Genomic DNA, 57,671 nt, shown 5'->3' with positions numbered 1-57,671 from the left:
CGCTTCCCATTGGAGTGACAAAGGATGAACAGACATCCCTTAGTTATTACCCAGATCTCAAAATTGCCTGCGGTCATTTCAAAACGGGTACTGACGACAATAGTGACACACTGACGCTAAACTCGACCTTTAGTAAACTCGATCCATCGATTTACTTTATTGCCCCAGCCAGTGGTAATTCAATGAATGGCGGTAAAAATCCAATTGAAGACGGCGATTTATTGCTATTAGAGCGCATAACAGCACTCAATGCTGGTTCGATTACCGGTAAAATTATCGCGATTGAAATCCAAGACGATACAGGTAATAACCAATATTTATTGCGTAAAGTGAATAAACTCACTAATGGTCAGTATCAACTTAATGCCCATAATCCAGCGTACTCACCAATACTAGCAAATGACTCAATGCAGACCTTTGCCAGATTAAAGCAGGTTCTGGATGAGTCTGATTTTGTGTAAATAATCGATTTTTAGTAATAAATCACTCTTTATCAAGCCACTCTCGAGTGGCTTTTTTATGGGTTATATCTCAGCATTAACACTCGCTTCATTATGCTAAAACCGCTCACCCGATAACTATCAGCTAATACAAATTGATACATAAAATAACTACGATTAAATTTAACAAGTGGTTAATATAATTTAGCCCTCATCATTGATTTTTTGCACCGCTAACCTCAGTTCTGACCCTTATTGGTTCAATTAATAATGAAATGTATAACAATAACAACACAGGATTTTAAAAATAACTATGCCTTTAAAAAACAATAAGATTAATGCAATTTCATTCGCCCTTAGCCTAATTTTAGGTACCACTTTTATTACTCCGGCGTTTGCCCAAGACACCTTGATTTTAGCCGATGCCTATATCGATGTAGCTAAAGGAAAAAGCGTTGATAATGCAGCGATAATTATCTCTAACAATCAGATCGTTAAGGTTACCACCGCGGCAAACATTACTAATAAAGCCGATTACAGCTTGATTGATCTTAAAGGTAAAACGCTGGTGCCAGGAGTGATGGATATGCATGTGCATTTATCTGGCGATGCTGAAGATAATTTTTTAGAGTCGATGAATTATTCTGTACCAAGACAGACTGTTAAAGCGGTTAAAAATGCTCAGAAAACCTTGCTCGCAGGCTTTACCACAGTACGAGACTTAGGAGCATCTGGCTATTCAGTCATTGCTACCCGAGATGGAATAGATTCTGGCGATATTCCTGGTCCACGTATTTGGGCCGTAGGCCACGCAATTGGTATCACCGGCGGTCATTGCGATGATAACTTTCCCGCTCCAGAAGCCCATGCTAAAGCTCAAGGTGTTGCCGACGGTCCTTTGGAAGTGCGTACCAAAGTACGTGAAAACATAAAATACGGTGCCAATGCGATTAAAGTCTGTGCTACTGGCGGAGTTTTTTCTAAAGGTACTCAAGTCGGTGCGCAACAAATGACTTACGAAGAACTTAAATCTGCCGCAGATGAAGCGCATATGCGCGGCCTGGTTATCGCCGCCCATGCACATGGCACTAGTGGCATTAAAGATGCGATACGCGCAGGTATCGATAGTATTGAGCATTGTAGTTTTATGGACGATGAAGCCATTAAGATGGCAATAAAAGCAGGTACTTACTTGTCTTGCGATATCTATAACACCGAATACACCCTCGCCTATGGTGCCGCTAACGGCGTACCAGAAGCCAATATCAATAAAGAAAAGCAAGTGTCGCAAGCTCAGCGTGACAGCTTTAGAAAAGCCGTTAAGGCAGGCGCTAAGATGGTGTTTGGTTCAGATGCGGCGATTTATCCCCATGGAGACAATGGTAAGCAATTTTCACGCATGGTCACCTTTGGTATGACGCCAGTTCAAGCGCTTCAGGCTGCAACCATAAATAGTGCCGCCTTAATAAAACAAGACAACTTAGGTCAAATTAAAGCCGGATTCTTGGCTGATATTATTGCTGTTGATGGCAATCCGCTAGATAACATTAGCTTGATGGAAAACGTCACTTTTGTTATGAAAGATGGCGTTGTGTACAAAAAGCGTTAAGGCATTAGCTAACCGCTATTGGTTATGTCACAGCCCGATTGGCTTGGATAGCTTTAGCAATCAAATACCAAGGCCTATCTTAAACGCTAGGCCTTTTTTATATCTAACAGATAGATCGTCAGATCTCAGAAGCATGTTGATTCGTTCAATCATTATGGTTCAAGTCTTTTTATCTATAACAAGGCTATACATTAAGCGCTGGCTGACTGTCCCGATTGTGTTTATCAAACGCTATCCCTAAGGGTTCGAAATAGGCCAATAGTGCTTGATAGATTTCACGGCGGTGTTGGGTATCTGGGTAAGCACCATGTTTGGCTAATGGTGAGTTAATCGTGCTGTTAACTAGGTATGGATTAGATATTTCGGCATTAGCCTGTGAGTACATTTCAATACTGGCTTCGAATGCGCGCGCCATCATTTCGGTTGGTTTGGCAAAGTAATGACAAGCTTGCAATTTATCTAACGCGATTGACCGTCTCACATACTCGTGTGGCTCTTGGCCATTGCTGTTTAAAAAAGTGATTTCAAATAGCTTAGATAATTGTTGGTTCAGTGGATGAGCTACTAATGCTTTGTCTGCAAGCCAGTGGTCGGTAGCACATGCATACCGGTTAGCCGGACTCATGTACCCATCTTGGCTCAGTAGAGTGTCATCAACAAACATTTTGTCGGCTATATAATGATCGAACGCATGCCAAAACTCATGAGCTAACGACCCTGCGCCGGCATTTTTGGCTAATGCCAGTTCTCGATATGCTGGTGAATAGTGTGCCTGCACGCCCTTTTGGCCGCCATGGCCAAAGGCAAATCGTAAACTGCCGCGCAAACCAATTAGCTCTGGTGGTACGCAGAGTATATTGGCCAGATCGGCTAATGAATCAAATATCAAGTTAGCCGCTAATGCCGACTCCTCGCGATTAACCCATTTGCCCACTCTTATGTGCTGTAAACCAAAGGTGTGCTTGATATCTAAAAAGCTCACCGAATCACCATTGCGATAATCGGGACCAATGCGCTCAAAATGACGCTGATGATTTAATAATGAATGATGTGAAGCCAAACAAACCTCTATTACACGAAAGCGATTATAAACACGTTTACAAAAAACGAATGCTGAACTCAGTGGGTAATTATGCCATGTTTAACGCCATCAACCGTCCAATAAAAAAGCTAGTGGTGGTAAAAGTCTCCTTGGCGCAACCTCATCCACCAGTATGCGATAAGCATTTTTATTCAGCTTTATGCAAAAATAAAAGTATTACCCTCGGTAAATTTTTAACCTTTATTCATTTAAATGCTTATTTAATCAAAATAAGGCTAAACAGATTAAATTAAAAGCACTGCATAATCACCGAGTTTATTTTACTCTTCTATTATGTGGTCCATTAAGAACCGATTAAGTGGCTTAGTACGGCCACCAGCACTTAATGGATCGTATACGTTACGACTGTTTATGACGATATGCGCCTAAAGAGTAAGCCGGTGTATTTGGGGCATCTTAAGTATCGCTCATTGAATGTCTATTTAACCCTGTTCACAGTACAGTGGTTTAAGCGCAATTTTTTATGGAGGATTTATGATTTATACCACAACAGAAACCATTCCCGGTCGGGATATTATCGAGATTGTCGGCATTGTAACGGGTAATGTTGTTCAATCTAAACATATTGGCCGAGATATTATGGCCGGTTTAAAAAGCATTGTCGGCGGCGAAATCCGCGGTTACACCGAAATGTTAAGTGATGCCAGAGATGTCGCCATTGAGCGCTTAGTTGCCAGTGCAGCAGAAAAAGATGCCGATGCGATTGTGGGTATTCGCTTTACAACAAGCGCCATTATGGATGGGTCGTCGGAAATAATGGCTTTTGGTACCGCAGTGAAATTAGCGCCGCGCTGATAAATAGCTCGGTTACTTAACCTAAACTTAGCTCATATTAATATCGCTCGCGAAGAACAAAGGCTGAGATAAGTACTTCTCACCATGTTGTTAACCTGTTTGTTTGTCCGAGTTTAGGCCGCCATCTCACGAGTGATCAAACATAACTAATAGGTAAATTTATGATTAAAAATATTTCCTTAGCCCTTGTCACCTTGATAGCCTCAACTCATGCCTTGGCGCTAGAAAGCCTTATTACTGTTGAAAGCCATTACTCGGCCAAAGAAACCGCTGATAGGTTTGAGTCGATCATAAAAGATAAAGGGTTTACGGTTTTTGCCAGAATAGATCATCAGAAAAATGCGGCGGGGGTTAATTTAACGCTAAGACCAACTGAAGTGATTGTGTTTGGCAACCCGAACATTGGCACTCAATTAATCCAGTGTAACCAACTGGCGGCAATTGACTTGCCCCAAAAGGCATTGATCAGTGAAGACGCTGATAATAAGGTTTGGCTGTCGTATAACAATCCGCAGTATCTTAAGCAGCGTCATAACATTGCAGGCTGCGATAAGGTTATGAATAAAATAGCCGCCGCGCTCAATACATTAAGCATTGCTGCAACGTCCAAACCGCTATAATGTAGAATGATATTAATCAATAACTTATATAGCATATTTATCAGCAGTGCTGCGTATAAGGATATATTTTGAGGTGTTAAATGAATAACCAAGTGGTATTAATTACAGGTGCAAATAGAGGCATTGGTTTGGCCTTAACTGAGCAATACCTTATTAACGGCTGTCGGGTTATTGCGACCTGTCGCGATGATGCCACAACGACTGAGCTAATGTCGTTACAGGCGCAGTTTGCTGATAAATTATTGATTGAATCAATGGATATCACATGCCCAGATACCATTCACCGTTTAGCCAATAATCTTTGCCAGCAAAATATTAGTATTGATTTAATCATTAATAATGCGGGCTATTTGGATCGCGATAATCACAGTATTCATGCTATCGATTATGCAGATGCTGAAATGTGCTTTAAAGTGAATGCGATCGGGCCATTATTTTTAATCCATTGTTTATTATCCCTATTAAACAAAACACGTTTATGTAAAATCGCTATTGTCTCATCGTCCAAAGGATCATTAACAGAACCACAAGGTGTTGATTGGTATGGTTACCGAATGTCTAAAGCCGCTGCCAATATGCTCGCGGTGAATTTATCTCAAGAACTTGTTGATGATAATGTTGCTGTGGTATCGGTTCATCCTGGCTGGGTTCAAACTGACATGGGCGGCAGCGCTGCACGGGTTAAAGTTATCGATTCTGCATTGGGGATTATAAAGGTGATTGACCAGTTATCGATTGCTAACACGGGTGAGTTTTACAATTTTAACGGTGAGCAACTGCCGTTCTAATATGTGGCAGCTTGAATGTGTGGCTACTCAGCGTACTTTTTGCCTGCTTTTTGGCTATCATTGAACGCACATTATCAAAACTATTGGCTTTGTGGGCGGGTGCGATTAATCAATTTACCGCTTAATATGGTCTAGGATAAGTTTGAGGCTGTTTTTAGGTCGACAATAGTGGGCGAATTATGTTTTTTGACCATGATATTGAGGCTAATTTAACCGGTTACACTTAAGTACAAAATAATATCCAGCGATATTTACTGCTGGCTTGCCTTACCGGTTTAAGTTGGTAAGATGTTGTTTTGATGACTGTATCGTTAATATCGTTATGATACTTTGGTATTAATAGGCATAGTTAGACAATATTAATTAAGTCGATAGTTACAATATTAACTACGACACAATGAAGATGTGTTTATCTTCTTCTTGCCGCTTAGCGGCTTAATTCAACGAACACTTTAAGTTAATTTGTAACCTGCTGCATTTGTACTTTAATCAGTACGACGTCAAGCAAAACCTAGGTTGCGTTACTGCATAGCTTAAGCGGGCGTTATATTTAGTGAGGTTGCGATAATGGAAACAAAGCCGATAATTTATGACAGATTTTCTTGTAATAAATGTTTTGATAAAAGCAGCCTTGATTTTGATTTCACCATGGCTTTTCAGCCAATTATTAACTGTAAAACCAATACTATATTTGGCTATGAAGCATTAGTTCGCGGTTTACAAAATGAATCTGCTTTTTCCGTTATCGAGCAAGTCAATGATGATAATCGTTATTTATTTGACCAGCTTTGCCGAGTGAAAGCCATCGCACTGGCTGCTAAGCTCAAACTAGACTCCATGCTTAGTATCAACTTTCTTCCCAATGCCATTTATAAACCTGAGCGCTGCATTCGAACCACCTTAGAAGCCGCGAAAGAGTATGGTTTTCCAACCAATAGAATCATGTTTGAATTTACTGAAAATGAGAACATCAGCGATACAGAATTTGTTAAAGGTATTGTTGAGTATTATAAGAAATCAGGATTTATCACTGCACTAGACGATTTTGGTTCTGGCTATGCCGGTTTGGGATTATTGGCTGATTTTCAAACCAACATCATCAAATTTGATATGAAGCTTATTCGTAATATCGACCAGGATAGTACCCGACAAGCTATTATTAAAAATTGTGTCAACTTGTTTGCTGAGCTTAACATTACCTCGTTAGCAGAAGGCGTAGAAACCATCGAAGAAATGCTCTGGTTGCGCGATTCTGGCATTGACCTGATGCAGGGCTATTTGTTTGCAAAACCTGGCTTTGAGAGCCTACCGCAAGTTGATTTTGATGAAATATCCCGCTATGAAAGTAAAGCCAAACATTCCCACAAGCAAAGTTTACATGATGGTGCAGGTATTTAAGCCTCAGCTTAAGGGGTTAAATCATCATCCTTAGGCCGATTTTGCTTAGCGATTACTGACTCGAGATAGTCATCGAGACAGTCGTCGAGATAGTCACTAAGAGACGACACCGCTAAGTGGGCTAACTTAAGGTTTTGACTGACGTTTATAAGCGTTTTATGCCCATTTCAACCAATTCATTTACCTATGTCTTTGCGTAATCCTGTATCATTGAGCGGTGCCAAACTCTTGGCCCCTTTCCCTCCCTATGCTGGAAATATCATCGATGAAAACAGACGCTTTACGCGGCAAACTATTCTTATTACTGGCCACTATGCTTGCTGGTGTAGGCTGGATAGCCTCTAAACTTGTTATTTTACACATGCCTGGTGAGGTGTTTATTGCAGCTCGCTTTTTAATCGCCAGCCTGATTTTATTACCATTTTGCTATCAGCAGATTTTGGCCCTGCGAGGCAAACAGATTGCCGCGCTGTGTGGCGTTGGCCTTGTATTAGCGGCATCGATTGAAGTATGGGTACATGCGATTACCATTTCAGATACCCTGTCTGAAGGCGCGTTTATCATGAGTTTAGCAATGATTATTGCGCCATTTATTTCTTGGCTATTATTCAAAGTTAGACCCAACCGCATGTTTTGGATAACGCTGCCTATAGCCTGCATTGGTATTATGTTATTAACCATCACAACGGGCTGGGAGGTGGATAACAGTCAATGGTTTTTCTTATTGTCGTCGGCCTTGCTGTCATTACATTTTGTACTTAACAAGCGAGTTCTGACCAATATAAAGCCATTAACATCCATCTGCATTCAATTATTCATGGTGGGGGTTGCTGGTAGTGTGATTATGGCGCTGGTGTCACCTGAGCATTTTGAACTCAATGGCCAGCTGTTCTTTTGGTTTGCAGTGTCCACTGTGATTGCCACCAGCGTGCGCTACTTATTACAAACCCTTGGCCAGTTTAACGTTAAATTAGAAACGGCCTCATTGATCATGATTTTAGAACCCATTTGGACATTAATCTTGTCTATTAGCTTTCTTAATGAAGTGGTTGAGGTACAAAAGCTTATCGGTGGCGGAGTGATTCTGCTGTCACTGTTTATTTATATCAAATTTTCTAAAAAGTAGTTTTGACTAAACGTTATGGCGCGCTCGGTTTATGTTAATCGGGCTCGGCTGCGCCTCACCTGTTATCGGCAAAGATTCGACTACCAACAACAGATACATTTGCCAGTCTAGCCACTTAAACACCTTGCCGCTTTTAGTTCATTGGCGATGAGACTATAATGACGGGTAATCGCAAACCAATGAGTCATTAATGAACAGTAACATAGAGATAGTCGATCTTCTCCGCGAGCGTATTCCTTCATTTAAATGTGTGCCGGGTTGTCACGATTGCTGTGGCCCAGTAACGACCTCGTCTGAAGAAATGTCGCGCCTGCCAGTCAAAACGGCCGCAGAACATGAAGCCGCGCTAAATGAGTGGAACTGCGTATATTTAGGCCCTAATGGCTGTGAAGTGTATGAGGAACGCCCTTTGATATGCCGAGTATTTGGCACGACACCGCGTATGCCTTGCCCTGAAGGTCGTGGTCCTGAAAAGATGATTGACTCAAAAGTAGAAGCTCAGATCCATCACTATATTGCCAATACCCGCCAAGTATTAGTGTAAGCGCATAGCAACATCTAGCCGATAATGGTCAGTAACAGCAGACGAAAACCCGGATTGACGCGTAATATTAATGTGGTTGTGAATAACACAGCTTACATAAGAGTTAGCCGCATTAAAGCTTAGAAGTAGCATGACGCGCCTCAGTATGACACTGAGACTCGTCATGCTCTGCGGTGTGAATCCTTACCGCCACAGAGCGTTAACTGAATTAGCCAAAGTGTTCTTGAAAAGCAATCATAAAGTCTTCTCTTATGAGCTGCTCTAAATGTATCGCGCGTTCAGTGGGGCAAAAAATCATGATATGTACATTCTGCTCACCATTTATGCCGCTGGTAATATGAATGTGTGGTTCACTGCCCGGTAAATCGACACCGGCGTGTTTTTCTATCACGCTATTGTAGCGCTTGGCCACTTCAATAAAATCTTCACAGTGCTGTTCTATTTGACGAGTAAGTCCAGGAAACAGCGGATACAGGTTAACAAACTGCACCAGAGTAATAGTAATATTATGATAAACGTAACGTTTCATAAAATTAAGGTTTTTAACCGCATAGGTAAAAAACATACTATTTGGCAGCGTGGCGGTTTTACCTGTGTAATGGTATTGGCCTTGGTCCAGATCAATCTCTTGGATCACTGTAGCCATTAAGTTATGTTCTATTACTTCACCGTATATCTTACCCACTTCAATCCAATCACCAATCACAAATGAGCGTGAACTCGCGCGTTGTATCGAGCCGGTAAAACACAGAATAATCTCTTTTGAGGCGATGACTAAAGCAATTGCGATGGCTGTTACTGACAATGCAAATTTGCTGACTTCGGTCTGCCAAAGTACAAATAACACCACCAATATTAAGATAAATGTGCCATTTTTAGTACGCGACATCCATTTGCGTTGCACATCAGAAAGAAATGCGACATCGCCACGTATACTTGAAATGATAAAGCGTTTAATCACTGAGATGAGGATTATTATCAACACTGTTAACAATAATTTGTGCTCGAGAAGAAAATCGACTGCTAATGCTATTTTATCTACCAAACCTACAACCTATATCAATTTTGTATTCATCATGCTGAACCAATATTATTCAGCCCAGTACTTTATGGGGAATACCAACATAAAACAAGGTAATTAACCTATACATTGGATAACAAACACCTCTCAAACAGTGCTTTTTGTTGCTAATAGCGTTGAATTATCTGTCATAGACCCGCTATTAATGCGTCCATTCGCCTTATGAGTAACACCAATCATGAGTTTGTTTGTGGTTAACGTCTAAGGTGATGATCTTTATCATCATATTCTCATATATCATCCCTATTTCAGGTTAGTGAGCAGATAACTCAGCATTGAGAATATGATTAGACAGGTTTAATTGTTGATGTCACTTGAAAGTATTTAGCCTTCAGAAAATTATCCGTGAAAAAATATCTCTACTGTGTTGAGTCGCAAACGTCACATTTACAAAATAGTTATCAACGCATTAATGACATCGCTAATGATCACAAGCTTGGGCATTAATCTAATATCTTTCTACTCTAGGCATTTTTGTCAGTTGGCGTATATATAGGGTGCTTGTTTAGCGACAAGGAGTTAAATTAGTATTAAGCTCAATCAATGATATTTTACATAAAGTTACATTGTTGTTAAATTAGCTAATTATATGCTTTTATTATGTCAGACACGGATGCATCTTATGGAAGCTGGCTCTCGTAGAATACTACTTTTCTCTGTTCCCCTAACTTTGCTCATCATGGCAATCGTTTATTACTCCTTCAACTCCGGTCGTGATATTGCGTTTCGTTACTCCCCGCTGATCGATGCCGCTATCAAAATTAAGCTTGAGGCTACAACAGGACACTTGTGGTTTGAAGAGGCGATTAGTGGTGATAGCAGCATCGATATTGACACTGTATGGGCGCATTTTGATAAATCACTATGGTATGCGCATGTCATGCTTGAGGGCGGTAAGAATGGCGATACCGTCATCATGCCTCTTGATAATCCTGATTTACGCCAGCAAATTGACCAAACCATAGTCGACCTGCAAAAATTTCGCCACATGGCCCAACAACGTTGGGATGCACAATCCACATCCGCTATTGGTTCTGATATTGACCAACAATTTGACCAAGCCTTTATCGCGTTTAACCTTGCGGTTGATCATGTGGAAACCGCCCTGCAACAAGTTATCAATGACGATCTACACACCTTTAAACTCATGCAACTATTGCTTGCAGCTCTTATCTTGATGGTAGGGATTGTTATTGTGAGTTTGTTGTTGCGTTACAACACAAGAATAAACAAACACCTGCTGACGTTATTTAAACAAGAAGAAAGATTGCGAATTACCTTAAGCTCTATCGGTGATGCAGTAATAGTTACCGATACCCATGGCACGGTGACCTATATAAACCCTGTGGCAATTCAACTTACCGGCTGGACATCTCTTCAGGCATTAGGACAACCGCTTACAAAAGTGTTTAATATTGTTGATGCTTACACACTTGAATCGGTCAATAACCCGGTAAAAAGAGTCCTCGATACTGGCTCAATCGTCGGCCTGGATAATCACACTAAGCTTATCGCTAAAGATGGATCTGAATATCACATTGCCGACTCTGCTGCGCCAATGCGTAATCCTGCTGGTGATATCAGTGGTGTGGTGCTTGTGTTCAGAGACATTACCGAAGAGCGGACATTATTTTCTGAGCTGGAATCGAGTCAGGCAATGATAAAAGCTTTATTAAACACTGTGCCTGATATGATTTGGTTGAAAGATACCCAAGGAAGTTATTTAGCCTGTAACACCAAATTTGAAGAAATGTATGGCGCCAAGGAACATGAAATCATCGGTAAGACTGACTTTGATTTTGTCAGCCATGAGCTTGCTACTTTTTTTCGCCACAATGATGCCAAAGCACTCCATGCCGGTGAATCCACCGTCAATGAAGAATCGCTGACATTTGCCAATGACGGCCACGTTGAACAGGTCGAAACCATAAAAACACCGATGAAAGACAATCATGGTCACTTAGTGGGTATTTTAGGTGTAGCCAGAGATGTCACTAACTATAAGAAATCATTGGAACAACTTAAGCAAAGTGAGGCCAGGTTAAAAGAAGCGCAAGTTTATGCCAAAATTGGCTATTGGGAATTACTGCCCGACCAGAAAACCGCCGTTTGGTCTGATCAAATGTGTGCGTTATTTGGACTGGTTGAAAACGCCAAAGCAGATCCGCAAACCCTTTGTAACGTGATGAATAAAAGTGACATTGACACTTTTATGGCATCAGTTAAAGAATGCTTCTTGACTGGCCGAGAACACCATGTTGAATATCGGATCATTAGACCCAAAGATGGTGAAGAGCGCTGGATAGAATGTCGAGGACAATTGATCACAAATAGCGCAGGTGAAGTGCAAAAGATAGCCGGTTTTATCCAAGATATTACTGAGCGCAAACAAGCCGAAGATACCTTACGCAAAAGTGAAGCAACTATCCAAAACAAGCTCAAAGCAATATTAGAACCCGATGCAGACATTGGTGCCTTATCGCTATCGGATATCATTGATGCTGAAGCGCTGCAATCTCTGATGGATGATTTTTATGATTTAACCGGCATGTTAGGTGCAGTACTTGATATCGAAGGAAATATTCTTGTCAGCGTAGGTTGGCAAGATATCTGTACCCAATTTCATCGCTGCCATCCTCAAACACGAAAAAATTGTATAGAGAGTGATGCAATGCTCACACACAATGTTGAGCACAATACATTTAAGGAATACAACTGCAAAAACAATATGTACGAAATGGTTGCCCCTATTGTTATTGGTGGCAAGCATCTCGGCAATGTGTTCATTGGTCAGTTCTTTTATCAGGATAAAATCCCTGATGTTGAGATATTTCGCCAACAAGCACACCAATATGGCTTTGATGAACAGGCGTACCTTGCCGCTCTCGATAAAGTGCCGCGCTTTACCCGTGATGAGGTCGCCCATGGAATGCGATTTTATACCAAACTCACCGATATCATTTCCGCGTCAAGTTTCAGTGCCATCAAACAATCAAGGTTACTTGCGGAGCGAGAAAAAGCGCAAGAAAGACTGCAATTATTCTCTAGAGTGTTTAGTGATACCCATGAAGGCATCATGATTACCGACGCCAAACAACAGATACTTGATATTAACCCAGCATTCACCCAAATAACCGGTTATAGCCGAGGAGATATTATTGGTAACACACCAAACATATTGAGTTCGGGTAAACAAAGTCCGCAATTTTATGCACTGATGTGGCACACAGTTTCAGAAAATGGATACTGGCAAGGCGAAGTATGGAACAGGACAAAGCAAGGGCAACTCTATGCAGAATTACTCACTATTTCATCATTAACCAATAGCCAAAATGAAGTGACTCATTATGTTGGGATGTTTTCTGATATCACCAACAGTAAGCTACAACAAGACCAACTGAATTTAATGGCTCACTATGATGTTCTGACGAAACTGCCTAATCGCGCGTTATTTGTAGACCGTTTTCAACAATCCATTGCTCATAGTATGCGCACAGGACATCAACTTGCGGTGTGTTTCCTAGATTTAGATGATTTTAAACCCGTAAATGATAACTATGGTCATGATGTTGGAGATCGCTTATTAATTGAAGTCGCAAACCGCATTAGTGCCTGTATTAGAGAAGAAGATACCGTATCACGGCAAGGCGGTGATGAATTTGCCATATTACTCAATGATATTAAGTCTGCTTCACAATATGAAGTAACCATAGACCGAATCCATAAAGCGTTAGCAGAACCTTATATCATTGATGATATACAACATCGTATTACCGTTTCTAGCGGGCTGACCTTATATCCTGCTGATAATGGTGATATCGATACGTTATTGCGTCACGCTGATCACGCTATGTACCAATCGAAATTAACCGGTAAAAATCGTTCTCGATTATACAGTGCCGATTCTGACCAGCTTATTATCCAAAAAAATCATCACCTCGAAGAAATTCAACAGGCATTTGCTAACCATGAATTTCAGCTCTACTATCAGCCGAAGGTGAATATGGTCAGTGGACATGTATTTGGCGTAGAAGCTTTAATACGTTGGAACCACCCACAGAAAGGGCTCACTTCACCGGGAGATTTCTTACCATTTATCGATGGTACCGTATTAGAAATCGACATCGGCGAGTGGGTTATCAATCAGGCTTTACAACAACTTGATGATTGGCAAAAACAAGGTATTAAACTTGAAATTAGCGTTAATATTTCGTCAAATCATCTGCGTACGCCAACGTTTGTTGCTCATCTTGAAGATAGTTTAAGCCAGTATCCCAATAATAATGCTCAATATTTGCAACTAGAGATACTGGAAAGTTCTGCTTTTGGCGACATCAATACCATTAATCATATTATTGAGGAATGCCAAAACCGGCTGGGGGTGAGTTTTGCACTGGATGATTTTGGTACCGGGTATTCATCGTTAACTCATTTAAGAAGTTTACCGGTGAATACGATTAAGATAGATCAGAGTTTTGTGCGAGACATACTCGATGACCCAAGTGACTACTCGATCATTGAGGGAGTCATTGCATTAACGAAATCATTTGACCGCAATGTTATTGCCGAAGGCGTTGAAACAACCAATCATGGTCTACTGCTGTTACTCATGGGCTGTGAGCAAGCTCAAGGCTATGGAATAGCCAAACCTATGCCTGCAAAAGATTTTTTACCATGGCTAAGCAACTATATTCCAAATAAAAGTTGGCGTATTGGTGGTAATCAAAATCACAGTAACAAACAAACTAGCCTAGATATATTTAAACTGATCACTGCACAGTGGAGAGAGAAATTTGCCAAAAAGATTTTATCCTCTGCAGATGAAGGAATTCCTTGGCCCATTCTTGATGATCAGACATGTCAATGCGGCAACTGGATCCGTCGAGAAAAGCAAGGGCAGTTATTTGAATCGCAATATATTCAACTATTTGAACACCATCATAGTAAGATTCATTTTATTGCTGATGGGATAAAGCATCAATATCTACAAGGGCATCTTGATGCCGCCTGTGAGAGTCTGGTTGATTTAGATCTCGCATTCGATGACATCGATAATACTGTTAGCTTATGCCAATAGCCTTGCTTGATTTTGCTCAAAGCACAGGGCTAATTCAAGTCTAGCGCGGCGAACATAGGTCGATGAGCAGAGCTTGCCCAAACTGATGGGTATTATTAAATACATCATACTCTGGCAGTATATTCTGGCTGTAGTCTGTTATTTTACGCCAGCTTATTGCTATTCAAAATAAGCATCAAGCTTCACTCGTGTCCTCATCTAGCTAATAATGGCCGCAAAACGTTTTTCATTTTCACTGATTCATTTTGCTTATAGATCAAAATGAATCAGTGACGCCATACAATCTCAACTGAATCACTGCCGTTCACTGCGCGATCACGTCCTGAGCTAAAATATGATCTGAGACAATTTGTCCAAATTGAGTTTTGTTAACTTGATCAACCTCATAAATTAGAAGCTACAAGCTTATTTTTGATAAGGAAATTTCTTACAAGTTGATTTACATCAAAGAGGATTTTTAGCCGAGTTCTAAAATTGATACCGATAGATTGCAACTCATTATTAGCAACTGAGCTAACTTAAGCAGAAGGTATCAACATGGACACACATGCAGCCCTTTATAAACAGGGTCAAGATCGCCTTGATTATTTACGCCAATTTGCCCAACGTCAGCCTGTCTCATTACAAGAAAAAATGGCTAACCTTGGGATATCTCGTCGAGACTTCATTAAATGGACCGCATCGGTCTCTGCAATGTTTGCCTTGCCCCTACCCTTTAGTAACTTGGTCGCTGAAGCAGCTGAATTAGCCGACCGAGTCCCTCTCATTTGGTTACACCTAGCCGAATGTACTGGTTGCTCCGAGTCATTAATTCGCACTGACTCCCCCAACCTTGACACGTTAATTTTCGATCATATCTCACTTGAATATCATGAGACGCTGATGGCGGCCTCTGGTTGGCAAGCAGAAGAAAACTTAGAAAATGCCCTTGAAACCTACAAAGGTCGCTATTTACTTGCGGTTGAAGGCGCTGTGCCGACGGCTAACAATGGCACCTTTTTAACTGTCGGCTGTAAAGGCCATACGGGTCTGCACATTGTCAAAGAAGCGGCTGAAAATGCTGCGGCAATTGTCTCTGTTGGCACCTGTGCCGCCTTTGGTGGTGTGCAAGCCGCAGCGCCAAATCCGACAGGGGCAAAAGGGGTTTATGAAGTGGTCGATAAGCCGGTGATTAACTTAGGCGGTTGCCCTCCGAGTGAAAAGAACATTGTTGGCACAATAATGTATTTCATTATGTTCGGTAAGTTGCCAGCCCTGGATATGTTTAATCGTCCTAAATGGGCCTATGGCGCACGGGTACATGATAATTGTGAACGTCGTGGTCGCTTTGATGCGGGCGAGTTTGTTGAAGAATTTGGTGATGAAGGCGCAAAAGCAGGTTACTGCCTTTATAAAGTCGGTTGTAAAGGTCCTTACACCTACAACAACTGCCCAACGGAGCGTTTTAACCATCACACGAGTTGGCCCGTGTTAGCCGGTCACGGATGTATGGGGTGCTCTGAGCCTAATTTCTGGGATGACATGGCCGATTTTGAAAAACCACTCGGACGCCAACTGTTACACGGCGTTGATGCTACAGCTGACACTATAGGTGCAGTCATTTTAGGCGCAACCGTTGTCGGTATTGGCGCCCATGCAGTAGCAAGCGTATTTGCTAAGCCTTTGGAGGAATAATCATGAGTAAACGTGTCGTTATCGACCCTATCACCCGCATCGAAGGCCATTTACGTGTCGAAGTTGAAGTGGATGACAATAATGTCATTACTAAAGCTTGGTCTTCGTCGACCTTATGGCGCGGCATTGAGGTGATTTTAAAAGGCCGAACTCCAATGGATGTGGGCTTAATTGTGCAACGTATTTGTGGCGTATGTACTTATTCGCACTATCGTTGCGGTACTGAGGCGGTTGAAAATGCCCTTGGTGTTAAGATCCCTCTTAATGCAAAATACTTACGCAGCTTAATGCAGTCCTCATTATATATGCATGATCATATTGTGCATTTTTATCATCTACACGGTTTGGATTGGGTGGATGTGGTATCGGCATTGAGCGCCGATCCGGCACTGGCGGCACAAGTGGCGATGAAATACTCTGATACGCCCATTGCTGCTGGTGAAGGTGAACTTAAAGCCGTACAAGCCCGCGTAAAAGGCTTGGTTGAAACAGGAAAACTCGGGCCATTTGCCAATGCTTATTGGGGAAATAGTACTTATCGCTTTAGCCCTGAACAAAACCTCATTGCGTTATCGCATTATTTAAAAGCCCTTGAAGTGCAACGTGTTGCCGCTGAAATGTTAGCAATATTTGGCGGTAAATCTCCACATCCACAGTCGATTGTTGTGGGCGGCGTAACCTCAGTGCGTGACATGTTAAGCCCTGCCCGTTTACAAGAATGGAAACAAAAACACGCTATCGTACAAGATTTTATTGAGCGAGCTTATCAAGCCGATATTGTGATGGCGGCAGAAGCATTTGGCTCTGAACCCAGTGTACTTGGCGGGGTAAATGTTAGCAGCTTCTTATGTGGTGAAGACTTTATTACCTCTGATGGCGAGTATTTATTCCAACAAGGGGTGATTTTAAACGGTGATTTAGCCAATGTGTCAGATATCGACCCTAGCTTAATTAAGGAAGACGTCACCCATGCTTGGTATCAAGCTGATGGGCCGCAACATCCATATGTAGGCACCACAATTCCTGATTACACTGGCTTTATTGAGCGCGATACTGTGTACGGCAAATTGCCAACCATTAATGGCGACGGTAAATACTCTTGGGTTAAATCACCACGCTATCAAGATGAGCCGTTAGAAGTAGGTCCATTAGCCTGTTTACTGGTTAACTATGCCCGCGGAAATCAGGTTGTTGTCGATGCGGTAAACGGCTTGTTAGCCCGTACCGGCTTACCTCTTGAGGCGCTATTTACCACCTTAGGTAGAACAGCTGCACGTATGCTGCAAACGGTATTAGTCGGTCAAGCGAGTTTACAAACCTTTGATGCCTTACTGGTCAATATGCAGTCAGATGAATCAACTTATGTGAAGCCTGAAATTGATCCAGACCGCGTTTATGAGGGCTTTGCGATGATTGAAGCACCTCGCGGTATGTTAAGTCATTGGATCCGCATTAAAAATGCTAAAGTTGAAAACTACCAAGCAGTGGTCCCCACTACCTGGAATGCTGGCCCTGTAGATGCTAATGGAAAAATGGGCCCTTATGAAGCATCCTTGATTGGTTTGAAACTTGAAGACCCAACTAAGCCTTTAGAAGTCATTCGCATCATTCATTCCTTTGATCCTTGTATGGCGTGTTCAGTTCACGTGATGGATTACAAGAAACAGACTCTAGGTCAATTTAAAATTGATCCAAATGGGTTTTAATCAGAGGTAATGGACTAGGAGGGAAAAAGTATGCAACATATTGCAACCCACGACCGGCAGTTGATATTTACTCCAGCGATTCGAATATTTCACTGGTTACGTGCCTTGTCTATTTTAGTATTAGTGATCAGCGGATTTTATATCGCCTGGCCATTTTTAGTGGCACCGGCTAGCACAGATGTCTTGGTGCAAGGTTGGATCCGCTTTGCGCATATCATTTTTGGATTTTTGTTAACCAGCATTACCTTAGTGCGTTTTTACTTGTTTTTCTTTAGTCGAAATAGCATCGAACGACGTTCGTTTAAAGATGTGTTGAGTGTAAAAAGCTGGATAACGCAAATAAAATCCTATTTTTGGATGGGCAGTTTAGACAAAGCTGGGGTTTACGGACCATTACAGTTTATGACTTATGTGGCCATTTCGTTTGTTGCCTTGATTATGTGCATCACTGGCTTAGTGCTTTACGCCAATGTGTATCACTTAGGTGTTGGCGGAATGCTAGGTGATGTATCAGCATGGATAACTGGTCTTTGTGGCGGATTAGCACCACTGCGAACTTATCATCATTACCTAACATGGGCCTTCATTATTTTTGTGGTGATCCATGTGTATATGGCGGTGTGGTCTGGTATTCGCTTTAAACATAATTCAGTCGATTCCATTGTATCTGGTTACGACTATCACAAAGTACGTAAATAGGATGAATCAATAATAGTGAAAAAAATATTGCTGTTAGGTATAGGCAATGTATTGTACGCCGACGAAGGAGTCGGCGTGCATTTTGTCAATTATATCAAAGACAAATATCAAATTAGCCATCTAACTGACAGTATGGATATTGTCGATGGTGGCACCCTCGCCCAAGGGCTAATTCCAATGATCAGTCGTTATGACCATTTAATAGTGGTTGATACGGTTAACAGTGTTGGTGTGAAGCCTGGCGAAGTGTATTTTTTTGATTTTGACCACGCCCCTGCTGAAATTGATTGGCAAGGCAGTGCCCATGAAGTAGAAATGCTGCAAACACTCAACATGATGGACATTGTCGGTGACAGACCGCTCACATTTGTTCTCGGCGTTACCCCAACGGTAATTGAACCAATGACATTAGGATTGACGCCAGATTTACATGCCGCCATTCCTGTGATGGAACACACACTATTAACCCATTTGGCCAGCTTAGGATTTAGCCTGGAAATTGTGGATAATATAACCATTGATCAGGTGATTCCTGACGCTTATAAGCGAGGTTGCTATGTCGATGCATAACATTCGATTTGACTTTGTATGCCAGAGGCATGTGCCATTATATGAGCACTTGTGTAATCAATATCTGGACCGGACTGAACTTAATATTAGTATTGGTGCAGAATCTGACCCGCAAACAAGTACCACACGTTATTTTATTGAAGCCTTTGCCACACAAGCTCAACTTGAAGCGTTAGCAGACGATATTGCCAGTGATTTTTTACTGTCGGTTTGGTTACTCAACACTCATATTGAACGTATTGATAAGCACTGTGGCCAGCGAAAACCTTTGGCGATGTCAGCCAAATCTTCAGGGTTACCTTTGTATTTTTGCCAACATTGCCAACCACTTTTTGGCGATAATCAACAGCCCTCTTTTGGTAATATAAACCTGCACTGTGAACACTGCATGGGGCATGAGAAGCTCAGTCGTGATGAAAAATCGTTAACTCAGGCCGACATTGTGTTAATGGCCAACCGCTTAATTAGCCATAAATCACTGCCCTTGCCTATTCTCGGGTTAACCTTGTGGTTAACGCCACCCACCTCATTAACAGATGAGCAAGCCAAAACGCCAACGCAGACTGAAACACGCCAAGCGAATCAATACCAAAGACCACACATATTAATTTGTAACCCCAATTCACTTAATAGCCATTTTATCGTCAATGACAGCCAAGTGTTGGCTTTATCGAGTATTGAAAAACCGTTAATTTGCGTTCGAGCAAGTAGCGATCATCCCAGCTTATTGGCGCCCTTGTATGAGATCCAATTCGCTGAAAACCGTTTGTTGGTGATCCTCACCGAAGTGCTGCGCCAAAAAGGCATTCATTGGTTATACGTGAGCAAGAATAGCGATCAACAAACCAGCCACGATGGCGTACTGAAAGCGCCATTGCGTTTAGCGATGATTAATCATCAGTGGTTGCCCATTACCAGCCTGAGTCATGGCACTATGCCCTTGCCCTCTACTATCACTTGTTTACATGATGAAAATAACTATCAAGATGGTCATTTTGCGTTTCGTGCTCACACCACAAACACCAGCATAGACTGGCAAGTCAGCCCTGCTGAGCCACCAGCAACAGTGTTAGAGAATGTCATAACTGACGATTCAAGTGATGTCAGCACCTCAATAACGACCAGTTTATGTGCATTAAATGCCGCACTATTACGTTGTGACATGACCAAAAAAATTCGTAAAGCGCAATTTGTAAAACATGCTGCGGTACTATATTTCAGTCAACATAATGCCAGCCAAATCGTCACCCTAGATAGCCAAAGTCAGCCTGAGTTGTTTTTTGAAATCCCCAAACTGCCTTTATCTGGTTATGAGATTTGTCATCGCTTATCTGAGTCGCCACAAAAAAGTCTGTTGGATAAGTTTAAGCAGTTATTTCCTGCTGAGTATAACCAACTATTGGACTTGCACATTCAAGCAGATGATGGCGCATTGTCACAATTAATGGCGGTTGCCACGCTTATTATTGGCGGCTATTCGGTTGAGACCGCTCAGCGAGTCACGGTCACTGAACTTGCCGATAAATTTATCGCCCTGGCAATGGCGCATCAGGGTAACAACGCTCCGCGAATTGACTTTCCGCTCACCAAGGGAGCCGCGCATCGAGGTCTCAATTGGTGTAAAACGTTAGGCACATTAATGAGTTTCAAGCTAGCGGGTGAAACTAACTTAGCCAAATTAGCGTTTGCATTTCATGATTCGTTTGCAGATTATTTAAGTCATTGGATAGAGCATTTAGATCAAAATATTGGCATAAAACAATTAGTGATTGCTGGCAGTGACTTTGCCAATCCGGTGTTAACTGAACGAGTGCAAATACGCATTGGTAAAAACTTTCCCCTAGTGGTTAATCCGTTATTGGATTTTGATGGCGTTAATATCGCAATAGGTGGGCTATATCTCAAACAACGCCGCGGATAAAGGGTATCTTTAGGTATATCAGTTTTTGCTTATCCTCGTTTGAGATTGAGTTTTTATGAAGCCATTACGACAAGTTACCGTTATTGTTAAAGGTATTGTACAAGGAGTTGGATTTCGTCCCTTTGTGTTTCGGCTGGCACACCAATTGAATTTAGTGGGCAGTGTGCTCAACAATCATCTTGGGGTGACAATTATTTTGCAAGGTAGCAACCAGCTGATTGAACAGTTTATGGATAGTTTGACTCAATCGCCTCCGCCATTAGCGCGAATTGATGCCATTGAAGTCATAAATCACCGCCAATTAAGTCAATTTGACGGCTTTAGTATTATCGATAGCCACATTTTAGACGGCGAACATGCCAACGTCGCTATTTCAGCCGACATGAGTATTTGCCTAGATTGTCTCGATGACATTAACGATCCTCATAACCGTCACTATCAGTACCCGTTTACCAATTGCACAAATTGCGGCCCGCGTTATAGCATTATTGATTCACTCCCCTATGACAGATGCAACACTGCGATGGCGGATTTTGTGATGTGCGATAGCTGCCGCGCGGCTTATACCGATCCACTCAATCGACGCTATCATGCTCAGCCAGTGAGTTGTCCCCACTGTGGTCCACAATTAACCTTTAGTACCATCAATGCAAACGCCGAATTTCTCTATGACTCGTCGATGTTAATCGCATTAGAGCAAGCCGTTGAAATGATTAACCGTGGCGGCATTGTGGCCATTAAAGGCTTAGGCGGATTCCATTTAGTCTGCGATGCCACTAATCATGACGCTGTGGCAGCACTGCGCCAGCGTAAACAGCGCCCAGCAAAACCTTTGGCGATTATGGTCACCAACTTAGCTCAAGCGCAACAGTGCGTTAGTGGCACGCCAGCAGAATGGCAAGCATTAACCAGCCCTGAGAAACCCATCACCTTGATGAATAAGCGTCATACTCGTGCAAAGAGTGATAACAATGATGCTGCAAGTAAACATAATAACACTATCGCACTTAGCGCATTGCTAGCACCAGGTATTGATCGCCTTGGGATCTTTTTGCCCTACACCCCATTACACCATTTATTAATGCAGCGTTTAAACAAGCCCATTGTGGCGACCAGTGCCAATCGCAGCGGCGAGCCGATTATCACGAATAAGACTGATATCGAACGACATCTAGCCCATGTTATTGATGGGATACTTGACCATAACAGGCCGATTATTAATGCCTGTGATGACAGTGTGGTGCAAGTGATCGACGAACAGGTGCAAGTGATTCGATTGGCCCGTGGCTATGCGCCACTGACCATCAACCTTCACTCTCCCATGCTATCCAATAGTCAACACAGCGTATTAGCGGTTGGTGGGCAACAGAAAAACACCGTTGCATTTGGCTTTGACGATAATCTGATTGTTTCGCCGCACATTGGTGATTTATTCAATCTAGAAGCACAGCAATATTTCAACCAAAGTTTAGCAACGTTCAGGCGCCTATATGATTTTAGCCCGAGCCATATTGTGCATGATAATCATCCACAATATGCACCGACTCAATGGGCGGTGAAGTATCAATGTGAGCATCAACTGCCGCCATCTCATTGTATTGGCGTACAACATCATTTCGCCCATGTACTGTCGGTGATGGCAATGCATCAACATACTGATCAAGTTGTAGGATTTAGCTTTGACGGAACCGGCTTAGGCGATGACAGCGTGCTATGGGGCAGCGAAGTGATGCTGGCAGATATACACAGTTTTACCACTTTGGCACACTTTAGCTCTTTTAAGCTTATTGGCGGTGAACAAGCGATTAAGCAGCCAGTGAGAATTTTACTGGCATTATTATTTGAGCAGATGTCACTGCAACACGTGCTCACGCTTCCTATTGCTGCAATACAAAATTTAGGCCGACATAAGGTAATGAATTTGTATCAGTTATGGCGTAACAACAGCCATTGTATTGAATGTCGCTCTGTTGGACGCTTATTTGATGCACTGGCGGTGGCATTAGACTTTATTGGCAGCTCACAATATGAAGGCCAAGCCGGTATGATGATTGAAGCCGCTGCAAATGACTATCTTGACAATGTCAGTGTTGAGGGCTTGCCGGCACTCTTACCGGTAACACTCAACAGGTTAAGCTGCACGGGTAATCAGGCGGATAAAGCAATTGAGCCTGTGCAATGGCACAGCAGTGACTTTATCGCTCAGTTAATCAATCATTTGCTCACTCACTCACAGAGCACTTCAATTAAACAGCAAATATGTTGGCATTTTATTAATGCCATTAGCCAGCAAGTTAATCAAGTCGCTCAACAGTATCCGCAGCTACCACAGGTATTTTGTGGTGGTGTATTTCAAAATAAACTCTTACTTAGTCAATGCCTTGATGATTGTCGTCAAGGTGGCAGGCACTTTTTACCCAGTGGTCATATCCCTATCAATGACGGTGGTATTGCATTGGGACAATTGTGGTACGCCATTCATCACATGGCTTAGTATTAAATGCTAGAGGTTTTTTACCCTGCCTCTGCAATCTACTTACCGTGAATTAGATAATGCTTAACTGCTAATTGACGGTGGTATTGCATTGGGACAATTGTGGTATGCCATTCATCACATGGCTTAGTATTAAATGCTAGAGGTTTTTTACCCAGCCTCTGCAATTTACTTACCGTGAATTAGATAATGCTTAACTGCTAATTGACGGTGGTATTGCATTGGGACAATTGTGGTATGCCATTCATCACATGGCTTAGCATTAAATGCTAGAGGTTTTTTACCCAGCCTCTGCAATTTACTTACCGTGAATTAGATAATGCTTAACTGCTAATAATTGGGCTATTGATCACATAATTTACTCAATAGCACTTTTGTTCACAGTCTTTATTACAAAATCTGATGTGCATCAAAGAATGCAGCAACCAATTAACCGACACTTATTGATAATCATAACAATAAGGTTAGGGAACATCATATGTGTAAAGATTGCGGTTGCTCAATGACTCATGACCATACTCTTCATAGTAATCCTCAGCTTAACGACAAAAAGACGTTAGCGGTTATCCATAAAATATTGGATAAAAATGATGTAGAAGCACAACATAATCGTGATCATTTTGCCGCTCATCAGGTAAGCGCATTTAACTTAATGAGCAGTCCCGGTAGCGGTAAAACCAGTCTGTTAGAGTGTTTACATGAATATCTCGATGGTCGTTATGCGGTAATTGAAGGAGACCTTGAAACCTCACGCGATGCCGACCGCTTAATAGCCAAAGGCATCAATGCCTATCAAATTCAAACCGGCTCAGCCTGCCATCTCGACGCTTTTATGGTTCACGGCGCACTGCATCACATTAATTTAGATGATGTAGAGATTTGTTTCGTTGAGAACGTCGGCAATCTAGTGTGCCCAGCCAGTTATGATGTCGGCACCCATAAAAATATTGTGTTGTTATCAGTGCCTGAAGGTGACGATAAAATTGAGAAGTATCCAGTGATGTTTCGCCGTGCCGATTTGGTCGTTATTACTAAATCTGATCTGCTGCCTCACTTTGATTTTAGTATTGATGAGGCTAAAGCACAGTTAAGTAAATTAAATCCCAACGTTGAATTATTAGTTGTATCAGTGAAAAATTCTGATTCAATGAAAGCATTGGCGAGCTGGTTTGATAAGCATCAGGAATATTAATTATGTGTTTATCAATCCCATCAAAAGTCGTTGAAATTCATGACGATGAAACAGTAACAGTTGATACGCTTGGCGTGAAACGTCGCGTGAGTTGTCATTTAATCAGTGATCCGCTCGCCATCGGTGACTTTGTATTGATCCATATTGGTTTTGTGATGAATAAAATTGACCATAAAGATGCCCAAGAAAGCCTCGATTTGTATCGTCAAATAGTCACCGCGATGCAATTGGAGTCGGCGCAATGATGACCCTCAATGACTTTTATCAAGGATTTCGAGATCCACTGACGATTCGTCATTTGGCGCAATTAATTGCGCAACAAGCAGCTAAAACCAACGAGCAAATAAACATCATGGAAGTGTGCGGAGGTCATACACACACCATTATGAAATACGGCTTATTACAATTATTACCCGCCAACATTCACTTTATTCATGGTCCTGGTTGTCCGGTCTGCGTTATGCCCAAAGAACGCATTGACCATGCAGCCGCCCTTGCCTCCCAAGCCGATACCATATTAGTCACCTTAGGCGATATGATCAGAGTTCCCGGTTCTGTGGGCAGTTTGGCGCTATTTCGCTCAAAAGGCTGTGATATTAGGCCAATATACGATCCACTAGATACCTTAGCGATTGCCCGTGATAATCCTGATAAAACGGTGATTTTTTTCGCCATTGGTTTTGAAACATCAACGCCAATGACAGCGGCATTATTAGCGCAAGCTGAAGCGCTAAAGATCGACAATTTATTGTTTCATATTAACCATGTGCTAGTGCCACCAGCCATTGATGCTGTGATGTCTGATAGCCGCTGTCAAGTCAATGCCTTTATTGGACCAGCACACGTGAGTGTGATTAGCGGCGCCCAAATTTATCAATCTACTGTGGATAAATACAAGACACCGGTTGTGGTGTCTGGCTTTGAACCTGTGGATGTTATGGAATCTATTTTGCGCATTGTGCGTCAAAAAGTAGCAGGCAAAGCGGAACTTGATAACCAATACAGCCGCTCAGTGAGCTACGAGGGCAATATTGCCGCACAGCAACTGGTCGACAAATATTTTATGGTTCGCGACAGCTTCCGTTGGCGTGGACTTGGGCCGATTGCTAACTCTGCGCTGACGCTGCGGCCTGAATATCATCACCGTGATGCTGAACGTATTTATGCCAAGATATTGCCCACAGAGGAAATTGATGATCATAAAGCCTGCATGTGTGGTGATATTTTGCGTGGTTTGGCCAATCCTAAAGACTGTAAAGTATTTGGCCGAGGTTGTACGCCACAAAGCCCGCTTGGCAGCTGTATGGTGAGCTCTGAAGGCGCCTGTAATGCTTATTATCGCTATGGAGAAGTGAGTCATGCCGACTAAAAAAACCATTCAGCTTAGCCACGGTGGTGGCGGTAAAGAGATGGACCAATTGATCCATGAGCTGTTTTTTAAAGCCTTTGATAATCCCATTTTGACCGCGCAAGAAGATGCGGCCAAATTGAACATGTGTGGTCATATTGCCTTTACTACTGATTCATTCACGGTTTCACCGTTGTTTTTTGCTGGTGGCGATATCGGCAAGTTGGCGATTGCTGGCACAGTAAATGATTTAGCTATGATGGCCGCGCAACCTGAATATTTGAGCTGCAGTTTTATTATTGAAGAGGGATTTCCTCTTGATGACTTAAAAACCATTGTTAACAGCATGGCGACTGAGTTACGTAAATCTGGCGCTCGAATTGTCTGCGGTGATACTAAAGTGGTGCCTAAAGGCTGTGCAGATGGCTTGTTTATAAACACGTCTGGCGTAGGGCGTATTTTACGTCCTGATATTTCAGCGCGAAACTTACAAGTCGGAGATGCGATTATTGTCTCTCGGGATATAGGCTGCCACGGCGCGGCCATTTTAATGGCTCGCGATGGCTTAACGCTTGAGTCTGAATTGCACAGTGATTGCGATACTTTATGGCCTATTATTGAGCAGTTACTTGTGGCCAACATTAACATTCATGCTATGCGCGACGCCACTCGGGGCGGCTTATCCGCAGTATTAAACGAGTGGGCTAAAGCGTCGCAAATTGGCATTAACGTTGACGAAGCCAGTATTCCTATTTGTGATGAAGTCAAAGGCTTATGTGAATTATTTGGCTTTGAACCTTTTGATTTAGCCAATGAAGGCACCTTTATTATGGCCTTACCAATGAATGTAGCCGAAGGCGCAATTGAAGTCATGCAGCGTTATGGTCATTGTGAGCATGCGGCGATAATTGGCCAGGTGACTGACGGGCATCCTGGTAAAGTGGTGCTGCAAACCCCTTGGGGCAGCAGTCGCTACTTAGATTTACCACAAGGTGAATTGCTGCCAAGGATTTGCTAATGCATGAATACTCGATTGTGATGGCGTTAATGGAGCAGTGCGAAGCCTTAGCTTTGGAGCATCAAGCCACAGGCATAGAGCAAGTGGTGCTTAAGATTGGTATTTTAAGTGGCGTCGAACCCGCTTTATTATCCCAAGCATTTGAGACCTTCAAGCTTGAAACGGTATGCCATAACGCTAAATTGATAATGAATATTCAACCGTTAGTGTTGCAATGCCGCGACTGCCAAACGCAATCAGAAGTCAATGAGCGCACTGTGATATGCCCTGAGTGTGGCGGCAATAACACTCTAGTGATCGATGGTGAAGACATGATGCTGATGCAGTTGGTGCTCGACACCTAGCATTGACACAGATAACAATTAACAGATTATTGAACGACGCGTTAACTCAATCAAAACGATGATAACAAAAGTAAACCCAACAGAAGGACTCCACCATGAAATATTTATCTCTTGCCTTTATTCTTGCCACCATTCCATCTATTGCCATGGCACATGAGGGACATGGAGGGGTAGGACTTTTTCATCATTTCACTCAACTCACTCCAGCCATCGTACTTGTGGCTATTGTGGCCTTTATCTATTGGAAGCGAAGTAAGTAATCAAGCGACTCGTGGTTAAGCGATAGGTAACGCCAGTTTAGGCTCTGTATTGCGAAGCAAGAACAAACTGATTGCCTTCACGAGTTAACCTGAACTCAAGTTAGTGAGTGTATAGCTACAATAAAAAAGCCTTCCAGTGGAAGGCTTCTTGTGTGGCTGCAATTTATCAGCAGCGCATAATGGACTCAGTTATCGACTCAGTTCAGCGGTAACTAGGCTTAGAACATGTCAGCTGGCATGGCCATAATAGATTTATCACCTTGATTAACTTGTGATAAATGATACTGAGATTTTGATAGTAGCTTATCCATGTAGAAATCTGCCACAAATTGCTTTTGCGCCGCAAAGCTTTGATCTTCGTGGCTTGATGCTTTATCGGCCATTAATAACCAGAAGTAGCCGTATACTGCGTAACCAAAGGCATCTAAAAAGTCGACCGCACAAGAGTTTACTAATGCTGGTTGAGTTTTCTTGTTAGCATTAATGTAGTTAGCGGTTGTTAGCAACTCATCAAACACTTGGCTTACCATCGCTTTATGATCGCCATTTGCCTGAGTTAACTCAATAAGACTCGCATTCACTTCAGCGACAAATTCAGTCAAGGTAGCAACGTCATCACCGGTAATTTTACGGCCTAAAAAGTCGATAGCCTGAATACCGTTAGTGCCTTCGTATATTTGTGCAATACGGGTATCACGCACAAACTGCTCAATACCTGTTTCACGGATATAACCATGACCACCAAAGACTTGCTGGCCCATGATGGTGGCATCTAAACCGCGGTCAGTTAAAAAGGCTTTTGATACTGGGGTCAGTAAACCTACATATCTAGCCGCCTTTACTTGTACATCTCCACTAGCATATTTTGCTAAATCCAGCTGCTTACCGGTATATACCGACAATGCTCTACCCGCTTCGGTCATAGCGCGAATCGTTAATAGCATACGTCGCACGTCGCCATGAACAATAATTGGATCAGATGTTGCACCCGTGGCAGAACCCGCTGCTGCGATACCTTGTAAACGATCTTTAGCATATTCACTGGCCATTTGATAAGCCGCTTGCGCGTTACCTAAACCTTGTAAGCCAATGGCTAAACGCTCATAGTTCATCATGGTAAACATACACACTAAACCACGATCCGGCTCACCGATTAAAAAGCCTTTAGCATTATCGTAGTTCATCACACACGTCGCGGATGCTTTCAGCCCCATCTTGTGTTCAATAGAACCTACCGTTACACCATTAGGTTCGCCTAAGCTACCGTCGCTGTTAACGCGAACTTTAGGCACTAAAAATAACGAAATACCTTTTGAACCGGGTAGTTTAGCTAATACTAAGTGGATAACGTTTTCAGTTAAATCTTGATCGCCGCCAGTAATAAAAATTTTGTTACCCGTAATGGCGTAGCTGCCATCATCAAGTGGTTCTGCTTTAGTGCGAATACCACGTAGATCAGAACCAGCATGAGGCTCGGTCATGTCCATGGCACCAGCCCATTGGCCAGTATACAAATTAGGTAAATAGGTTTGTTTTAACTCGTCGTTGGCATGAGCATTAATACACAATGCAGCGCCTGCGGTCAGTGAACTGTAAAGCGTAAATGAGTTACATGCGCTATAGCCCATTTCATCTACCAGTACACCGAGCATTTTGGGCATACCCATGCCACCAAAATCCGCCTCGCCGCATAATCCCACCCAACCGCCATCAGAAAACTGCTGATACACTTCTTTAAAACCATCAGGGGTAATAATGTCGTTACCTTTATGAACCACACCTTGCTCGTCACCGTTGCGATTTAAAGGGTGAAGCAGATCACGGCTGATCTTATTGGCTTCCTCTAGAATGGCGAATGCAGTATCAAGGTCAACAACATCTGCCATCGCAGGAAGCTGTTCCCATGTTGCTTTTGCATCAAATACCTGTGCCAACAAGAATTGCATGTCCTTTAACGGTGCTTGGTATGGGTTCATAAGAGTCTCTTAAACGAATAATTAAAACAGTTGTTTTAATTTATACTAAAGCGTCACAAAAGGAAAAGCTTTTTAGCAATTATCTAACCATATTTTGACGAATGCTGGCTTCTCACTTGCCTTTATGTTGATTGTTTAGGTTTCTCAACCCAATAGGGTTTCAATGAGTTACAATTAGCCGAACGCTGATTGGGTGAGCAACTTATTTGATTAACAACTATGGTGTTTAAAGCACATTGTTCACCACAATAAACAGACCTTAGCATTAGATAATAGCAAGTGACACTTTATGCATACTCGCACTGAATCGCAGGCCTCATCACCGATTTTATCTGAATACTTTCAGCAAGTAACAGTTATTGGTAATGCAAGTGGTGATTGGCAACCCGCTCAAATTGGACATACTTTCATCTTTAATGGCACTCAACATGAAGCCGATAAAGTGATTAATATTTGTAATGGGCCTTATGCTGGCTCACATTATGCTTTTGTGGTCAGTAATAGCCCGGATAACGATCAATTAGTGTCACTGCTTACCGAAGTAGGCGAAACTCTCGAGGTGCAGTTAACCTGTTGGCCATCATCAGGACTGGTGACTATTTTATTAATGTCCCTGATGGCACAACAGGTCAATGTACAGCGGATGTCTTTATTACCCTCTTTAGCCAGACCTGATGACATGCAGGCGAATGAGTATTTACCCTGCATGGTGCATAATTGGTTAGGCGAACGTCGTATCGCCTTAGGATTACAGCTCACCAGCCATAATATTCAGTGGCCAGCGTTATTTCTCGATGATGCATGTCCCCTATTGCCGCAGGATAACGAACCCGTTGATATTAATCCATTTGAAGTTTTACTGAGTGATGCGGTCCGTCGCCGGCAAAATAAGCTATTAAGTCCAGACAATACCGACCCACAATTTAAGGTGGCGCAACGCTTAGCCCTGCAAGTCAGCTCGGATACACCAGATAATCTTGAGGTGCAATATGCGTTACTCGCCGCATTAAGTAACTTACCTAGTGTGCAATGGTTAACCTACGCCAATCAAAGCGACTTAATCTTGGCTGAGTCGTTGTTTTATAATCAATACCCAGACAGCCAAGCCAGTTATTGGTACCTAATTGATTATCAAGCATCACAATACTTAGACACTATCCGCCATCACCTTGCTTATTGTCAGCAAGTCATAGCGTTAACGGCCAAGCAGGCTAATGCAGAATAGTAAACACCACACAAAAAACGCCTCTATTTAGAGGCGTTTTTGTTAATGATTAATGATTACCACATTAAATCGTCTGGAATTGCGTAGTCGGCATATGGATCATCAGCGCCGCTTACCTGCGCCACAGAATCTTTAGCCGCTTTATCCCACAAATAACCACACCACTGCGGCACAAGTAACTTCACTCGTTCAGCAAGCTTATGCGGCACTATGTAGCTTTTATCTTCATGACGGATGATGCCTAAGGTGCCATTTAATAAATCAGCTTGAATTTTGTCGGTGATGTAAACCGAATATATTTTGTTTTCTAGGGTGTAGTTGAATTTCAGCTCTGCATCTCTAGAAACGGTAATGGCAAATTTAGCAAACTCGCTGATTAAGCCACGGACTTGTCCTTTTTCAGTTGCTGCGGCAAAGCGCTGCTCATTTAAGGCTTTATCTTTTTTGGCTTGTGCTAATTTTTGCTCAGCAATCTGTTGCTTGAGCGCTGAACTGCCGTCATCTACCTTTGATTTTTTATCACGACGCTTTTGGGTTTTAACGTCGCGCACTTTTTGTTTACTGGCAAGACCTGCTTTAAGCAATTGATCTTGTAATGCATTGGCCATGTTATATACCTTTAATTTTATCGATTTTTATAAACCGTGCTTCGCGGCAATGTCACCTAATTCGGTCATTGCAATACTGGCGCCACCTAATGACCAACCGCCATCAACGGGTAATACTACGCCGGTAATATATGATGCCATATCTGATGCGAGGAATAAGGCAGCGTTAGCAATGTCCTGACCCTGGCCATTACGTTTCAACGGCACGCTATTTGCCACCCGTTGCTGTAACTCATCAGTGGGGGCTAAACGGTTAAAGCCTTCAGTATCGGCTATAGGCCCTGGCACAATAGAGTTAATTCTAATGCCTTCAACGCCCCACTCTAACGCTAAAGTGCGAGTGAGCATATCAACACCGGCTTTAGCGGCGCAAACATGCACTTGCAATGGCATGGCGATATAAGCTTGTGGCGCAGAAATTTGAATAATGCTGCCATTTGGACGAGATAACAATGGATAAGCATGTTTCAATACTTGAAAGCTGCCAATTAAATCAATATCAATAACCGATTTAAAACCATTAGGAGACAATTTTGCCGCACTGGCAGGGAAATTACCTGCAGCACCACTGATCAACACATCAATGTGCCCATAAGTGGAAGCAATTTTATCAAACCCAAGGGTTAACGCATCGTTGTCGCGCACATCAAAACTCACCCCTAAATGAATAGCATTTGGATTAGCTTGATTGAGCAATTCAACGGCGGCGTTGACCTTATCAACACTGCGACTGGCAACGGTAACATTGGCACCGGCTTTTGCAAATTGAATCGCAACTTGAAGATTAATGCCAGAGGTACCACCCACCACGACAACATTTTTAGCCGTGTAATCAAACCTTGTATTATCAGACATAGTCATCCTTTATTTCTGTGTGATTGCTTGATGTAGATAAGTGTACTTTACTGTCATCATTGCTAGATAATATCTCTGTTTCAATAATGCCTTTACATCAAACATGTAGCGATTGGTAAATAGCCTTGAGCGCCGCTAAGGGATCGGCAGCTTGAGTGATTGGGCGACCGATCACCAAATAATCAGACCCAGCAGCAATGGCTTGTGGAGGCGTCATCACCCGATGTTGATCACCGGCATCACTGCCAGCTGGTCTTATCCCTGGGGTCACTAAGGTAAAGTCTTGGCCAAATGATGATTTTAGTAATTTAGCTTCTTGAGCTGAGCATACCACCCCGTCTAAACCAGCTTGATGAGTCAGCTTAGCTAAGCGCAGTACATGTTCAAATGCTGGCACATTGATACCCAGTAAGGCTAAGTCTTCATCTGACATTGAGGTTAATACAGTAACCGCAATCAGTAGTGGTGCTTCTTTACCAAATGGTATTAGTGCTTTTTTAGCGGCCTGCATCATAGCAAGTCCACCACTGGCATGCACATTAGTCATCCACACGCCTAAATCAGCAGCAGCGGCAACGGCTTTGGCAACGGTATTGGGAATATCATGAAATTTCAAATCAAGGAATAAATCAAAGTTTCGGCTGTGAATATCATTAACCAACTCAGGCCCAAATAAGGTAAACATTTCTTTGCCAATTTTTAACCGACATATCTCTGGGTCGAGTTTATCAATAAAGGTCAATGCGTCATGTTTATTGTCATAGTCGAGGGCGACTACAATTGATTTCTCAGTCATTGGAACTCCAGCGGTAATATGGTGTTACTGCATTAATTATAGGGTTGGTATTTTACGATGGCCACGTTATTCACCATCTAGGCCTTTTATCCGCTTGATACTGCCCCATTGTTTGCATGATGGACAATGCCAATACAAACCGTGAGAAGGAAAACCACAAGCAGTACAGCGATAACTTGGGCGGAATTTAATTTGTTGTTCAACAAGTTGCTCAAGCATAGATAAACTTTGCTTAGCTTGACCATCTTCAGCTTGTTGAATGTGTAACTTCATTAAATGCTGAAAACCTTTCATGGTTGGATGACGATATAAATTATCCAGCATCATGGTTTCAGCACTTTGATGTTGATCTAGGCTTATTTTGTGCTCAGCTAATGCCACCACTACACTTGCTCCGGCGCCATCGGCAATGGCTTTGGCGAGTAGCTCGTGAAAACCATTAGGATCTTGTGTGTCGCGATAAACTTGTTTTGCTATTGAAACGCCATCGGCAAATAAATCAATATCAGCCACTTTCAGCTCTTGTAACGCGTGCTTACATAAGTCAACTTGGCCAGCATCAAGATAAATCTTGGCGAGAGTTAACCAAGCTCGACCACATTGAGCATCCTGCTTAATGGCTTGTTGCAGCTTTTTAATTTTATCTGTTTCATTATGAGCTTCATCAGCTAGCTGGCAATAAAAATGGGCTGTGGTGCGCTTAAGCACTTGCTGACGTTTACGAGGAAGACGCTTAGTGATATCGATGGCACTTTGCCATTCTTTAGTCACTTGATAGATTAATAACAGCTGAGTTTCGGCTTCTTCACTGTGATCATCTTGGCTGACCAAGTTAATAAAAATTTCTTCGGCGCGGTCATAAAACCCAGCAGCCATATAATCTTTACCTAACTCCATCATCGCAATATCGCGCTGCTCATTGGTTAAACTCGGTCTGGCAATCAAGTTTTGATGGATACGAATGGAACGATCCACTTCACCTCTTTTACGGAATAACGAACCTAACGATAAATGAGTGTCGATGGTTTCGTCATCGACATCCAGCATGCTGATGAATAAATCAACCGCTTTATCAGACTCGTTAGACAGTAAAAAGTTAAGCCCAGTAAAATAATCTCGGCTTAATTTTTTACTCTGCTGGCTATCGCTATGACGAATACTGCGTCGTCCCATATACCATCCATAACCAGCAGCGATAGGTAATAACAAGAACAAGATTTCTAGCATACTAGACAGCTTGATCCTTAGGCATTACAGCAACACTTGTTGCATCTGCAGCATTGAGCTTTTTAAGGGCTTTATTGCTTTTACGCAACGCCAGCTTTAGCTTGACGATATGGTAACTTGCAAATATCCAGCTGATAATAAACCCGCTGAAAAATACCACGGCAAGCACAATAGGTAATCGATATTGCCCTTCTGCAATAAAGTAACTTAAGGTGACAACTTGCTCATTTTTAGCACCAAATAATAATGCTAAAACAAACAATAGCCCAACTAGTACAACGACAATAAATGATCTCACGCTATTCTCCATGAAGGTGCATCAATATAATGATTATCCAAGAAATTTACTGGGCTGACCAGCATTGACTGCCATTAGATACAAAAAAGCCTCCAAGAGGAGGCTTTTTATTAAAGCGTTAATCAAGGATTAACAGCATCGACACGTTCGCGCAGTTCTTTACCCGGCTTAAAGTGTGGAACATACTTGCCTTCCAAATCAACTGAGGTACCAGTTTTTGGGTTACGGCCAGTACGTGGCGCACGATAGTGAAGTGAAAAACTACCAAATCCACGGATTTCTATACGATCACCGCTTTCTAATGTTGTTGCCATTTGCTCCAACATCTCTTTGATTGCACTTTCCACTTCTTTCGCCGACAGTTGCGACTGCCTAGTGGCGAGTTTTTCGATAAGTTCAGATTTTGTCATCTTAGCTATCCCATATTATCAAGCCAAACACAGTCGCCTAATGGGGACCACGTCCCCATACAACAGACGATTTTCGATTACTTACGAGCTGCTTTGAATGCTTCAGCCATTGCGCTGCTCATTACAACTTCGTCTTGCTTGTTCAAAGTAGCGATCGCTTCTTTCTGTTCAGCTTCATCTTTCGCTTTGATAGATAAGCTGATAGAACGGTTCTTACGATCTACGCCCATGAACTTAGCTTCGATAGCATCACCTACTGAGTATACAGTAGATGCATCTTCGATGCGGTCTGCTGAAATATCAGCTACACGAATGTAACCTTCAACAGTTTCTGCTAGTTCAACTGTAACACCTTTTGCGTCAACAGCAGAAACAGTACCGTGAACTACGGTGCCTTTCTTCTTGTCAGCTAAGTATGCGTTGAATGGATCGTCTTCAGTTTGCTTAACACCTAAACTGATGCGCTCACGCTCTGGGTCTACTGAAAGCACTACAGCGTGGATTTCATCGCCTTTCTTGTATTCAGAAACTGCGTCTTCGCCAGTACCGTTCCAAGAAATGTCAGATAAGTGAACAAGACCATCGATTCCACCGTCAAGACCGATAAAGATACCGAAGTCAGTGATTGACTTGATCTTACCAGATACTTTGTCGCCTTTGTTGTAACGAGTTGCGAAGTCATCCCATGGGTTAACTTTACACTGTTTCAGGCCTAGAGAAATACGACGACGCTCTTCATCGATGTCTAGTACTAACACTTCAACTTCATCACCTAAGTTAACAACTTTAGATGGGTGAATGTTCTTGTTAGTCCAATCCATTTCAGAAACGTGTACTAAACCTTCAACGCCTTCTTCGATTTCGACGAAGCAACCGTAGTCAGTTAAGTTTGTTACGCGACCAGTTAGCTTAGTGCTTTCTGGGTAGCGCTTGCTGATTTCTAACCATGGATCTTCGCCAAGTTGCTTAAGACCTAGTGATACGCGAGTACGCTCACGGTCATACTTAAGTACTTTAACGTTGATTTCGTCACCAACATTAACGATTTCAGATGGGTGCTTAACGCGTTTCCAAGCCATATCAGTGATATGTAAAAGACCGTCAACACCACCTAAGTCTACGAATGCACCGTAGTCAGTAAGGTTTTTAACGATACCTTTAACAGCTTGGCCTTCTTGTAGATTCTCAAGAAGAGTATCACGTTCTGCACTGCTTTCAGATTCGATAACAGCACGACGAGAAACAACAACGTTGTTACGCTTCTGGTCAAGCTTGATAACTTTGAATTCTAATTCTTTGAACTCTAAGTGAGCGGTGTCGCGAACTGGGCGCACGTCAACTAGAGAACCTGGTAAGAAGGCACGGATACCGTTTAATTCAACAGTGAAACCACCTTTAACTTTACCATTGATGATACCGATTACAGTTTCAGCATCTTCGTACGCTTTTTCTAGAACGATCCAAGCTTCATGACGCTTAGCTTTTTCGCGAGACAATTGAGTCTCACCGAAGCCATCTTCAACAGAGTCAAGGGCTACGTCAACTTCATCACCTACTTGGATTTCTAAAACGCCTTGTGCGTTTTTGAATTCGTCAGCATTGATTGGGCTTTCAGACTTAAGGCCTGCGTCAACAAGTACCATACCGTTTTCGATGGCAACAACTGTACCACGAACGATAGAACCTGGACGGAACTCTAGGGTTTGAAGGGATTGTTCAAATAGATCAGCAAAAGATTCAGTCATGTTTTAGGTTACTTTCATTAAATAAACCACCATCCATCCTAGATGTGGAGTCTAGTAATATTATTCGTGTCATCCTTAACACGAATACCTACTGCACAGTAATCGACAATTCGGTTACGCAACAGTAATTTTTTGTCTAACGTACTCAAGCACTTGCTTCAATACATCTTCAATGCCTATGCCGCTTGTATCAATGACAAGTGCATCTTCAGCTGGGACCAGCGGCGAAGCGGCGCGATTGATATCACGGTCGTCTCGTTCAATAATTTCAGCTAAAAGGCGGTCGATTTTAACATCGAAGCCCTTGTCCTGCAACTGATTATAGCGTCTTTGCGCTCGTTCTTCGGCAGACGCTGTTAAAAATATTTTTACCGGGGCTTTTGAAAAAACTACGGTGCCCATGTCACGTCCATCAGCAACCAGACCTGGCGCGGCACTAAAAGCCCGTTGACGACGCAATAATGCCTCACGTACCCGTGGAAGCGCCGCGACTTTAGAGGCTGCATTAGAGCATTCTTGAGTACGAATGGTCGTAGTAACGTCTTCACCTTCAAGAATCACTTTAATGGCATCAATGTCGGTGCCAGTTAAAAATTGGACATCAAGGTGAGCAGCTAATAAGGTAAGTGCTTCTTCGTTTTCTAGCTCAACGTCATGATGAATAGCGGCTAAGGCTAAAACACGATAAATCGCCCCGCTATCTAATAAATGCCATCCTAAATGTTGTGCCAATAATTGGCATATTGTGCCTTTCCCTGCACCGCTAGGGCCATCTACTGTGATCACTGGAGATCGTTCTGACATAGTTTCCTCCGAAAATAATCTATCGTCCCTGAAAAAGATAAAGGGTTCATCAAAATAAGCGCGCGCATTGTATAACAAAAAAATGTTAATTACTGATGAATTTTCGGTTATTAAAACCAAGATCGCTCTTTTATATTGCAAGACAACATAAAAGAGCAAGTGACAATCTGGTTAGGTGGATTATTTTGCTAGACGAGCAAATTGCGCAAAATAATCTGGAAATGTCTTAGATGTGCAGTCTGGATCGTTAATGGTGATACCGCTGTCAGCAAATGCCATCATTGAAAAGCACATCGCCATCCGGTGATCGTTATAGGTATCAATCGCTGCGGTATTTAATATCGCTGGCGGCGTGATAGTAATGTAATCATAACCTTCATCAACGATCGCACCCACTTTACGTAATTCAGTCGCCATCGCCGCTAAACGATCGGTTTCTTTAATACGCCAGTTATAAATATTGGTCAGTTTTGTGGTGCCTGTGGCAAATAAAGCTGCAGTGGCGATGGTCATGGCGGCATCAGGTATGTGGTTCATGTCCATTTCAATGGCGCTAAGAGTGGATTTTCTGGCAATAATATAATCATCGCCCCACTCTATATCGGCACCCATTTGGGCTAATGCATCGGCAAACTTAACATCACCTTGAATACTTAAGCGGCCAACACCAGTGACCTTCACTTCGCCGCCTTGGATAGCGCCAGCAGCGAGGAAGTAAGATGCCGATGAAGCGTCACCTTCTACCAGTACTTTACCTGGTGAGACATATTGCTGACCGGCCTTTATTTCGAAACGTTGATATTGATGATTGAGCACTTCGACACCAAACTGCTTCATTAGCGCAATGGTGATATCAATATAAGGTTTAGAAACAAGCTCGCCCTTGATATTAATGTTGACGCTGTCTTTGGTCAGTGGCGCGACCATGAGTAATGCGGTTAAAAATTGACTTGATAAATCACCGGCAATGTCAACATCACCGCCATTTAAGCCTGTTGCCTTAATCGTTAATGGTGGGAAACCATCATTTTTCAGATAGGTGACATCAGCGCCTAATTGACGCAGCGCATCGACCAAATCGCCAATTGGACGCTCCTCCATACGAGGCTCACCGGTTAAGGTAAATTCGCCATGACCTAATGTCAGTGCGGCACATAATGGCCGCATTGCTGTACCAGCATTACCAAGAAATAAACTCTGTGCATTTGCAGATGAAATTGCGCCCCCTAAACCAGTCAGTTCACAAATAGTATTATTGTCAGACAATTGGTAATGCACACCTAACTGCTTTAATGATGCCAACATATAACGAATGTCATCAGAGTCGAGCAAGTTAGTCAGAGTGGTTTTACCCTGTGCTAAAGTTGCCAATAATAACGCGCGGTTAGAAATGCTCTTGGAGCCAGGAATGTTAATTTCGCCATTCATGCGGGTAATGTGGTCTAGACGCAATTGTTTCATTAATACTCTTCTTAGTGTTGCACTCATTAAACGTCGATAGACCGATATATGAGTAAAAGGCTTAGCCGGATAAATAAACGTGACATTGTTAATGTAATACGGAGCGGTGCACATTTTACAAATACATGTCACTGGCAATGTTTCGGTACAGTTTACTAATAATTTACTAAATAATTCTTCGTAGCCCTACGTTACTGATTGTCAGCAAGGATTCAACCGTTATTTTGTGTTTTAGGTGACTTTTATACTCAAGTTGAATTTATTTACTATTAAGTCGGTATTGAGGAGGTCATTGCGAGCATAATAATGCTTGTTTCAGTTGTCAGCCATTGTTGCCAAAATTCACTAATTACGCTTTTCTAATATCCGATCACAGTATATTTAGCAGTTCTTTATTGATGTAAATCACGTTATGCTAAAGACCATAATATGTATCTTGTTAGCTTATTTCGCCCTAATGCCTGTAAATTTAAAATAAGAAGGTCTATTCATGTTCAATTCATTAACCGCGTTGCCTGCCGATCCCATTTTAGGCCTATTGACTCAATACCGCGAAGACAATCACCCAAATAAAGTCGATTTAGGTGTTGGCGTATATAAAGATCCTCTTGGTCATACACCTATTCTAGATTGTGTAAAAGCGGCTGAAAAAATTCGTTTAGACACAGAAACAACCAAAGTGTACATAGGCCCAACAGGCTCAGCATCATTCAATCAACTTATGGGTGAATTAGCGTTTGGTGCCAGTCACAGCGCATTACTCGCTAACCGCGTTCGAACAGTGTCAACGCCTGGCGGAACCGGTTCTCTGCGCGTTGCAGCTGACTTTATTAAACGTTGTAATCCAAATGCCGTGTTATGGGTAAGCGACCCAACGTGGGCAAATCATACGGGGTTATTTGAAGCGGCTGGCATTACAGTTAAAACCTATCCGTACTATGACTACGACAGCAAAACCCTTAAATTTGATCAAATGCTGGCAACCTTAAATAGCATTGGAAAAGATGACGTGGTGCTTTTACATGCTTGTTGTCATAACCCAAGCGGCATGGATTTAACCACAGAGCAATGGGATGAAGTGGTTAAGGTTACCGTTAAGCAAGGCTTTACACCATTAATTGATATGGCTTATCAAGGTTTTGGTGACGGCGTAGATGAAGATGCTTACGGCGTACGCCAAATGGCCGCGGCCGTTGAAAGCATGATTTTATGCAGTTCTTGCTCGAAAAACTTTGGTTTGTATCGCGAACGTATTGGCGCTTGCTCCATTGTGGCTAAAAACAGCGCCACTGCAGATATTACCCAATCGGTATTGTTATATGTAGTACGCTGTCTTTATTCTATGCCGCCAGCACATGGTGCGGCGATTGTTGAAACCATTTTAGGCACTCCAGCCCTTAAGCAGCAATGGTTGGACGAACTAAAGGTCATGCGTGATCGCATTAATGGTAATCGTGCCATTTTAGTCGACAAACTTAAAGCCAATGGCGTTGATCGCGACTTTAGTTTTATCGCTCGTCAAAAAGGCATGTTTTCATTCTTAGGGGTTAATCCTGAGCAGGTAGCCATACTTAAACAGCAATACAGCGTTTACATGGTAGGTTCAAGCCGCATCAGTATTGCCGGTATCAGTGAAACTAATGTGGATTATTTAGCTAAATCTATCGCAGCGGTATTGTAACTAAACGCTATTGTCATCAAGGTGCGTTGAAACCACATTACCTCATCAAAAAGGTCGCATATTGCGACCTTTTTTAAGCCTGTTAAACCAGCCTAAATATATTTACCCATATGCATCGACTGGTTTGATAGCATCTGCCCCCCATCTTTTATGATTTTCTCCTGCAAGCCATATTACTAGTGTTTATTTTTGAATCTCAACAGTGCCATCCCCCACTTCCATCAATGAGTGATGAGTGCTTGCTGATGCAAGATTAGTAACTGCACTGTTAAATCTATACATGAGGGTTGTAGATAAATTGAAAATGCTTGTGATGTTTGATTTACCATCATCGGGATACAGCTCCCAATTCATGAACCTTATTAACATTTCGACTTGGTAACTATTTAATTCCTCGAAAAAAGATATAGTCTGGCGCTGAATTTAACCTAACATCAACTCGGGAAATGTAAGGCACAATAACAAGAGTCAGCCTATTTCATATTGAACTTGTCATTTGGTTTACTAACACGACACAGTCTTTTATTACTGGCTTAGACAATAGCGGATCTATTGCAAGTCAATGCAGCACAGTTAGCGAAACAAAGGACTGTTCGATATCCGTTTATGACCCCGAGTTAAGATTAATCTACCTTAAAGGTAAGTCAGTTATGCAAAATGAAGCCGTAAGTGTACAAGATATCCCCGAGTCGACCGTTGTTTCAAGTACGAGGTGGTCGCGCCAAGATACGACCTGGATGTTAAGCCTGTTTGGCACAGCCGTCGGGGCAGGTATTTTATTTTTACCAATCAATGCCGGAATGGGCGGATTTTGGCCACTCGTGTTTATGGCAGTGATAATAGGCCCGATGACCTATTTTGCTCATCGTGGTTTATCGCGTTTCCTGTGTTCTTCAGCCATTCCTGGTAGTGACATCACCCAAGTAGTAGAAGAACATTTTGGTATTGGCGCAGGTAAAGCCATAACCTGGCTATATTTTTTAGCCATTTTTCCAATAGTGTTAATCTACGGTGTGGGGATAACCAATACTGTTGATAGTTTTATTATTAATCAATTGGGCATGTTTACCGACGTACCAAGAGCCATGCTGGATGGAACGCCTATGCTGACTGAAGCAGGCGTGCAAGTTGTTGATAAAATTAGTGGTATTCCGCGCTGGTTACTTTCAGGATCACTAATCTTATGCATGATGTCTGTGATGGTCGCGGGTGAAAAATTTATGCTCTCGGTGACACGACTTTTAGTCTATCCATTAGTTGCGATCCTCGCCTTCATGTCATTGTATCTCATACCAGAATGGAAGTTTGATGCACTGATGGATGTGCCTTCACCCACTAATTTCTTGGGCACTGTTTGGTTAACCATACCAGTATTGGTGTTTGCCTTTAACCATTCACCTGCTATCTCTCAGTTTTCGGTGTCACTAAAAAAACAACACGGTGTCAATGCCTCGAAAAAGGCGGACGCTATCCTGCGCAATACAGCCATTATGCTAGTGGGATTTGTAATGTTATTCGTGTTCTCTTGCGTGCTGTCGTTAACACCGGCGCAGTTGTTAGAAGCAAAGGCTGATAACCTGCCAATCTTGTCTTATCTTGCCAACGTGCACGAAAGTGGCTTTATCAGCTATTTTGCTCCTGTGATTGCTTTCATCGCTATTATTTCATCTTTCTTCGGTCACTATATGGGTGCCACTGAGGGTTTAAAAGGCATTATCACTAAGCAACTGCCTAATAGCAGCAAGCCAGCCAATAGCAAAACATTAGATAAATGTATTTTAGGATTTATGTTTTTCACTATTTGGGGCGTAGCGATTATCAACCCAAGTATTTTGGGGATGATTGAAGCACTTGGCGGCCCGGTGATTGCAGCAATTCTGTATCTCATGCCAATGTATGCGATACACAAGGTACCAGCACTTAAAGCCTACCGTGGCCGAGTAAGCAACATATTCGTCGTTATTACTGGTTTATTGTCTATGACGGCCATTCTATTTGGCTTACTGAGTTAAATAAGATAATTCGAGCGGGATCAGCCCCGCTCGAATTATTCATTGAGGTGAGTGATTTCTACAAACTCAGGCGAACGGCGCGATAGAAAGTCAGCAAGCATTGATAGTAAATACGCTGACACGCTATTCAATGCCAAGTTCTCCACGACCGGCTCAACGCATGCTAATGCGGCAGTGAACATAAAGACGTGATTGCCGGAAAAATAATCCAAAAAACGAGTGTTATTCTTTAGCATACATTGCTATAACTTTATCAAAAAACAAAAACGAGAAGTCGCTTAACCCCTTACTAGCATGATCTGGCTACGATTAAAGTCATATCACCTCCTGCCTCGAGTTAATACTGTTAATGTCTTTTTACCAATCCCCAAAAAATGTCTGCATTTGATGCCCAGTTTGAAGCACAAACAATAGCCTTCGCACCAATAAGCTTTTAAGTAGCCCGTGACTTAAGTCAATTTGGCTTACTGGCAAAAGTTGATGACGCCGGAAACGAAGGTATTAAGCTAATTCAATTTACTCAAGATGTTAAATTGTCTGAATATGCCATTCATGTATTGCTCGATATGGGATTAAGTATGGGCGTTTTTGGGTGTAAGGATGAGCGTTATCGACTCGATAAAACCGGCTATTTTTACTTCATGATGATATGGCATTCAAGAACCTAAACTTCGTCGATGATGTTTGCTATCAAGGCTTGTTTGATCAGCAATGAAGCGTTGAAATACACCTATATCGATGACATAAAAAAAGCGAATGCTATTTGGCATTCGCTTTTTTCATTATTAAGCCGAGCTTACGTTAAATAAGCGGTTCGAATTAACTGTGCTTTACAGCAAAGTTATTCATAAAATCAACTAACGCTTGCACACCCGCTAACGGCATGGCGTTATAAATACTGGCACGCATACCACCAACAATACGGTGCCCTTTTAACGCGACTAAACCGGCCTGCTCTGCTTGGGCTAAAAACTCACTGTCTAAGGCATCGTTCACTAATTGAAAAGTAACGTTCATACGTGAACGATTTTGTGGCGCAACACCATTTTTATAAAATGGATTGTTGTCGATACACTCATACAGTAACTTCGCTTTTTGCTGGTTTATCTCTGCCATGGCACTCACGCCGCCATTAGCCTGCAACCAAGCAAATACTTCAGAAGCTAAATACCAGGCAAACGTTGGAGGGGTGTTAAACATTGAACCGTATTCAACCGCGACACGATAATCCATTATTGAAGACTGCGGCAAACTTGGTAATTTGAGCATATCGTCACGCACAATAACAATCGACAAACCCGATGGGCCGATGTTCTTTTGCGCGCCGGCATAAATAAGTCCGTATTTACTAACATCAATTTCATGCGACATGATAGTGGATGACAAGTCAGCAACTATCGGCCACGGACTAGTAAACTCTTCAAAAATTTCAATACCGTCAACGGTTTCGTTTGAGCAATAATGTACATAACGATAGTCTTTATCGATTGCATGTAAGTCAGGTAATGTCACTTGATTAAGGCCATTGACTTGCTCAACAATATTAATGCTGTCGATACTGTGCTCACCGGCTAGCTTCTGCGCTTCTGTTACCGCAGAAGATGACCATTGACCGCTGACCAAATACAGCGCCCGACCATTATCACCCAAGAAATTATTGACTACGTTAGAAAATTGCGCCCGGCCGCCACCATGCATAAACAACACATGATAGTTTTTAGGTATGTTCATTAACTTACGCAGTGTGACTTCTGCTTGTTCGGTCAGGGCAATAAACTCTTTACTGCGATGACTGATTTCCATCACGGAGACGCCAAGGCCATTCCAATCGATTAATTCCTGTTGTGCTTTTTGCATTACAGCTTGAGGTAACATAGCAGGACCCGCACAGAAATTATAAATCGCGCTCACAGACAACTCCTTGAATCAGTTTTTAATACACACATAAGACTATTAATACTAAGGACTTTAGCACCAGTTGAATAGACTTTTATCAGCCTATTTTGATGAATTATTTTCCGTAAAATAAAACGAGCGCCATAAGGCGCTCGTTATTGATGTTACAAAGTAAACGTTCAGGTTAGTCCTGTTCGTCGCTCTCTACATCACTTTGTCCGTCACTCTCTACGTCAGACTCAGTAGACTCAGCCGCATCAAGGTCAATAGCTTCACCTTCGATACTGTCCGCAGGTGAAATAACATTGCCTTCTGCGTCTAACAACTCTTCGGTTTGAATCTCTTCAATACGCTGCAAACCAACGACTTTCTCGTCTTCTGCGGTACGAATGATCGTCACACCTTGAGTGTTACGACCAATAATAGATACACCTTCTGCTGGAGTACGCACTAAGGTGCCTTTATTACTGATCAGCATAATTTCGTCAAAAGTACCTACTTGAACGGCACCAACAACTTCACCATTACGCTCACTGACTTTAATCGATACCACACCTTTAGTGCCACGGCTCTTCGCTGGGTATTCACTCAGCTCAGTACGCTTACCATAACCATTTTCGGTTACGGTTAAGATAGCGCCGTCACCTTTAGGCACAATTAACGACACCACTTTTTGGCCAGCATCGAGCTTAATACCACGAACACCCGTTGCAGTACGACCCATTGGGCGCAATGCAATCACTTCTTCGCCAGTTTCAGCATCAATCTTCACTTCACCGGTTTCAGAATCACGCGCTTTCTCATTAAAGCGAACCACTTTACCTTCGTTAGAGAACAACATAATGTCGTCACTACCTTCAGTAATATCAACGCCAATTAATTGGTCGCCGTCTTTTAGGTTCACAGCAATAATGCCGTTTGCACGAGGGTTACTGTACGCCGTTAATGCTGTTTTCTTAACGGTACCGTGTGCTGTAGCCATAATGATAAACTTATCATCAGCATACTCACGTACCGGTAGAATGGCAGTAATGTGCTCACCGTCAGAAAGTGGTAATAAGTTAACAATTGGACGACCACGAGCAGTACGACTGGCCAAAGGTAATTGATATACTTTTAACCAATACATTTTACCAAAGTCAGAGAAACACAAGATGGTGTCATGGGTGTTCGCCACCAATAACTTCTCAACAAAGTCTTCATCTTTTACTTTAGTTGCCGCTTTGCCTTTACCACCACGACGCTGCGCTTGGTAGTCGGACAATACTTGGTATTTTGCATAACCTAAGTGAGACAAGGTTACTACAACGTCTTCTTCATTGATTAAGTCTTCAAGACTCATATCAATTTCGTTAGCGTTGATAATCGTACGACGCTCATCACCGTATTGCTCAAGAATTTCTTCTAGCTCTTCTTTAATCACTTCCATCAAGCGTGATGGATTACGAAGAATGAATAACAGGCCTGCGATAAGTACTAATAGCTCTTCATACTCAGCTAAAATTTTATCGTGCTCAAGACCGGTTAAACGGTGTAAACGTAACTCTAGAATAGCTTGTGCTTGTTGCTCAGTTAAATAGTACTGACCATCGCGAATACCATACTCTGGCTCTAACCATTCTGGACGAGCTGCATCGTCACCCGCTTTTTCCAGCATGCCTTGTACATGGCCTAACTCCCAACCTTGTGCGACTAATTTAGCTTTAGCTTCAGCCGGTGTAGGCGAAGCTTTAATCAGTGCAATGATCGGATCGATGTTAGCCAGTGCAATAGCAAGTGCTTCAAGGATGTGGGCGCGTTCGCGGGCTTTGCGTAATTCAAATACTGTACGACGGGTAACTACTTCACGACGGTGAAGAATAAAACACTCCAGCATTTCTTTAAGGTTAAACAATTTAGGCTGACCATTGGTCAATGCCACCATGTTAATACCAAAAGAACACTGCATTTGTGTTTGAGCATATAAGTTGTTTAATACAACCTCACCCACTTCACCGCGTTTGATTTCAATAACAATACGCATACCGTCTTTATCAGACTCGTCGCGTAGGCCACTGATACCTTCTAATTTTTTATCTTTAACAAGTTCAGCGATTTTTTCAATCAAACGCGCCTTGTTAACTTGATATGGAATTTCATGAACAATAATACGTTCACGACCATTCTCTTCCGTTTCGATTTCCGCTTTAGAACGCATGATCGCGCGACCGCGGCCGGTGTTGTACGCATCAATAATACCTTTGCGGCCATTAATCGACGCTGCCGTTGGAAAATCTGGACCTGGAATGTATTCCATTAACTGTTCAATCGATAAACTTGGATCTTCGATTAACGCCAAACAGCCTTTGACCACTTCAGTTAAATTGTGTGGTGGAATATTGGTGGCCATACCAACCGCAATACCCGATGAACCGTTAATTAATAGGTTCGGTACGCGTGTTGGTAACACCGCAGGGATCATCTCAGTGCCATCGTAGTTAGGCACAAAATCCACAGTTTCTTTTTCAAGGTCGGCTAATAATGAATGCGCCAACTTTTGCATGCGGATTTCGGTATAACGCATCGCAGCTGCAGAGTCACCGTCGACAGAACCAAAGTTTCCTTGTCCATCAACTAAGGTGTAACGTAGCGAGAATGGTTGCGCCATACGTACAATAGTATCGTATACAGCTGTGTCACCATGTGGGTGATACTTACCAATTACGTCACCAACGACACGAGCGGATTTTTTATATGGTTTGTTCCAATCGTTTTTTAATTCGCTCATTGCGAACAAAACCCGACGGTGAACAGGTTTTAACCCATCACGAACGTCAGGCAATGCACGACCTACAATTACGCTCATGGCATAATCAAGGTAAGAATTCTTAAGTTCGTCTTCGATGTTAATTGGCGAAATAGATGATGCCAGATCAGTCATAAACTGCGCGTTCCTCTAAAGTGAGCTGACAATAAAACTTCCATATTATTATCTAGCTTAAAAACGTGATTTGGCATTCTAACACAGATAATTAATGTCGCCAGAACAAAGACCTGTCAAATGCTCTATGACTCTTAAAAATGATAAAAAAGCTAATATATTCAGCGAATTTATATTATTGGCACATGAATATAGGCTAATAAATAAGTCATAATCAAAGCCAATTTGCTGATGCTTTAAGCAGTTAAGAGCACAATTTTACAATTAAGCTGGCTTAAGTGGATGTTTTATGAGCAAGTGTGAACAAGCCAAGCCATTGTTGACTACTATTCACAAAGGTTATCGTTATAATAGCCATCATACTTTATTAGACACTTAGGTTAAGTTATGTCACACGCTGAACAATCGACACCCAATGTTGATCCGCAAGAGATCGCAAAATTTGAAGCCATGGCACAAACATGGTGGGATCTCAATGGCGAGTTCAAGCCATTGCACTTACTTAATCCACTGCGTTTAAACTACATTGATCAAACCGCTGGCGGTATTTTCGATAAGAAAGTGCTTGATGTCGGCTGTGGCGGTGGCATTTTGTCAGAAAGTATGGCTCGCCTGGGTGCACACGTTGATGGTATTGACATGGGAACTGAACCACTTGAAGTGGCAAAACTGCATGCATTAGATTCTGGGGTAGCGGTTAACTATCTTAAAACTACCGCCGAAGCACACCGCGATTCGCACCGCGAGCAATACGATGTAGTAACCTGTATGGAAATGCTTGAGCATGTACCGGATCCACAATCGGTAATTCAAGCATGTTGTGACATGGTAAAACCCAATGGTTTTGTATTTATCTCGACGATTAACCGCAATATGATGTCATACCTTAAAACCATAATCGGCGCTGAATATCTATTAAAAATGCTTCCAATTGGCACCCACGATCACAGTAAATTTATTCGCCCATCTGAACTGATGGCATTAGTCGATAACACCGATTTATTGTGCAGAGATGCATTAGGTATTACTTACAATCCTCTATCAGGTGTATTTAAGTACACCAAGAGTGTCGATGTTAACTATATGATAGCCACACAAAAAATAGATTAGCCAGCCTATGTTTTTCACTGTTGCAACAGTGAAAAACATAAATGAAGCCCAATAGCGTTATGTTATACCGCTAACGCTATTAAAGGCTGCGTGGATTTACTGCCATTTCTCTGTGAGGAGCTAACTCTTGCATATGCACGACATTAAAGGGGTACTGTTCGATTTAGACGGTACCTTAGCCGACACCGCACCTGATTTAGTCCAAGCATTAAATTTGAGTTTAGACGAAGCCGGTTTTAAGGTTCAAACGCTCGAAACCATGCGTCATGCGGCTTCACATGGCAGTTTATATTTGGTCAAGACCGCTATTCCACAGGCAGATGAACACGTTCAACTTGATATTCAACAAGCACTACTGCACCATTATGCACGCATTAATGGCGATCACAGCCGTTTGTTCGACGATTTACCCGAACTCTTAACCCTATTAGATTCCCAAGCCATTCCCTACGGTGTCGTCACCAATAAGCCAGCTCGATTTGCTCGGCCATTAATACAAAAGCTGGGCTTAACCGATAAACTGAAAACCATGATCAGCGGCGATAGTACCTGTCACGCTAAACCTCATACTGCGCCGATGTTATTAGCCGCTCAACAAATAGCCATCGCACCTCAAAGTATTTTATACCTAGGCGATGCTGAGCGTGATTTAGTCGCCGCTCGCAACGCAAGTATGATAGGTGGCATTGCCTTATGGGGCTATTTATCACCCAGCGACACACCGAATACATGGCCAGCAACATGCCAATTTGAACATGGTGCAGCATTAAAACACTTTTTTACTCCGTCGTCTTTTTGAGATCGATTCATCAAAAATACACCTCTGAATGCATCATTGGCTAAAGATTATGCTGACAATCACTTACCGATCAAAAGCCCTAAAAGATCAATCTAAAATTGAGGGTAAATTTTCGATCGCTGTTTATTTTAGCGATCAAAACTTTCTTATTTGATGGTTGAAAAAATATCATTTATAAAAAACACGTTATAAATTTGGGCTCTAGGGTTAGCTGTCACTAACCCTGCCGTTTATCCTCAAGTTATCCACAAGAAGTTAATATAATTGTGGCTTGCAAAAAAACTCAAACCTCACTATCTTGTATCTTAGATTTTAAATAACACCATATCTTGTGTGTGGCCGACAATCAAAACACTACTCCACAGCATAACGAGGAGATAGATGTTAACTGAACGTATTGGTGGTTTACTGCCATGTTGTGAGTACCTTCAAGTTGATTGTTTTAACATGGAATTGTTTTGTAACGGGTTCAGATCGAACCCAGCAGCACTGCATCCAACAACAGATCACATGATTAGATATAGAACCAAGGCCTCTCTTCAATGAATAGCAATATGACAGTCACTAAACGCAGTGGCGAACGTGAATCGATCGATTTAGATAAAATTCATCGCGTGATCACTTGGGCAGCCAAGGGATTAAAAAACGTCTCAGTATCTGAAGTAGAACTTCGATCTCATCTGCAGTTTTTTGATGGCATTCCAACTGAAGCCATTCATGAAACGATCATTAAGGCCGCGGCTGACTTGATCTCTCCTGAGTCACCTGATTACCAATTTGTGGCAGCCCGCTTAGCGGTATTCCACTTACGTAAAAAAGCGTTTGGCCAATTTGAACCGCCTAAGCTATTCGATCATGTCACCAAGTTAGTTGAAATTGGTAAATATGACATGCACATCATGGCGGATTACAGCCGTGAAGAGTTAGATATCCTTGATGGCTATATTGATCACTGGCGTGACATGAATTTCTCTTACGCCGCAGTCAAGCAGCTAGAGGGTAAATACCTGGTTCAAAACCGTGTGACTCACGAAGTATATGAAAGCGCACAGTTTTTATACATTTTAGTCGCAGCGTGTTTGTTTGCTCGTTATCCAAAAGAAATCCGTTTGAAGTACATTAAAGACTTCTATGACGCGACATCTTTATTTAAGATTTCACTTCCAACGCCAATCATGGCGGGTGTTCGTACACCGACACGTCAATTCAGCTCATGTGTACTCATCGAGTGTGATGACAGCCTAGACTCAATCAATGCTACGGCATCGTCTATTGTTAAATACGTGAGCCAACGTGCAGGTATTGGTATTAATGCAGGCCGTATTCGTGCTTTAGGTAGCCCTATTCGTGGCGGTGAAGCATTCCACACCGGTTGTTTACCGTTTTATAAGTATTTCCAAACAGCGGTTAAGTCTTGTTCCCAAGGCGGAGTCCGTGGTGGTGCAGCAACACTGTTCTACCCGTTATGGCATCTAGAAGTTGAATCACTGCTAGTACTGAAAAATAATCGTGGTGTTGAAGACAACCGTGTGCGTCATCTTGATTACGGCGTGCAGCTAAACAAATTAATGTACCAACGTTTAATCAAAGGCGACTACATTAGCTTATTTAGTCCATCTGATGTGCCTGGCCTTTACGATGCTTTCTTTGAAGACCAAGTCGAATTTGAACGTTTATACCTGCAGTATGAACAAGACAGCAGCATACGTAAAAAGCAGATCAAAGCAGTTGAATTGTTTTCACTGATGATGCAAGAACGTGCCTCTACTGGCCGTATCTATATTCAAAACGTCGACCATTGCAATACGCACAGTCCATTTGACTCTAAAGTAGCACCGATTAAGCAATCTAACTTATGTTTAGAAATTGCCTTGCCGACTAAACCGTTAACTAACATTGACGATCCAGACGGTGAAATCGCCTTATGTACTTTATCAGCGCTTAACTTAGGTGCGATTAAGGATTTATCTGAACTTGAGCCTTTAGCAGATTTAGCTGTGCGTGCATTAGATAACTTACTTGATTATCAAGATTACCCAATCAAAGCCGCGCAAACCAGCTCAATGAATCGCCGTACTTTAGGTATTGGTGTGATTAACTTTGCCAACTATTTGGCTAAAAATGGTAAAAAGTACTCTGACGGTTCAGCAAATAACCTGACTCATAAAACCTTTGAAGCGATTCAGTTCTATTTACTCAAAGCGTCAATGAACTTAGCTAAAGAGCAAGGTGCATGTCCGTTATTCCACGAGACAACTTATTCGAAAGGTATTTTACCTATCGACACCTATAAGCGCGATTTAGATAAAATTTGTGACGAACCATTGCACATGGATTGGGAAGGTTTACGTAGCGATATTAAACAGTACGGCTTACGTAACTCGACCTTGTCTGCATTAATGCCTTCTGAGACTTCATCGCAAATTTCAAATGCGACTAATGGTATTGAGCCTCCACGTGGATTGATCAGCGTTAAGGCCAGTAAAGACGGGCAGTTAAAGCAAGTAGTACCAGACTTTGAGTTGCTTAAAGACAAGTATGAACTGCTGTGGAATATGCCAAACAATGATGGTTATATCCAGCTTGTTGGTTTAATGCAGAAGTTTATCGATCAAGCGATTTCAGCCAATACCAATTATGACCCAAGCCGTTTTGAAGGCGGTCGTGTACCAATGCAAACCTTGCTTAAAGACCTGTTAAGTGTCTACAAGCTAGGGATTAAAACATTGTATTATCATAACACTCGCGACGGTGCTTCTGATCAATTTGACGACATTATTGCTGTCGAAGAAGAAGACGATGGCTGCGGTGGCGGTGCGTGTAAAATTTAATCTTCACTTTATGTATATTTAGCGGGGGTCTTCCCCGCTTTTGGAAAATGCGTTTTCAGGACACCTAAATAATGGCTTACTCAACATTTTGTCAAATACCTAACGATTCGACCAAAGAACCTATGTTTTTCGGTCAATCCGTGAATGTGGCACGCTACGATCAGCAAAAATATGAAATTTTTGAAAAACTGATTGAAAAGCAATTAAGTTTCTTCTGGCGCCCAGAAGAAGTTGATGTCAGTCGCGACAAAATTGATTTCGGTGATTTACCTGACCATGAAAAACATATTTTTCTGTCAAACCTTAAATACCAAACCTTGCTCGACTCAATTCAAGGGCGTTCACCTAACGTAGCGTTTTTACCGTTAGTATCGCTACCTGAATTAGAAACCTGGATTGAAACCTGGTCATTTTCTGAAACGATTCACTCGCGTTCGTACACTCATATTATTCGTAATATTGTTAACAATCCTTCTGTGGTGTTTGACGATATTGTGCAAAATGATGAAATTTTAAAGCGTGCCGGTGATATTGCGGCTTATTACGATGATTTAATTCACCTTACCCAGATTAATAACCTGTTAGGTGAAGGCACTCATGTGATCGACGGCAAAGAAATTACCGTTAACTCACGCATACTGAAAAAGTCATTATATTTGTGCATGATGTCGGTTAATGCTTTAGAAGCGATTCGTTTCTATGTCAGTTTTGCATGTTCATTTGCTTTTGCTGAGCGTCGCGTCATGGAAGGAAATGCTAAAATCATTCGCCTGATTGCCCGTGATGAAGCCTTGCACCTTAACGGTACGCAACACATATTAAGCTTAATGCAAGGCGGCAAAGACGATCCTGAAATGGCCGAGATTGCAGCTGAATGTAAGCAAGAAGCCTACGACTTATTTGTCAAAGCGGCAGAACAAGAAAAAGCATGGGCCAAGTATTTATTTAAAGACGGATCAATGATTGGTCTTAACGAACAGATTTTGTGCCAGTATGTTGAATTTATTACTAATCAGCGGATGAAGTCGGTACATTTACCGCAGCCATACGAAGAATCGTCAAATCCTCTTCCGTGGATGAAAAACTGGTTAGAAAGTGATGCAGTACAGGTTGCCCCACAAGAAGTTGAAGTGTCTTCATACCTTGTAGGACAAATTGATTCTTCTGTTGATGGCGATGAGTTTTTAGATTTTGACCTATAAAACATTTTTCAAAAAAGCGCCTATTGTAAGCTTGAAAGGACAGCCGGTTATTTTATTTGACGGCCAACACTCAAGCTTACTAGAAGCGCTTGAAGCGAAAAAAGTAAAAGTATTTTCAGAGTGCCGCAACGGTTTTTGCGGCGCCTGTAAAACCACAGTCATATCTGGAGAAGTCAGCTACCTCTCCAAACCTCTGGCAGAGCTTAAGTCTAACGAATGTCTGCCCTGCTGCTGTGTGCCTGAAAGCGATTTAAACCTCAAATTATCCACTGAGGGCGTACAAATTGTGGCTAAACGTCAATATGCGGCGGAAAATAGTAGCCATAAACAGACAACAGCATTAACCCAGCAGTTACAGATAACCCCAAAATTAGCTCACGAAGGTTAATCGATAAATTACTCTGTACGGTTTCTTGTATTTCAGTTGATCTGTTCAGTTAAGCGACTTCAGCAAATATCTTGCAGTAAATGGATTGCAGCGGCTGTATTGACCTTTACATACAAAGGTTAGGATTACGGCTTAACTGTTGGGATTTAACTATTGAGGTTTAACCTAATCGCTGATATTCAGGGCGAGAATGAATAGTATTTATTTACCCAACAGAATCTAAGCCTTCCAGCACTAATACTAATCTAATGCTAATCTAATCTTAACCTCAGTTATCTCCATAACAGCAGATCGCGGTGTATTTTAACGCCGCTAACACTATCCTCTTAAGCACATATGTCTCTTCGTCAGCTTAGTTATATTTAGCAGCAACACTGTCTATTTAACCTGAACTCGGGATAAGCATTGGACAAGAAAAGCCTGAAGGAGTGATGTTAAATACGATAGGCAAAAAGCGGATTGTAGCGCGACTGATATACCTAACGTCAGCTTAACCCTATGACTAACACTGATAACTGAAACTGAATCGCCATAATATGGAGCATGAAGGGATCAATAAGCGTCATTTAAGCTTGTTATCGGTGACAACAAGCTATTCAGAGGACATCGCTTATCACCTCTTTACGTTAGCGATTAACTATTGCTCAAAGCGTCGCAAGATGACACGTAACTGTCTAACTCAATATTCCCTTGTAAAATAATCCCATGGTAATGTGCTTTTACCAGTTGATAATCTATGCTCGGCGCAAAATAGTAAGTCACCTCTTCCGCCCCAGTTTGTTCAACGGGTATAAGTTGTAATTCTCCCCAGGGTGCGATGTTAGAGGTGAGTGTGTCTTTAACATAGTACTGATAGGATTCAACCGCATCAGAGGCTTGTCTTATCAGCGCAAATTGCTGTCGCCCGTTGAGTAAATACTCACGAATTTGAATGGCTAGAGTATCAACATCTCTGAGCGGTATTCTATTTGATTGGTAATGGCTGACTTCACCATCAACATCAACACGAGAGCCGAGACCGTGATTTTCTAGAGTGACTTGCATGTCTCGGGCACGAAAGCCGGTCACTTGTTGATGAAACTTATGCGTTAGCCATTCATGAGTGGAATTTGACCAAGATAACTCAGTGCGCTGCTGGTATTGAGTGCCAATACCTAAAATACTGGCTTTACTTGTTGAGGTAATAACGGCTGATTTACCCTGCCAGTTCTCGGTGCGGGTCATGTTGCCCATGTGCAGACCACTGAGAAAAATAGAGTAACTAAAGTTTCGCTGACACTCTTGCTCAACCTCAGCGGCCATGGCACTGCTACTGTGCAGCAATCCACTTGAAAAACCGAGAATCATCAGTACTCTCGTTGCCGCTAAACAAGCTGTGGTTGATACATTAATATGACAACACCTTGTCAGTATCGGTCTTATTGGTGCCATTGATGTTACTAGAAAAAGCATTTCGGGTTTCTTTTCCTTTAAAAATAGGAATCGCATGAAGGCCTTATAAGCAATAATAAGACCTTAGGAAATATCGACTTAAAAAACTTCATTTACATTTAAGTAGAAGTTAGTGTCATTCTCCCCCACCCCAACGTCAAAACGTAAATTAATATTGTCTTTAATTTTAAAGCGGAATCCAGTGCCGTAGGCGGTTAATAGAGTATCCGTTAAATCACTGACTTTAGGCGCAACACTGCCGACCGAGCCCCAAAATACCATGCCATAGCGCTGAAATATTGGTAATCGATATTCAACCTGTCCCATCATCATTTGCTCATCGCGATATCGGCCTCTAATGTAACCGCGCATCGCATCTGAACCGCCAAGGTCAGGTAAAAGATTCCACGGCACGTCACCACTGGTAAGGTGACCTTGAACTTGCCAAGCGATTAATCCAGGTGTTGTCCCTAAATCGATATAATTCGCTAATTCAATATTATAGGTAGAAAACGAATCGAATTGGTCATTTTGATATAATCCAGCATCCAGCTGAAACAACCAACCTTTTGTGGCATTCAAACGATAATCTCTTGAGTCATAAATACTGGTGATCACAACACCTGAGCTAAAATTATCTGGCAAAAGGCTATTTGCATCAACAGGGGCTTGGGTGGCAACTAATTCTAGACTGTCTGCTGTGGTATAAATAAAATCAGCACCTACGCCAATAAAATAGTTATCGGCGACTTCGGTCATCCAGCGCGGTTTAAAACTATACAGTTGTTCTTTGAATTCGTGATGATTAAGGTCTTGATCGCCTTGTTCAATCCCAACACCATAATACACTGCTGCTTCATTGTGCAGCTCTAAATCAAGCAGCAATCGCTGCTTACCTTGATTTAAAAACGTCATGTTCTCGACTGTAACGCCATAGGATTGATTCATTGATGCAAACGAGTTCAATACTAATGATGAGGGCTGCTCTTCACTGGATGCATTATCGGTTTTATATAACCCCACCATTAATAGCCCTACACCAAACTTCTTCTCTGGGGTGTAATAAGCCGTAGGCAAATAGCTCATATCAATGGCTTTAGTGTCATCAAACTCACCATCGGCACCAAACACAGACAAAATATTATCAATCCATGTGGGTTGCATGTCTTTGGGGGTTTCAAAAAGAGGTTCAACTGCGTTGGCGGCGTTAGAAAAAATAAATAGTGCTAAAAGTAAGGTCCGTTTCATAAAAACTCTATTAAATGTAAAAAGAATTAGGCTTGCATGATGACTTCCATGCCAATGATTGAATCAAGCTTGTGTTAGTTGGCTCCATAATACTGAGTGGTAAAAGCTGTTGTCGATACAATGGTTTCAAATTCAATAACGATCAAATCTTCAAGTATTATCCTCGCTATCACTCAATACTAACTGAATAAAAACTGAAGCCTTACTGAATATAACGCTTATTTGAGTCAGAATTTAACCATTATCTCTTCCTCAAGCATCACTGTAGACATACTCTATTTGGCATCATTTACGTCAATGATACCACTAGTGTTCATAATGCCTGCTAATATAGCATATTCAGTGGTTAATATTGATGATAACTCCGAGCTCAGCCGATGGGACTCACTCGGGGGAAATGTATAACATCAGCTATATTTAAGTGGGTTGCTACAGGATTTTGATTCATTAGACAAGAGTATACAAACGACAAATTCAGTAATATATGCCTCATTTAATCAGTGATCCATCTGCAAGTAAAAATTATTTCCTTAGATATATCATCCAGCGCGCAAGTAAGGTATAACGACGCTATGAAAACGCCTATACGATTACAACCACTGGTTGACGATGGTCTCGTCGATGAAGTGATAAGCCAACTCATGAGTGGCAAAGAAGCTACGGTCTATATGATCAGATGTGGCGATGCGATCCGCTGCGCGAAAGTGTATAAGGAAGCCACTAAACGCAGCTTTAAAAAAGCAGCACAATATCAAGAAGGTCGAAAAACCAAAAACAGTCGTCGTGGTCGAGCCATGGAAAAAGGCTCTAAATACGGTCGAGAAGAACAAGAAAAAGCCTGGCAAAATGCCGAGGTCGACGCATTATACAAATGCGCGGCGGCTAAAATTAGAGTACCTGTGCCTTATGGCTGCTTTGATGGTGTGCTATTAATGGAGTTGA

Annotated in this window: 48 protein-coding genes and 1 pseudogene (2 of these 49 cut by a window edge); 32 read left to right on the top strand and 17 right to left on the bottom strand. The window is 42.1% G+C overall.

Annotation, left to right across the window (positions count from 1 at the left end; translation table 11 throughout):
• Positions 1 to 461: the final stretch of a DEAD/DEAH box helicase family protein gene (locus H5114_RS10560; RefSeq protein ID WP_182722877.1), read on the top strand. Its footprint begins 2,428 nt before the window's first position; only the last 461 of its 2,889 coding nucleotides appear in the window; the start codon falls outside the window, past its left edge; it ends in the stop codon at positions 459 to 461.
• Positions 462 to 753: 292 nt separating this feature from the next.
• Positions 754 to 2,049 carry an amidohydrolase family protein gene (locus H5114_RS10555; RefSeq protein ID WP_182722876.1) on the top strand — a complete coding sequence of 432 codons (1,296 nt, stop codon included), beginning with the start codon at positions 754 to 756 and terminating at the stop codon, positions 2,047 to 2,049.
• 184 nt (positions 2,050 to 2,233) lie between these two features.
• Here the strand turns inward: H5114_RS10555 and H5114_RS10550 are convergent, their stop codons facing one another.
• Positions 2,234 to 3,109 (bottom strand): CLCA_X family protein, encoded by an 876-nt coding sequence (locus H5114_RS10550; RefSeq protein WP_182722875.1) that lies wholly within the window; start codon positions 3,107 to 3,109, stop codon positions 2,234 to 2,236.
• Here H5114_RS10550 and H5114_RS10545 point away from each other — a divergent pair.
• The 7 genes from H5114_RS10545 (at position 3,091) to H5114_RS10515 (ending at position 8,422) form a co-directional block, all read left to right on the top strand.
• The gene (locus H5114_RS10545; protein WP_182722874.1) at positions 3,091 to 3,384 is read left to right on the top strand and encodes a hypothetical protein; all 294 of its coding nucleotides are present in this window, start codon (positions 3,091 to 3,093) and stop codon (positions 3,382 to 3,384) included. The two genes, H5114_RS10550 and H5114_RS10545, sit on opposite strands and share 19 nt — an antisense overlap.
• Before the next feature lie 241 nt (positions 3,385 to 3,625).
• Positions 3,626 to 3,946: a heavy metal-binding domain-containing protein gene (locus tag H5114_RS10540; protein WP_124014792.1), complete on the top strand. Its 321-nt coding sequence runs from the start codon at positions 3,626 to 3,628 to the stop codon at positions 3,944 to 3,946.
• 161 nt (positions 3,947 to 4,107) lie between these two features.
• Positions 4,108 to 4,566 carry a DUF302 domain-containing protein gene (locus H5114_RS10535; RefSeq protein WP_182722873.1) on the top strand — a complete coding sequence of 153 codons (459 nt, stop codon included), beginning with the start codon at positions 4,108 to 4,110 and terminating at the stop codon, positions 4,564 to 4,566.
• A gap of 80 nt (positions 4,567 to 4,646) precedes the next feature.
• Positions 4,647 to 5,354: an SDR family oxidoreductase gene (locus H5114_RS10530; protein ID WP_182722872.1), complete on the top strand. Its 708-nt coding sequence runs from the start codon at positions 4,647 to 4,649 to the stop codon at positions 5,352 to 5,354.
• A gap of 567 nt (positions 5,355 to 5,921) precedes the next feature.
• Entirely contained in the window at positions 5,922 to 6,752 is an 831-nt protein-coding gene (locus tag H5114_RS10525) for an EAL domain-containing protein (RefSeq protein WP_182697297.1), read from the top strand.
• A 265-nt stretch (positions 6,753 to 7,017) separates the two neighbouring features.
• Positions 7,018 to 7,878 carry a DMT family transporter gene (locus H5114_RS10520; protein WP_182722871.1) on the top strand — a complete coding sequence of 287 codons (861 nt, stop codon included), beginning with the start codon at positions 7,018 to 7,020 and terminating at the stop codon, positions 7,876 to 7,878.
• 190 nt (positions 7,879 to 8,068) lie between these two features.
• Entirely contained in the window at positions 8,069 to 8,422 is a 354-nt protein-coding gene (locus tag H5114_RS10515) for a YkgJ family cysteine cluster protein (protein ID WP_124014788.1), read from the top strand.
• A 208-nt stretch (positions 8,423 to 8,630) separates the two neighbouring features.
• Here H5114_RS10515 and H5114_RS10510 read toward each other — a convergent pair whose 3' ends face one another.
• Positions 8,631 to 9,467 carry a mechanosensitive ion channel family protein gene (locus tag H5114_RS10510; RefSeq protein WP_124014786.1) on the bottom strand — a complete coding sequence of 279 codons (837 nt, stop codon included), beginning with the start codon at positions 9,465 to 9,467 and terminating at the stop codon, positions 8,631 to 8,633.
• Between the two features lie 658 nt (positions 9,468 to 10,125).
• Here H5114_RS10510 and H5114_RS10505 point away from each other — a divergent pair.
• The 13 genes from H5114_RS10505 (at position 10,126) to H5114_RS10445 (ending at position 27,806) form a co-directional block, all read left to right on the top strand.
• Positions 10,126 to 14,580 carry a PAS domain S-box protein gene (locus tag H5114_RS10505; protein ID WP_182722870.1) on the top strand — a complete coding sequence of 1,485 codons (4,455 nt, stop codon included), beginning with the start codon at positions 10,126 to 10,128 and terminating at the stop codon, positions 14,578 to 14,580.
• Positions 14,581 to 15,117: 537 nt separating this feature from the next.
• Positions 15,118 to 16,254 (top strand): nickel-dependent hydrogenase small subunit, encoded by a 1,137-nt coding sequence (hyaA, locus tag H5114_RS10500; RefSeq protein WP_124014784.1) that lies wholly within the window; start codon positions 15,118 to 15,120, stop codon positions 16,252 to 16,254.
• Positions 16,255 to 16,256: 2 nt separating this feature from the next.
• Positions 16,257 to 17,960: a nickel-dependent hydrogenase large subunit gene (gene hyaB, locus H5114_RS10495; RefSeq protein WP_124014783.1), complete on the top strand. Its 1,704-nt coding sequence runs from the start codon at positions 16,257 to 16,259 to the stop codon at positions 17,958 to 17,960.
• A gap of 30 nt (positions 17,961 to 17,990) precedes the next feature.
• Positions 17,991 to 18,659, top strand: coding sequence for a Ni/Fe-hydrogenase, b-type cytochrome subunit (cybH, locus tag H5114_RS10490; RefSeq protein ID WP_182697294.1), 669 nt, complete (start codon positions 17,991 to 17,993; stop codon positions 18,657 to 18,659).
• 15 nt (positions 18,660 to 18,674) lie between these two features.
• Positions 18,675 to 19,229 carry a HyaD/HybD family hydrogenase maturation endopeptidase gene (locus tag H5114_RS10485; protein WP_124014781.1) on the top strand — a complete coding sequence of 185 codons (555 nt, stop codon included), beginning with the start codon at positions 18,675 to 18,677 and terminating at the stop codon, positions 19,227 to 19,229.
• Positions 19,216 to 21,150, top strand: a complete 1,935-nt coding sequence (locus tag H5114_RS10480) for a NiFe hydrogenase (RefSeq protein WP_182722869.1) — start codon at positions 19,216 to 19,218, stop codon at positions 21,148 to 21,150. Before H5114_RS10485 ends, H5114_RS10480 begins: the two co-directional genes overlap by 14 nt.
• A 55-nt stretch (positions 21,151 to 21,205) precedes the next feature.
• On the top strand, positions 21,206 to 23,644 hold the full coding sequence (hypF, locus tag H5114_RS10475; RefSeq protein WP_182722868.1) for a carbamoyltransferase HypF: 2,439 nt from the start codon (positions 21,206 to 21,208) through the stop codon (positions 23,642 to 23,644).
• A gap of 478 nt (positions 23,645 to 24,122) precedes the next feature.
• The gene (gene hypB, locus H5114_RS10470) at positions 24,123 to 24,836 is read left to right on the top strand and encodes a hydrogenase nickel incorporation protein HypB (protein ID WP_182722867.1); all 714 of its coding nucleotides are present in this window, start codon (positions 24,123 to 24,125) and stop codon (positions 24,834 to 24,836) included.
• 2 nt (positions 24,837 to 24,838) lie between these two features.
• Positions 24,839 to 25,081, top strand: a complete 243-nt coding sequence (locus tag H5114_RS10465; RefSeq protein ID WP_124014777.1) for a HypC/HybG/HupF family hydrogenase formation chaperone — start codon at positions 24,839 to 24,841, stop codon at positions 25,079 to 25,081.
• Positions 25,078 to 26,205, top strand: a complete 1,128-nt coding sequence (hypD, locus tag H5114_RS10460) for a hydrogenase formation protein HypD (RefSeq protein WP_124014776.1) — start codon at positions 25,078 to 25,080, stop codon at positions 26,203 to 26,205. The genes H5114_RS10465 and hypD overlap by 4 nt, the downstream gene beginning before the upstream one ends.
• Positions 26,195 to 27,202: a hydrogenase expression/formation protein HypE gene (gene hypE / locus H5114_RS10455; RefSeq protein WP_182722866.1), complete on the top strand. Its 1,008-nt coding sequence runs from the start codon at positions 26,195 to 26,197 to the stop codon at positions 27,200 to 27,202. Before hypD ends, hypE begins: the two co-directional genes overlap by 11 nt.
• A complete protein-coding gene (locus tag H5114_RS10450; RefSeq protein WP_182722865.1) occupies positions 27,202 to 27,546 on the top strand; it encodes a hydrogenase maturation nickel metallochaperone HypA in 345 nt (114 codons plus the stop codon). The genes hypE and H5114_RS10450 overlap by 1 nt, the downstream gene beginning before the upstream one ends.
• Before the next feature lie 95 nt (positions 27,547 to 27,641).
• Positions 27,642 to 27,806, top strand: a complete 165-nt coding sequence (locus tag H5114_RS10445) for a hypothetical protein (RefSeq protein ID WP_165870019.1) — start codon at positions 27,642 to 27,644, stop codon at positions 27,804 to 27,806.
• Between the two features lie 218 nt (positions 27,807 to 28,024).
• On the opposite strand, the gene H5114_RS10440 is transcribed toward H5114_RS10445, so the two are convergent.
• Positions 28,025 to 29,782, bottom strand: coding sequence for an acyl-CoA dehydrogenase C-terminal domain-containing protein (locus H5114_RS10440; protein ID WP_182722864.1), 1,758 nt, complete (start codon positions 29,780 to 29,782; stop codon positions 28,025 to 28,027).
• Positions 29,783 to 30,071: 289 nt separating this feature from the next.
• Here H5114_RS10440 and H5114_RS10435 point away from each other — a divergent pair, with 289 nt between their 5' ends.
• The gene (locus H5114_RS10435; protein ID WP_182722863.1) at positions 30,072 to 31,007 is read left to right on the top strand and encodes a hypothetical protein; all 936 of its coding nucleotides are present in this window, start codon (positions 30,072 to 30,074) and stop codon (positions 31,005 to 31,007) included.
• 56 nt (positions 31,008 to 31,063) lie between these two features.
• Here the strand turns inward: H5114_RS10435 and H5114_RS10430 are convergent, their stop codons facing one another.
• The 9 genes from H5114_RS10430 to aroA all read right to left on the bottom strand — a co-directional run bounded on the left by H5114_RS10430 (position 31,064) and on the right by aroA (position 39,211).
• Positions 31,064 to 31,615 carry a DUF2058 domain-containing protein gene (locus H5114_RS10430; RefSeq protein ID WP_124014771.1) on the bottom strand — a complete coding sequence of 184 codons (552 nt, stop codon included), beginning with the start codon at positions 31,613 to 31,615 and terminating at the stop codon, positions 31,064 to 31,066.
• A 27-nt stretch (positions 31,616 to 31,642) separates the two neighbouring features.
• Positions 31,643 to 32,470 (bottom strand): SDR family oxidoreductase, encoded by an 828-nt coding sequence (locus tag H5114_RS10425; RefSeq protein WP_124014770.1) that lies wholly within the window; start codon positions 32,468 to 32,470, stop codon positions 31,643 to 31,645.
• 97 nt (positions 32,471 to 32,567) lie between these two features.
• Positions 32,568 to 33,266: an orotidine-5'-phosphate decarboxylase gene (gene pyrF / locus H5114_RS10420; RefSeq protein WP_124014769.1), complete on the bottom strand. Its 699-nt coding sequence runs from the start codon at positions 33,264 to 33,266 to the stop codon at positions 32,568 to 32,570.
• A gap of 66 nt (positions 33,267 to 33,332) precedes the next feature.
• Positions 33,333 to 34,493, bottom strand: a complete 1,161-nt coding sequence (lapB, locus tag H5114_RS10415; RefSeq protein WP_124014768.1) for a lipopolysaccharide assembly protein LapB — start codon at positions 34,491 to 34,493, stop codon at positions 33,333 to 33,335.
• Position 34,494: 1 nt separating this feature from the next.
• Positions 34,495 to 34,791 carry a LapA family protein gene (locus H5114_RS10410; RefSeq protein WP_124014767.1) on the bottom strand — a complete coding sequence of 99 codons (297 nt, stop codon included), beginning with the start codon at positions 34,789 to 34,791 and terminating at the stop codon, positions 34,495 to 34,497.
• 122 nt (positions 34,792 to 34,913) lie between these two features.
• Positions 34,914 to 35,201, bottom strand: a complete 288-nt coding sequence (gene ihfB / locus H5114_RS10405; RefSeq protein WP_124014766.1) for an integration host factor subunit beta — start codon at positions 35,199 to 35,201, stop codon at positions 34,914 to 34,916.
• Positions 35,202 to 35,278: 77 nt separating this feature from the next.
• The gene (gene rpsA, locus H5114_RS10400) at positions 35,279 to 36,946 is read right to left on the bottom strand and encodes a 30S ribosomal protein S1 (protein WP_124014765.1); all 1,668 of its coding nucleotides are present in this window, start codon (positions 36,944 to 36,946) and stop codon (positions 35,279 to 35,281) included.
• A gap of 114 nt (positions 36,947 to 37,060) precedes the next feature.
• Positions 37,061 to 37,750 (bottom strand): (d)CMP kinase, encoded by a 690-nt coding sequence (cmk, locus tag H5114_RS10395; protein ID WP_124014764.1) that lies wholly within the window; start codon positions 37,748 to 37,750, stop codon positions 37,061 to 37,063.
• Between the two features lie 180 nt (positions 37,751 to 37,930).
• Positions 37,931 to 39,211 (bottom strand): 3-phosphoshikimate 1-carboxyvinyltransferase, encoded by a 1,281-nt coding sequence (gene aroA / locus H5114_RS10390; RefSeq protein WP_182722862.1) that lies wholly within the window; start codon positions 39,209 to 39,211, stop codon positions 37,931 to 37,933.
• A 490-nt stretch (positions 39,212 to 39,701) separates the two neighbouring features.
• Here aroA and H5114_RS10385 point away from each other — a divergent pair, with 490 nt between their 5' ends.
• Together H5114_RS10385 and H5114_RS10380 are read left to right on the top strand one after the other, a co-directional pair.
• The gene (locus H5114_RS10385) at positions 39,702 to 40,892 is read left to right on the top strand and encodes an amino acid aminotransferase (protein WP_182697288.1); all 1,191 of its coding nucleotides are present in this window, start codon (positions 39,702 to 39,704) and stop codon (positions 40,890 to 40,892) included.
• 650 nt (positions 40,893 to 41,542) lie between these two features.
• Positions 41,543 to 42,904 carry an aromatic amino acid transport family protein gene (locus H5114_RS10380; protein ID WP_182722861.1) on the top strand — a complete coding sequence of 454 codons (1,362 nt, stop codon included), beginning with the start codon at positions 41,543 to 41,545 and terminating at the stop codon, positions 42,902 to 42,904.
• Positions 42,905 to 42,939: 35 nt separating this feature from the next.
• Here H5114_RS10380 and H5114_RS10375 read toward each other — a convergent pair whose 3' ends face one another.
• Complete coding sequence (locus tag H5114_RS10375; RefSeq protein WP_182722860.1) at positions 42,940 to 43,140, bottom strand: hypothetical protein; 201 nt, start codon at positions 43,138 to 43,140, stop codon at positions 42,940 to 42,942.
• Positions 43,141 to 43,253: 113 nt separating this feature from the next.
• On the opposite strand from H5114_RS10375, the pseudogene H5114_RS20495 reads away from it, so the two are divergent.
• Positions 43,254 to 43,610: pseudogene (locus H5114_RS20495) on the top strand (SAM-dependent methyltransferase); the annotation flags it as partial.
• Between the two features lie 113 nt (positions 43,611 to 43,723).
• Here the strand turns inward: H5114_RS20495 and serC are convergent.
• Both serC and gyrA read right to left on the bottom strand, forming a co-directional pair.
• Positions 43,724 to 44,815: a 3-phosphoserine/phosphohydroxythreonine transaminase gene (gene serC / locus H5114_RS10370; RefSeq protein WP_182722859.1), complete on the bottom strand. Its 1,092-nt coding sequence runs from the start codon at positions 44,813 to 44,815 to the stop codon at positions 43,724 to 43,726.
• 169 nt (positions 44,816 to 44,984) lie between these two features.
• Entirely contained in the window at positions 44,985 to 47,720 is a 2,736-nt protein-coding gene (gyrA, locus tag H5114_RS10365; RefSeq protein WP_182722858.1) for a DNA gyrase subunit A, read from the bottom strand.
• 387 nt (positions 47,721 to 48,107) lie between these two features.
• Here gyrA and ubiG point away from each other — a divergent pair, with 387 nt between their 5' ends.
• The 5 genes from ubiG to yfaE all read left to right on the top strand — a co-directional run bounded on the left by ubiG (position 48,108) and on the right by yfaE (position 54,050).
• The gene (gene ubiG / locus H5114_RS10360; RefSeq protein ID WP_182722857.1) at positions 48,108 to 48,830 is read left to right on the top strand and encodes a bifunctional 2-polyprenyl-6-hydroxyphenol methylase/3-demethylubiquinol 3-O-methyltransferase UbiG; all 723 of its coding nucleotides are present in this window, start codon (positions 48,108 to 48,110) and stop codon (positions 48,828 to 48,830) included.
• A gap of 127 nt (positions 48,831 to 48,957) precedes the next feature.
• Complete coding sequence (locus tag H5114_RS10355; RefSeq protein ID WP_182722856.1) at positions 48,958 to 49,629, top strand: HAD family hydrolase; 672 nt, start codon at positions 48,958 to 48,960, stop codon at positions 49,627 to 49,629.
• Positions 49,630 to 50,171: 542 nt separating this feature from the next.
• Complete coding sequence (gene nrdA / locus H5114_RS10350; RefSeq protein ID WP_124014756.1) at positions 50,172 to 52,460, top strand: class 1a ribonucleoside-diphosphate reductase subunit alpha; 2,289 nt, start codon at positions 50,172 to 50,174, stop codon at positions 52,458 to 52,460.
• A gap of 71 nt (positions 52,461 to 52,531) precedes the next feature.
• Positions 52,532 to 53,662, top strand: a complete 1,131-nt coding sequence (nrdB, locus tag H5114_RS10345) for a class Ia ribonucleoside-diphosphate reductase subunit beta (protein ID WP_182697282.1) — start codon at positions 52,532 to 52,534, stop codon at positions 53,660 to 53,662.
• Positions 53,652 to 54,050 (top strand): class I ribonucleotide reductase maintenance protein YfaE, encoded by a 399-nt coding sequence (gene yfaE / locus H5114_RS10340; RefSeq protein WP_182722855.1) that lies wholly within the window; start codon positions 53,652 to 53,654, stop codon positions 54,048 to 54,050. Before nrdB ends, yfaE begins: the two co-directional genes overlap by 11 nt.
• 633 nt (positions 54,051 to 54,683) lie before the next feature.
• Here the strand turns inward: yfaE and H5114_RS10335 are convergent.
• Together H5114_RS10335 and H5114_RS10330 are read right to left on the bottom strand one after the other, a co-directional pair.
• Positions 54,684 to 55,352 (bottom strand): hypothetical protein, encoded by a 669-nt coding sequence (locus H5114_RS10335; RefSeq protein ID WP_182722975.1) that lies wholly within the window; start codon positions 55,350 to 55,352, stop codon positions 54,684 to 54,686.
• A gap of 228 nt (positions 55,353 to 55,580) precedes the next feature.
• Positions 55,581 to 56,729, bottom strand: a complete 1,149-nt coding sequence (locus tag H5114_RS10330) for a BamA/TamA family outer membrane protein (protein WP_182722854.1) — start codon at positions 56,727 to 56,729, stop codon at positions 55,581 to 55,583.
• A 572-nt stretch (positions 56,730 to 57,301) separates the two neighbouring features.
• Between H5114_RS10330 and H5114_RS10325 the strand changes: the two genes are divergently transcribed.
• A protein-coding gene (locus H5114_RS10325; protein WP_124014752.1) for a PA4780 family RIO1-like protein kinase crosses the window boundary here: on the top strand, positions 57,302 to 57,671 show its start. The gene runs 494 nt beyond the window's last position; only the first 370 of its 864 coding nucleotides appear in the window; its start codon is at positions 57,302 to 57,304; its stop codon lies beyond the right edge, outside the window.

Origin of the sequence: Shewanella sp. SR43-8, assembly GCF_014163775.1 — a bacterium.
Lineage (GTDB): Bacteria > Pseudomonadota > Gammaproteobacteria > Enterobacterales > Shewanellaceae > Shewanella > Shewanella vesiculosa.
The sequence above is the reverse complement of the archived record's forward strand: the minus strand, read 5'-3'. Positions and strand labels throughout refer to the sequence as shown.

Bases quoted from the DNA above. Each gene is read 5' to 3' on its own strand.
- H5114_RS10555 (WP_182722876.1), top strand. From the start codon at position 754: ATGCCTTTAAAAAACAATAAGATTAATGCAATTTCATTCGCCCTTAGC.
- H5114_RS10545 (WP_182722874.1), top strand. From the start codon at position 3,091: ATGAATGATGTGAAGCCAAACAAACCTCTATTACACGAAAGCGATTAT.
- H5114_RS10540 (WP_124014792.1), top strand. From the start codon at position 3,626: ATGATTTATACCACAACAGAAACCATTCCCGGTCGGGATATTATCGAG.
- H5114_RS10535 (WP_182722873.1), top strand. From the start codon at position 4,108: ATGATTAAAAATATTTCCTTAGCCCTTGTCACCTTGATAGCCTCAACT.
- H5114_RS10530 (WP_182722872.1), top strand. From the start codon at position 4,647: ATGAATAACCAAGTGGTATTAATTACAGGTGCAAATAGAGGCATTGGT.
- H5114_RS10525 (WP_182697297.1), top strand. From the start codon at position 5,922: ATGGAAACAAAGCCGATAATTTATGACAGATTTTCTTGTAATAAATGT.
- H5114_RS10520 (WP_182722871.1), top strand. From the start codon at position 7,018: ATGAAAACAGACGCTTTACGCGGCAAACTATTCTTATTACTGGCCACT.
- H5114_RS10515 (WP_124014788.1), top strand. From the start codon at position 8,069: ATGAACAGTAACATAGAGATAGTCGATCTTCTCCGCGAGCGTATTCCT.
- H5114_RS10505 (WP_182722870.1), top strand. From the start codon at position 10,126: ATGGAAGCTGGCTCTCGTAGAATACTACTTTTCTCTGTTCCCCTAACT.
- hyaA (WP_124014784.1), top strand. From the start codon at position 15,118: ATGGACACACATGCAGCCCTTTATAAACAGGGTCAAGATCGCCTTGAT.
- hyaB (WP_124014783.1), top strand. From the start codon at position 16,257: ATGAGTAAACGTGTCGTTATCGACCCTATCACCCGCATCGAAGGCCAT.
- cybH (WP_182697294.1), top strand. From the start codon at position 17,991: ATGCAACATATTGCAACCCACGACCGGCAGTTGATATTTACTCCAGCG.
- H5114_RS10480 (WP_182722869.1), top strand. From the start codon at position 19,216: ATGTCGATGCATAACATTCGATTTGACTTTGTATGCCAGAGGCATGTG.
- hypF (WP_182722868.1), top strand. From the start codon at position 21,206: ATGAAGCCATTACGACAAGTTACCGTTATTGTTAAAGGTATTGTACAA.
- hypB (WP_182722867.1), top strand. From the start codon at position 24,123: ATGTGTAAAGATTGCGGTTGCTCAATGACTCATGACCATACTCTTCAT.
- H5114_RS10465 (WP_124014777.1), top strand. From the start codon at position 24,839: ATGTGTTTATCAATCCCATCAAAAGTCGTTGAAATTCATGACGATGAA.
- hypD (WP_124014776.1), top strand. From the start codon at position 25,078: ATGATGACCCTCAATGACTTTTATCAAGGATTTCGAGATCCACTGACG.
- hypE (WP_182722866.1), top strand. From the start codon at position 26,195: ATGCCGACTAAAAAAACCATTCAGCTTAGCCACGGTGGTGGCGGTAAA.
- H5114_RS10450 (WP_182722865.1), top strand. From the start codon at position 27,202: ATGCATGAATACTCGATTGTGATGGCGTTAATGGAGCAGTGCGAAGCC.
- H5114_RS10445 (WP_165870019.1), top strand. From the start codon at position 27,642: ATGAAATATTTATCTCTTGCCTTTATTCTTGCCACCATTCCATCTATT.
- H5114_RS10440 (WP_182722864.1), bottom strand. From the start codon at position 29,782: ATGAACCCATACCAAGCACCGTTAAAGGACATGCAATTCTTGTTGGCA.
- H5114_RS10435 (WP_182722863.1), top strand. From the start codon at position 30,072: ATGCATACTCGCACTGAATCGCAGGCCTCATCACCGATTTTATCTGAA.
- H5114_RS10430 (WP_124014771.1), bottom strand. From the start codon at position 31,615: ATGGCCAATGCATTACAAGATCAATTGCTTAAAGCAGGTCTTGCCAGT.
- H5114_RS10425 (WP_124014770.1), bottom strand. From the start codon at position 32,470: ATGTCTGATAATACAAGGTTTGATTACACGGCTAAAAATGTTGTCGTG.
- pyrF (WP_124014769.1), bottom strand. From the start codon at position 33,266: ATGACTGAGAAATCAATTGTAGTCGCCCTCGACTATGACAATAAACAT.
- lapB (WP_124014768.1), bottom strand. From the start codon at position 34,493: ATGCTAGAAATCTTGTTCTTGTTATTACCTATCGCTGCTGGTTATGGA.
- ihfB (WP_124014766.1), bottom strand. From the start codon at position 35,201: ATGACAAAATCTGAACTTATCGAAAAACTCGCCACTAGGCAGTCGCAA.
- rpsA (WP_124014765.1), bottom strand. From the start codon at position 36,946: ATGACTGAATCTTTTGCTGATCTATTTGAACAATCCCTTCAAACCCTA.
- cmk (WP_124014764.1), bottom strand. From the start codon at position 37,750: ATGTCAGAACGATCTCCAGTGATCACAGTAGATGGCCCTAGCGGTGCA.
- aroA (WP_182722862.1), bottom strand. From the start codon at position 39,211: ATGAAACAATTGCGTCTAGACCACATTACCCGCATGAATGGCGAAATT.
- H5114_RS10385 (WP_182697288.1), top strand. From the start codon at position 39,702: ATGTTCAATTCATTAACCGCGTTGCCTGCCGATCCCATTTTAGGCCTA.
- H5114_RS10380 (WP_182722861.1), top strand. From the start codon at position 41,543: ATGCAAAATGAAGCCGTAAGTGTACAAGATATCCCCGAGTCGACCGTT.
- H5114_RS10375 (WP_182722860.1), bottom strand. From the start codon at position 43,140: ATGCTAAAGAATAACACTCGTTTTTTGGATTATTTTTCCGGCAATCAC.
- gyrA (WP_182722858.1), bottom strand. From the start codon at position 47,720: ATGACTGATCTGGCATCATCTATTTCGCCAATTAACATCGAAGACGAA.
- ubiG (WP_182722857.1), top strand. From the start codon at position 48,108: ATGTCACACGCTGAACAATCGACACCCAATGTTGATCCGCAAGAGATC.
- nrdA (WP_124014756.1), top strand. From the start codon at position 50,172: ATGAATAGCAATATGACAGTCACTAAACGCAGTGGCGAACGTGAATCG.
- nrdB (WP_182697282.1), top strand. From the start codon at position 52,532: ATGGCTTACTCAACATTTTGTCAAATACCTAACGATTCGACCAAAGAA.
- H5114_RS10335 (WP_182722975.1), bottom strand. From the start codon at position 55,352: ATGGCCGCTGAGGTTGAGCAAGAGTGTCAGCGAAACTTTAGTTACTCT.
- H5114_RS10330 (WP_182722854.1), bottom strand. From the start codon at position 56,729: ATGAAACGGACCTTACTTTTAGCACTATTTATTTTTTCTAACGCCGCC.